The following is a 55335-nucleotide window of genomic DNA, read 5'->3' as shown; positions in this document are numbered from 1 at the left end:
CTGTTGCTGGCCACGGCCACCGGCATGCTCGCCCGGCAGGCGCGCACCAGGTCCACCGCCCCGGGCAGGGCCTCGGCGCCCCGCGCCAACTCCTTGCGCACCCGGGCGAGAAGGTCGGCGGCGATCTCCGCGCCCGCTCCGGGCCGCCCGAAGTGGCCGGCCATGGCCTCCCCGGCGGCCTCCAGGGTCCGGCCGAGGACCAGGGCCTTCTCGGCGGGCCCGAACGGCAGGCCGTGTGCCGCGAAGACCGCCGACTCCGCCACCGACCAGCAGTCCTCGGTGTTGACCAGGAGACCGTCGCAGTCGAAGACCACGGCCTCCGCACCGGTGGGCAGCGAGCGCACGAATGTCCCCCTTGTTCACGCTTGTTCACGCTTGTTCACGCTTGTTCACGACGAACGGCAACTCTAAGTCGGGGCAACGCGAAACTTCCATGTTCCTGCCCGACATCGGGCAGGAACATGGAAGTTCAGGAGCGGATGGTTCAGACGAAGGCACTCTGGCCCGTGATCGACTTGCCGACGATCAGGGTGTTCATCTCGCGGGTGCCCTCGAAGGAGTAGATCGCCTCGGCGTCGGCGAAGAAGCGGGCGATGTCGTGCTCCAGCAGGATGCCGTTGCCGCCGAAGAGCTCCCGGCTCCAGGCCACGACCTCCCGCATCCGGGAGGTGACGAACGCCTTGGCCAGCGAAGAGTGTTCGTCGCGGAAGATACCCGCGTCCTGTAGCCGGGCGAGCTGCACCAGCATGCCCCAGGACGCGGTGATGTTGCCGAGGCTCTTGACCAGCAGATCCTGCACGAGCTGGAAGCCTCCGATCGGGCGGCCGAACTGCTTGCGCTCCCGGGCGTAGTCCAGGGCGAGTTCGTAGGCACCGATCATGACACCGAGCGCCTGCCAGGCCACGCCCGCGCGGGTCGCGCGCAGGATCTCGGCGACGTCGCGGAAGGAGTCGATGTTCCGCAGGCGGTTCGCCTCCGGCACCCGGACGTCGGTCAGGGTGATCTCGGCGTTCTCGACGATGCGGAAGGCGATCTTGCCCTCGATCTTCACGGGGTCGAAGCCGGGCGTGCCCTTCTCGACGACGAAGCCCTTGACGTGGTTGTCGTCGACGTCACGCGCCCACACCACGACGTAGTCGGCGAAGGTGGCGTTGCCGATCCACTTCTTGGCGCCGTTCAGGACCCAGGTGTCGCCCTCGCGCCGGGCGGTGGTGCGCATGCCGCCCGCGACGTCGGACCCGCCGAGCGGCTCGGTCATCGCGAACGCGCCGATCTTGTCCATCGTGGCCATCGCCGGGAGCCAGCGGTCGCGCTGCTCCTGGTCGCCGCCGGAGTGGATCGAGTACATCGCCAGGCCGTTGTGGACGCCGAAGAAGGTGGAGACCGAGGCGTCGGTGCGGGCCATCTCCATGGCCATCGTGCCGCTGAGCAGGTTGCTGACGGCCGGAGCGTGCTCGCCGTAGCCCTCGTAGGGCAGGCCGGCGAGGCCGCTGTCGCGGAACAGGCCGATGAGCTCGGTCGGGAACGCGTCCTTGGCCCAGTTCTCGTTGACCAGCGGCTTGACCTGGTCGCGCATGAGAGCGCGGGCCTTGAGGAGGATCTTCCGCTCCTCGTCCGGCAGCAGGGCCTCGTAGCCGTAGAAGTCCGCGGAGAGCTGGTCCTCGAGCGGTGCGTAGGTGGTGGTCATCTCAGTTCTCCTCCTTGTCCGCGCCGTCCAGGGCGGCCAGGACGGCGAGTTGCCTGCGGTCGCGCGCCCCGGTGAGTTCCGGGTACGTGGAGGAGCCGTAGGCCTTCTCCACGGCTTCGATGAGCCGTTGCTGTTCTTCCTCGTTCTGCGACGGGGTGCCGAGGCCCGCCCACATCTGCTTCATCGAGGCGCCGATGTGTTCGGCCATGTGCCGGTAGCCGCCGGGTCCGCCGCCCAGGTGCGAGCCGAGGAACGGCCCGACCGTGGCCCAGCGCAGGCCCAGCGAGTTGGTCATGACCGTGTCGAGCTCCTCGGGGGTCACCACGCCCTGCTCGACGAGGTACACCGCCTCGCGGCTGAGGGCGTTCTGCAGGCGGTTGCCGACGAAGCCGGGGATCTCCTTGCGCTCGACGACCGGGGTGCGGCCGACCGAGGTGTAGAAGTCCACCGCGTCCAGCACGGCGTCCTCGCCGGTGCGTTCGCCGGGCACGACCTCGACGAGCGGGACCAGGTGCGGCGGGTTGAAGGGGTGGCCGATCAGGACCCGGGCGGCGGCCTCGTCCGGCAGCTCACGCGTGAACGCGCTGGACGGGATCGCCGACGAGGAACTGAGCAACAGCGCGTGGCCGGGCGCCGCACGGACCAGCGTGGCGAAGAGGTCCTGCTTGAACTCGAGCCGCTCGGGGCCGTTCTCCTGGACGACGTCCGCGTCCCGGACCGCCTCGGTGACGCCGTCGGCGAGGTGCACCCGGTCGGCGAGGCCCGTCACGCCCAGGCCGCGGGCGGCCAGATGCGGGGCGTACGTCGCCAGGGCCTCGTCCACGGCCTCGGCGAGGTCCGGCCGCGGGTCGGTCACCCGGACCGTCAGTCCGTGCGCGGCGAACAGCGTCGCCCAGGACAGTCCGATGGTCCCGGCGCCGATCACCGCGGCGGTACGGAAGGCGCGGTTCATGACGCGGCTCCCTTCAGGTAGTCGTGGACCGGCTCGACGCCGGACAGCGTCAGGTCGGTGAGGATGTGGCTCGCGGAGACGACCTCCAGCACCGGCAGGTCGGCCAGCGGGGCGAGCACGTGCTGGAACAGCTGGAGACGGGCCGGGCCGGTCCACGCCTCCTTGACGGTGACGTCGGTGATCCGGGTGCGGACGAGTTCCTGCACGCGCGGCAGCCCGTCGTAGCCGGGGATCGTCTTGAGCATGAAGGCCGGCACGGTGATCTGTGCCTCGGCCTCGTCCCGGTCCAGCGGGTGGTGCTTGTAGCCCATGGTCGCGGTGGCGACCCGCAGGCCGCCGTGGTCGAGGGTGCCGACCAGCGCGCCGGAGGCGACGTACAGCGCCGGGGAGCCGATGACCTTCGGGTAGGCGGAGACCTCGCGGCCGGAGGCGGTGGCCGGGAAGTTGTCGAGGTACATCGCGTGCAGGTACTCGCCCTGCTCGCCCTCGAAGTCGACGGGGATCGCCTGGCCGGCCTCCGTGTAGGGGCCGTAGCCGCTGACGTCGCCCATCTTCATGACCTCGAACCGGACCAGCGGCTCGCCGATCCGCAGCGGTTCGGGGACGACGGCGCGCAGCGCCTCGGGGTCGGTGCGGTAGACGACGTTGAGGTACTCCCGGTCGGTGAACCGCGGGACCGTCGGCGCGTACGCCGGGCTCGTGAGGGGGGTGGTGACGTGCTGTCGTACGTCTGCGGCCTTCATGTCCGGCTCACCGCCCGGTCCACCGCGCGGGGCGGCGCTCGGCGAAGGCGGTCATGCCCTCGCGCACGTCGTCCGAGGCCATCAGGGTCTTCATCTGCGTGCGCTGGAAGGCGAAGGCCTCCTCCTCGGAGGCTCCGTCGGCGGCGCGGACGACGCGCTTGACGGTCGCCAACGCGAGCGGGGCGTTCTCCGCGACCCGTTCGGCCAGCCGGAGCGCCTCGGCGACGGCCTGCCCCTTCGCGGTGACCCGGTTGGCCAGGCCCAGTTCCCCGGCCCGCCGGCCGTCGACCGGCTCGCCGGTCAGCAGGAACTCCATCGCGAGGTGGTGCGGAATGCGCTTCGGCAGCCGGATCACGCCGCCGCCCGCGGCGATCAGCCCGCGCTTGACCTCGGGCAGGCCGAACCGGGCGTCCTCGGCGGCGACGATCAGGTCGCAGGCCAGGGCCAGTTCGAAGCCGCCACCCATGGCGAAGCCCTCCACGGCGGCGATCAGCGGCTTGTCCGGCCGGGCCTCGGTCAGGCCGCCGAAGCCGCGGCCCTCGATCTCGGGCGACTCGCCGCGCAGCGCGGCCTTGAGGTCCATGCCGGCGCTGAACGTGCCGCCCTCGCCGGTCAGGACGCCGGCCCGCAGCTCGGGGTCGGCCTCCAACTCGTCGAGTGCGGCGGCCAGCGCGGTGGCGGTCGCCGCGTTCACGGCGTTGCGGGCCTCGGGGCGGTCGAGGGTGATCAGCAGGGCGGAGCCGATGCGTTCGGTGCGCACGACGGGAGGTGTGGGGGTGCTCATGACTGTCCTCCTGTGGCAATCAGCGGGTGGCGGCGTCGAGTTCGGCGAGGACGTCCTCGGTGTCCTGGCCGGCGACCGGCGCCAGACGGCGGATCGAGCCGGGCGTGGCGGAGAAGCGCAGCGGGATGCCGATGGTGCGGACCGAGCCCTCGGTGGGGTGCTCGACGGTGTCCAGCAGGTGGCCGTCGCGGACGTACGGGTCGTCGTGGGCACGGTCCAGTTCCAGTACCGGCGCCATCGGGATGCTGTGCTTCGCGCAGACCTCCGCCCACTCCTCGGTGGTCAGTTCCGGGGCGCACGCGTCGACCAGGGCGGCCAGGTCCTCGTGGTCGGCGCTGTCGACGGCGTCCCCGCCCACGCGCGGGTCCTCGGCGAGGTCCGGGCGTCCGGCGGCGGTGAAGAAGTCCCGGTAGTTCTGCGGGTTGTACGGGATGACACAGGCCAGGCCGTCCTTGGTGCGCACCGCCTTGTGTCCCTTGAGCATCGACAGCGGGAACCCGGTGGGGGCGCTCTCGGGCACGTGGGTGTGCCCGGCCAGGTGCTCCACCAGGTTGAACGCGATCAGCGTGTCCGTCATCGGGATCTCGACGAGCTGGCCCTCGCCGGTCCGGTTCCGGTGCAGCAGGGCGGCCAGCACGCTGTAGGCGATGGTCAGCGAGGAGACCTTGTCGCCGATGATGGTCGGCAGGTAGACGGGCTCGCCCAGCGCGCGGTCGGCGATGTCGACCAGGCCGGAAGCGGCCTGCACGGTCTCGTCGTACGCGGCGTTGCCGGCGCGGTCCGAGTCGCTGCGGAAGCCCTGGGCGTGCGCGTACACGAGGCCGGGGTTGCGGGCGGCGATGTCGGTGTAGGACAGGCCGAGGCGGTGCAGCGCGCCGGGCCGCATGTTGGTGATCAGCACGTCCGCGGTGTCGATCAGCCGCAGCGCCCGCTCGCGGTCCGTGTCGTCCTTGAGGTTGAGGGCGACGCTGCGCTTGTTGCGGTTGACGTTGAGGTTCAGCGGGGTCATGCCCGGCGTGGTCTTGTAGTGGCCCACGCGCACGGTGTCGGAGGGCGACTCGATCTTGATCACGTCGGCGCCCAGGTCGCCGAGGATCTGGGCGGCGTAGGGGCCCATCACCACGGTCGAGAGGTCGATCACGCGCACGCCCTCCAGGGGGCCGGCGGCGGTGTCCGTGAGGTCCGTCATCACTTTTCCTTCCCTTCCTCGCTTCACCATGTATGTGTATCTGGAAACTAAGTTAGCAAGGAGGTGCGGGAAACGGAACGAAACGGAATGACCGAATAACGAAAAGCGGTATGACCGCAGTGGTCATACCGCTTCGTGAAGCGATTGGTGAAGCGATTGGTGAAGCGTTCGTGGAGTTTATGCGTGGAGCGGTTCGGCGAAGACCTCACGCGCGACGGCGATGACTTCCTCCAGGTCACCGCCGTGCGCCCGGTCCTTGCGCCACAGCAGTCCGGTCTCCAGCCGGGGCTGGAAATCCGAGAAGGGCAGGACGGTCACATTGTCGAGACGGTAATTCTGCACCGGACTCCGCGGATCCAGCATGGAAATGGAGAATGCCAGACCACTGGACACGATTTCGGAAACTCCCTCGAAAGTGGCGCTGCCCAGATCGATCCGTTTCCTGATGCCCAGCTCGGAGAGCTGCTGGTCGAGCCCCCGGAAATACGCGTTGGTCACGGCCGTGGGGGACCCCGCGTAGGCGAGCTCGGTCAGCTCCGCCAGGGCGATCGACTCACGCCCCGCGAACCGGTCCCTGGGCACGACCGCGCCGAGCCGCTCCGACATCACCGGCAGCTGTTCCAGGGCCGGGTCGCCGCCGGCCGGGAGCCGGGCCAGGGTCAGCGCCAGTCTGCCGTCGCACACCGCGTCCACCAGCCGCTCGGTGCCGCCCGGCCAGCGTTTGATCTCGAACCGGTCGGCGACCCGCTCGGCGAGGTCGTCCATCCGGGTCCTCAGGTCCGGGTGGACACCGCTGGGCACGCCGAGCAGCAGGGTGGTCCGCCGTGGGCGGGTGGTCTCGTCCAGCCGCCACTGGATGGAGTCGACCTGCTCCAGGACACCGCGCGCGATCGGCAGCAGCGCGCTGCCGGCCGTGGTGAGCCGCACATGATGGGTGTCCCGGTCGAACAGCCGGTGTCCGAGCTCGTTCTCGAGATCCCTGATACGCCGGCTCAACGGGGAGGCCGCCATGTGCAGTTTGCGGGCCGCGGTGGAGAAGTTCAGTTCTTGGGCGACGGCGACGAAGTAACGCAGGTGCAGGAGCTCCACGCCGCTCACCCTAACCGCGGGGCCGCGCCGCCGGTCAGCGGCGGCGCAGGGCCGGGTCGAGCGGCGCCGGCGGGGTGCCGTGCTTCTCGTGCGGGGCCAGGTCGGTGCCGGGGGCCACGGCCGGGGCCGGAGTCGGGGTGAGCACGATCTACCGCCACTTCCCGACCCGGGCGGACCTCCGCCGCTTCCCGACCCGGGCGGACGACCAGTTCGTCGACGTCCTCGCGACCGAGCACGGCCTCGCCGCCGCCCTGCACTCCGAACCTGTGCATCGGGGCGGACAACGTTCCCCGCCACGACCCGCGCCGGCTGGTCGGGCTCCTCATCGCGGGACTACGCAGGCCCTGACGCCGTCAGGAGTCCTCGATGGTGATGAACGGGTCCCACTGGAAGTAGCCCTTCAACTGGCGGTGGCGGTCCAGGATCTGGAAGGAGAAGTGGTAGACGACCTGGCCGCGCTTCTTGACGGTCGTGCGCCAGTAGTGGTCCTGATAGCGCTGGGTGTCGAACTCCGGCCTGCCCTCGCTGCCCTCCTTCGGCAGGGGGTAGATGCCGTCGATCACCTCGATCTCGGGGGTCCGGATCAGCTGGTGCTGGCTGTCGTTGCTGACGTACCGGTAGAGCAGGGCCTTGTAGTCGCTGCCGAGCGACAGGGTCGTCTCGCGCCACCTGATGCTGTCCCCGGGTTCGGCCCGGAGGTTCAGCTCGGCTCCCGACGTGCCCACGATGTGGTCGTGCCGGGTGGTCATGTAGATCAGGCTGTGGTCGACCTGGGTCGGGGCGTCGGGGTTGCGTGAGGCATTGGGGTTGCGTTCGACGATCGTCGCCGCGTCGAACGCGATCAGGACGTTGAGATCAGCCATGTGCCTTCTCCTTCGGAACCTTGTAGGCCATCGCGCGCGGGTAGTCGTGGCGGTGCAGACGGACACGGACCAGGAGGGGACCCGCGTTGACCGGGTCGGCCGGGTCGCTGAGACGGTCCAGGAGGTCGTCGAGGTCCGTGGTGTGCTCGATGCTGACGCCGTTCGCCGGGGTGTGCCGGCCGGCGAAGACGTCCGCGAGACGGTCGTAGTGCCAGGGGTGGAGGACGTTGTAGAAGTCCGGGTCGGCGCCGTCCTCCCGGTCCGCGTAGTACTCCGGGTGCACCAGCATCTGCTCGACGCCGTAGAAGTGGCCGTTGTCCATGACGAACACCACCGAGCGGATGCCGAGCCGGGTGTGGGTGGAGAGCTCCTGGCAGGTCTCCTGGAAGGCGCCGTCGCCCACGAACACCATCGGGCGGGCGTACTCGCGCTCGGGGGCGAGCGCGGCGCCGGTGGCCGCGCCGACCGACCAGCCGATGGACAGCCAGCTGACCTGGGAGAGGAACCCGCCCGCGGGCAGGGCCAGGTTCATCGAGCCGATGAGGGAGAACGCGGCGTCCGAGACGACTGTCCAGTCCTCCGCGGTGTCGTGGTTCAGGAAGTGGTTGATCCGGTCGAAGACGCCGTCGTAGGTGAGGTGGTGTCCGGCCGTGCGGCGGGACCGCGAGGCGCCGGTGCGCAGTGCGGCGCGGTGCTGTTCCAGGGCCGGGGGGCGGTCGCCCGGTGAGCCGTGGTGGGCGTAGGACTCGGCGTAGTAGTCGGCGGACAGGCCCCCGGTGCCGTACGCCTTCACCAGCGCGTCCTGGAGGGCCGGCAGCAGCAGTTCGAGCTGGACGTCGGGAAAGTAGGACGTGCCGACGCTGACACCGCCGTTCGCCGCCATCACCCAGTCGCCGCCCACGCACTGCTCGCCGCCGAGGTTCTTCGACGTGGACCAGGCGCCGAGCCCGATCCGGCAGGTGGCCCAGTCCTTGAAGACGCTGTGCACGTCCGGGTGGCTGGCCCCGCCGTTGTACACGCCGTGGAACTGCGGCAGGTCCTCGTCCACGACGGCCTTGGCGCCGACGGTCGTGCAGAACGGCACGCCCGTGGCCTCCACCAGGTCGGTGAGCCGCTCGCCGAGGCGGAACCGGTCGATCTCCTCGCCGGCCCACACGATCGGGCGGGGCCTGCCGTCCGGGCCGGGATGCTCCTCGACCAGGGTGAGGACCGCCTGCACGGCCTGGTCCAGCATGCGCTGGGCGCGCGCGCTGAACGGCCGCTCGCGGGGGACGATCGGCGCCCCGGGCTCGGGACACGGCTCGTCCCACAGGTCCTCCATGACCTCCAGGTAGACCGGCCGGCGCTCGGTGAGGCACACGGTGAGCGCGGCGTCGATCTGGCCGGGCGCGAGTCCCGGGTTGGAGATGACCTGCGCGTCCACGGTGACCTGCCGGTAGACGTCCAGGTTGCTCTCCGGGCGGGGGCTCATGTGCGAGGTGAGCAGCCCGAGGGCGCGGTAGTTCTGCCACTGCTCGTACGGCGGCGAGGCGTTGACCGCGATGAGCGGGATCCGCTCGACGAAGGCGCCCCCGCAGGCGCCCAGGAGGTTGAACGCCCCCACGCTGTACGTGACGGCCGCGGCTCCCACACCGTGGATGCGGGCGAAGGCGTCGGCGGCCTGACCCGCGCCACCCTCGGTCGGGGTGCCGACCCACTCGATGTCGCCCTCGGCCCGCAGGGTCGTCAGGAACGGGCCGAGGTGGTTGCCGGGGACGCCGAACAGATGGGTGATGCCCAACTCGGCCAGCCGCAGGGCGAGATAGCGGGCGACCGTGCACCCGGGCTCGATCGCGGTCATGAACCCTCCCCCTCCCGGTCGGCGCCCGGGGTGGTGACCGGTGGCGCCTGGTGGACTTCGAGGGCGGCGCGCACGGCGCTCTCCAGGGCGCCCTCGATCCAGGCGTGCTTGAGGGAGGTGTGCTCGCCGGCGAAGTGCACGGGGCCCTCGGGCCGGGAGACGTCCAGGTGGAAGCTGGTCATCTGATGCGCGGTGCAGAGGGCGGCCTCACCGTTGCGCAGGGCGTGGACGTAGCGCTCGGCGCCGCGCATGGAGTCCCAGCGGGCGGCGTCGTCGGGCTCGAGCTTGAGGTCCTTGCCGTCCGGCCCGACGAGGAGGAGTTCGCGGGCGAGCTTGAGACAGGTCTGCCGGCGCGCACGGGTGGCGGAGTCGTCCCGAGGTAAGTCGGTCATAGCCTGCGATCGTAGATATGCCGGAACGATTTCCCGCTTTCCCTGTGGGACAACGTCCTGAAATCACCGATCGCCCGGCCGGGGCGGAATTCGACAGTATCTGCCGCCCCCTGTGAGAACGGATGATTCACCCGGGACGGAAGGGAAGGAGAAGCGAAGCAGGTTCGAAAACCCATTCGCGGAATGTGGACGTCCTGAGAACCCCGAAGGTCGCGGTCACGCCAGAGCGATCGACAGGGCGCACAGGTCATCGGCCGGTTCCCGCTGTCGCGGACGGGCGCCGGACAGGGCCGAGGCCCGCCCCACGGGTGAGGCAGGCCCCTCGCCGGTCGGCCCCCCGGTTCCTCCGGAACGGTTTTCTCCGGAACGATTTTCTCCGGAACGGATCAGTCGAATGGAAAACCCGGCACTCCGGAAATGGCGACTGTCAGGAGGCGAACTGTCGGCGGAAAGTCCTCGTTCGAATCAGGTGACGGGTCGTCGGCTGAACAGCCTCGCGAGGCAAGCCGTAGTACGTAGTACGGAGAGGGGTGCCGAATGCTCAGGAGCAAGGGCGCCGGGTTCGTGGTCGCCGGGCTGGTGCTGGCCGTCGGGGGGTGCGGGAGCGGCGGGACGCACGAGGACGGCGGCAGCAACGCAACGGCCGAGGCGGCGGACGGCGACGACTTCGCGGCCTGCTCGGACGGTGCGTGCGAGGTGCTGGTGACCTCCACGGCGGACATCACAGCGAACGGGGTGACCGTCCATGTCTCCGTGGACGACTCCGTCACCTTCCGGACACCGGGCACGATCACGAACCTCGGCGGCCGGGGCGGCGTGGCCCAGTTCGGCTTCGACCTGAAGGTGAAGGTCGTCGCACACCACGGCAAGACCGCCGTACTGGAGTTCGCCGTCCCCTGACGCCCGCGGGAGGGCCCCGCCGCCGGTGCCAAAGAGTGAATGCGGTGCCGCGGGCGCAACGGCGTGAGGGACGGCGGGAAGGCATGTCGCACACCGGACGACCGATGGGCGGTAGACAGCCATGCCGAAGTTCCTCATTCAGGCCAGTTACACCACCGAAGGCACCAAGGGGCTGCTCAAGGAAGGGGCGAGTGGGCGACGGGAGGCCGTTGAACAGGTCGTCGGCGGGCTCGGCGGGCGGATCGAGTCGATGTACTTCGCCTTCGGGGAGGACGATCTGGTGATGATCGTCGACTTCCCCGACAGCGTCTCCATGGCCGCCGTCAGCCTCACCGTCAAGGCCAGTGGGACCGTGCGGACCCGGGCGACGCCACTGGTCACCCTCGACGAGATCGACGAGGCCGTCCGCCGGGAGGTCACCTTCCGGGCCGCGGGGGCGTGAAGCGGGGACGATGATCCGGCCGCGTCGGCCCGGCCCGCCGGTTACCGTACGGTCGCATGGGGGGCATACGCGGGGACTTACGGGTGTGGTGGCAGCGCGGCCGGGCGCTGGGCGCGGCCAATCCCCTGGTCGTCGACATCGGACTCGCGCTCCTCGTGCAGGCCGCGATGACCATGCCGTTCGTCGTGCCGCGGGCGGCCGGGGCGCCGCCGGCGACCTGGGGTGCCTACGGGCTGAGCACCCTCACCGTGGTGCCCCTGGTCTGGCGGCGGCGCGCCCCCGTCGGCGTGCTGTTCGGGGTGCTGGCCACCAGCGCGCTGTACGGGTTCACGCTGGACGGGCCCGGGCAGCCGTTGCCGTACACCGGGCTGGTGGTCGTCTACACGATCGGTGCGCTGTCCTCGGCCCGCAAGCGGCTCGCCACCGGGGTCGTGCTGCTGGTCGCCGTGCCCGTGGGGGTCTGGCTCAACACCCGCTCCGCCCGTGAACTGACCTTCTCCCTCTTCGTGTTCGCGGCCGCCTACGGCTTCGGGCGGCTCACCGATGCCCGGCAGCGCGCGAACCGTGTCGAGGCCGAGCAGGCCGCCGCGCGGGAACGGGCCAGGATCGCCCGGGAGATGCACGACGTCCTGTCCCACGCGGTGAGCCTGATGATCGTGCAGGCGGAGGCCGGACCGGTGGCGGTACGGGCCGCGCCGGAGCGGGCCGAGGCCGCCTTCGACGCCATCTCGGCGGCCGGGCGGGACGCCATGGCGCAGTTGCGGCAGATGCTGGGGGTGCTGCGGGACGGCGGCGACGAGGACGCGGGCGCCGCCCCGCGTGAGCCGCAGCCGGGGCTCACGGACCTGCCCGACCTGCTCGAACGGGTGCGGGCCGGTGGACTCGAGGTGCGGTACGGGACGGCCGGGATCGTCCGTCCGTTGCCGGGGGCGGTCGCGGCGACCGTCTTCCGGGTCGTCCAGGAAGCCCTGACCAATACCGTCCGGCACGCGGACGCCCGTACCGTGGCCGTGCGACTGACCTACGGGGACGACGACTTGAGTGTCCGGGTGACGGACGACGGACGGGGGCCGCAGCCCGGTTCCGGCGGGAGCGGCCACGGGCTGGCCGGGATCCGGGAGCGGGCCGCGGCACACGGAGGGAGCGCGATGACCGGGCGGGGAGCCGACGGGCGGGGGTTCGAGGTGCTGGTCCGGCTGCCGGTGCCGGCCCCGGTGGAGGCGGCGCGGTGACGATCCGGGTGGTCGTGGCCGACGACCAGGAGCTGGTGCGCAGCGGCTTCGCCCTGATCCTGGACGTCCAGCCGGACATCGAGGTCGTCGCGGAGGTGGGCGACGGGGCCGAGGCCGTGGCGGCGGTACGGCGGCACGCGGCCGACGTGGCGCTCCTCGACGTCCGGATGCCGCGCAGGGACGGCATCGAGGCCTGCCGGGAGATCAGTGGCGACAGCGGCTGCCGGTGCGTGATGCTCACGACCTTCGACTCCGACGAGTACGTCTACGACGCGCTGCACGCGGGCGCGAGCGGCTTCCTCCTCAAGGACGTACGCCGGGACGACCTCGTGCATGCCGTACGGGTGGTCGCCCAGGGCGATTCACTGCTCGCGCCGTCCGTGGCCCGGCGGCTGGTGGAGCAGTACACCCGGCCCGGCGCCGCCCGGCCGCGCCGACCCGATCCCCGGCTGGACGTGCTGACGGGGCGGGAGCGCGAGACGCTGCTGCTGCTCGCGCGGGGCCTGTCGAACGCCGAGATCGCCGCCGAGCTGGTGGTCAGCGACCACACGGTGAAGACGCACGTCGGCAATGTGCTGGCCAAGCTGGGGCTGCGGGACCGGATCCAGGCCGTGATCTGCGCGTACGAGACCGGTCTCGTCGCGGCCGGGGATCCCCCGCCCGGGGGAGCGCCCCGGGCCGGTTCCTCCCCCACGTCGGCGAGGAACCGACCGCCCGGAACCGCCCGCGGCGGCGATCCGCGCGACGTCCCAGGTCCGGAGGATGGAGCCGTTCACAACAACGGCTCACACCAACGGAGTTGACCATGAAGAACTCGGCTCGTGCCGGGCTGCCGGCCGCCCTGCTCGTCGTGGGGATCGTCGCCGGGCCGTCGGTCCTCCCCGCCACCGCCGCCCCTGCTCCGGCCACCACGCACGCCGCCGTCTCCCTCCCGGCCACCGCGCACGCCCCGGCCCTCCTCCCAGCCACCGCGCACGCCCCGGCCCTCCTCCCAGCCGCCACGGTGTCCGAGCCCGCCCCCGACGCCCCCCGCGCCGCCCTCGAGGCGGCCATCGCCGGGCTGCCCACCGACGACGCCACCGCCGCACTCGTGCGCGTCGGCGGCCGCGAGGGTGTCTGGCGCGGCAGTTCCGGCGTGCACGACCTGCGGAGCGATCGGCCCGCCGACCCGGACGCCCGGTTCCGCGCCGGTTCCGTGACCAAGGTCTTCACCGCGGCCGTCGCCCTGCAACTGGCCGCCGAGGGGAAGCTGGACCTCGACCGCGGCGCCCGCTCGTACCTGCCGGACCTGATCCCGGCGTCGTACGCGGGCGTCACCGTCCGGCAGTTGCTCAACCACACGCACGGCATCCCGGCCCCCGACTTCCCCGGGACCACCGTCGAGGAGGCGTACGCGAACCGCTTCCGTATCCATGACCCCGAGGACATGGTCCGCTCGGCCACGTCGAAGGAGCGCGAGTTCGCGCCGGGCGAGAGCCAGCACTACCTCAACATCGGGTACACCATCACCGGACTGCTCATCGAGCGCGTCACCGGTGACTCCTACGAGCGTCAGGTCGCCCGGCGCGTGCTGAAGCCGCTGGGGCTGTCCGGCACCTGGTTCCCGGGGACGAACCCGCGCATCGTCGGGACGCACAACCACGGCTACCAGCGGATGCGGCTGGACGACGGCACGACCGGGCTGCGTGACGTGTCCGTGTGGGGGGCGACGGACGCCTGGGCGGCCGGTGACATCGTCTCGACGACGGCGGACCTGGAGCGGTTCACACAGGAGCTGTTCGCGGGGCGGGTGGTGGGCGGGCCGCTGCTGGAGGAGATGTTCACGCTGCCGGAGGTGGCCGACTTCAGGACGGGGAAGCCGGCCGCGTACTCCGTCGGCCTGTCGATGAAGGTGCTGGGCGGCCGCGAGGTGTGGGGCAAGACCGGCGGACGCTGGGGATACAACGCGGCCGTCGCCGCCACCCGCGACGGCTCCCGCACCCTCGTCTACAGCGTCAACGCCACGGACGCCAAGGGCCAGGACATGAACAAGGTCGCGGAGAGCCTCATGGTGGCGGCGTTCGGCCGGCCGTGACCGCCCCCTCAGATCGCCGGCGGGACCGCCCGCACCAGACCCGTCTGGTAGGCGATGACGACCAGTTGCGCGCGGTCGCGGGCGTTCAGCTTGGTCATGGCCCGGTGGATGTGGGTGCGCACGGTCAGCGGACTGAGGGTCAGGTCCTCGGCGATCTCGGTGTTGGACCTGCCCTCCGCGGCCAGGGCCATCACCTCGCGCTCGCGGACCGTGAGGTCGGCCAGGCGCTCCGGCGGAGCCAGGTGCGTGCCGGGGGCGGGGGCCAGGAGGAAGCGGGTGATGAGGGAGCGGGTGGCGACGGGTGAGAGGAGGGACTCGCCGGACGCCACCGTGCGCAGACCGGCCAGGAGGGTGTCGGCGGTGACGTCCTTGCCGAGGAAGCCGCTGGCACCGGCGCGCAGGGCCTGGGCGACGTAGTCCTCGGTCTCGAAGGTCGTCAGGATGAGGACCCGGGTGGAAGACAGCTCCGGATCGGCACAGAGGGCGGCGGTGGCGGCGAGGCCGTCGGTGCCGGGCATACGGATGTCCATGAGGACGATGTCGGGGCGGTGGACACGCGTCAGCTCCACGGCCTCCGCACCGTCGGAGGCCTCGGCGACCACCTCCATGTCCGCGCAGGAGTCGATGAGGATCCGGAACGTGGCCCGCAGCAGGGCCTGGTCGTCGGCCAGCAGCACCCTGATGCTCATGCCGTCATTCCTTCCGCGAGGTCGGTGGAGGGTTGCAGCGGCAGCGCGGTGGCGACCTCGAAGCCACCCTGGGGGCGGGGGCCCGCGCGCAGTTCGCCGCCGATGGAGTGGGCACGCTCGCGCATGCCCATGACGCCGAAGCCGCGGCCCGCAGGGGCCTCCGGCTTGCTGGGGCCGTCGTTGGTGACCGTGATCAGCAGGCGGGCGCCGGTGTATTCGAGGGTGACGCGGGCGGCCTCGGCGGCGGCGTGCTTGCTGACGTTGGTCAGCGCCTCCTGCACGATCCGGAAGGCCGTCAGGTCCACGCCGGGCGAGAGCGGCCGCGGCTCCCCCTCCGTGGTGACGGTGACCTCCAGGCCCGCCGACGCGCACGCCGAGACCAGTTCGGGCAGGCGGGCGAGGCCCGGGGACGGTTCCAGAGCGGCCGGGCCGGAGGTGTCGCCGTCCCGGCTGTCGTTCTGCCGCAGCAGGCCCAGGGTGGCCTTCAGCTCCCGGAGCGCCGAGGACGTGGTGCCGGTCAGGTCGGTGAGGATCTTCTGGGTCTGCTCCGGGTGGGTGAGGGCGAGGTGCGCGGCCGTGCCGGCCTGGGCGTTGGCCAGGGCCATGTGGTGGGCGACGACGTCGTGGAGCTCCCGGGCGATGCGCATCCGTTCCTCGGTGACGCGCAGCCGGGCCTCCTCCTCCCGGGTCCGCTCGGCGTGCTCGGCCCGGGCGTGCACCGACTGTAGGTAGGCGCGCCGCAGCTGGGTCGTCTTGCCGGCGGCGAGCGGCAGCATCAGCCAGAAGATCGGGCCGATCGTCCTGAGCAGCAGCGAGACGTGGTTCATGGAGTCGGAGAACACGGCGGCGAGCGTCACCGCCACCAGGGTGGTGAGGCCGTAGACGCGGATCGACCTGCGGTCGGTGAGCGCGGCCAGCCAGTAGAGCGCCGCCATGATCGGCGCCAGCAACAGGGGCGTGACCAGGTAGCCGAGCGCGATCGCGGTCACCGTGCAGGATCCGGCCACGGTGACGGCGGCCCGGGGGTGCGTGCGGTGCTTGAGCAGGACGAGACAGGCCACACCCGCGAGGGCGGTGGCGGTCTTGTCCTGGTCCGGCGGGGCGCCGCCCGGCAGGGTGAGCGAGCCGCCGAGGGCCGTGCAGCCGAGCAGCGCCAGGACCATCGCCAGGTCGACGAGGAAGGGGCGGCGTGCGGAGAACTCCTCCAGGCGGTCCGCGTAACGCCGCTCCACACTGATGTTCATCGGGCTCTCCGGTCGGTGGGCTGGGCCCCATCGTGGTCGACTTCGGGCGGGGACGCCCGAGGGGCCGCCCGTGTCCTTCGCCACGGGCGGCCCTGGTGAGAGGTGCGTCAGGTGCGCGCCGGTTCCGGCTCGCGCGCGGCGGCCGGGGCCGGGTCCGTCTCGGGCCGGCGGCTGAGCGCCTCTCCCTCCACGTCCACCCGGGGCAGGATCCGGTCCAGCCACTTCGGCAGCCACCAGGCCCTGTGGCCGAGCAGAGCGAGCACGGCGGGCACGATCGCCATCCGGACGACGAAGGCGTCGAACAGGACCGCGGAGGCGAGGCCGAAACCGATCATCTTGATCATGGAGTCGCTCTCGCCGACGAACCCGGCGAACACCGCGATCATGATCAGGGCCGCCGCCACGACCACCCGGGCGCTGTGCCGGAAGCCGGACGTGACCGCCTGCGCGGGCGACTCGCCGTGCACGTACGCCTCCCGCATCCGTGAGACGAGGAACACCTCGTAGTCCATCGCGAGACCGAAGACGATGCCCACCAGGAAGATCGGCATCAGGCTCATGATCGGGCCGGTCTGCTCCACCCCGAGGATCCCGGCGCCGTGGCCCTGCTGGAAGACCACCACGACCGCGCCGAGCGAGGCCAGCACCGACAGCAGGAAGCCGAGGGCCGCCTTGAGCGGGACGAGCACGGACCGGAACACCACCAGCAGCAGGACGATCGCGAGACCGACGACGACGATCAGGTACGGGATCAGCGCCGCCTGCACCTTGTCGGCGATGTCGATGTTGAGCGCCGTGCTGCCGGTGACCTCGTAGCTCGCGCCGGTGCGGGACTCGATGCCGGGCCGCTCGTCCCGGATGGCCGTCACCAGCTTCTTGGTCTTCTCGTCGGTCGGGGCGGTGGAGGGGACGACGGAGAAGACGGCGGTGTCGTCGGCGTCGTTGAAGCGGGCCGGGGAGACGGACACGACGCCCCCGGTGGAGCCGATGTCCTTGGCGACGGTGTCCGCGGCCCTCTTCGGGTCGGCGGCGCCCTTGCCGTCCACGACGATGGTCAGCGGCCCGTTGAAGCCCGGCCCGAAGCCCTCGGCGAGCGCGTCGTAGGCCCGGCGCTCGGTGGTGGACGTCGGCTTGGCCTCGTCCCCGGGCATGCCCAGCTGGAGGTCGGTCGCGGGCACGGCGAGGGCGCCGAGGCCGACGACACCGAGGAGCAGGACGGGCATGGGGCGGCGCAGCACGAAGCGGGCCCAGCGAGCGCCGGCGTCGGCCGGGCCGCTCTCCTCGATCCGGCCGCTGCGGCGGGCCCGCCGGGTGAGCACGGCGTTCGGCCAGAAGCCGAGGAACGCCGGGACGAGGGTCAGCGCGATCAGCACGGCGACGACGACCGCGCCCGCGGCGGCCAGCCCCATCTTGGTGAGCATCGGGACGCCGACATCGGCGAGCCCGGCCAGCGCGATGACGACGGTGAGCCCGGCGAACACGACCGCCGACCCGGCCGTGCCGACGGCGAGCCCGACCGCCTCCCGCGGCACCCGCCCCTTGGCGCGCTCCTCCCGGTAGCGGGAGACGACGAACAGGGCGTAGTCGATGCCGACGGCGAGGCCCAGCATCATCGCCAGGGTGCCCGTGGTCGTGGACAGACCGAGGGCGGAGGACAGCGCGAGGATCGTGGCCATGCTGACGCCGACGCCGATGACGGCGGTCAGCAGGGGCAGCCCGGCGGCGGCCAGGGACCCGAAGGTGATGAGGAGCACCACGGCGGCGATCGCGACGCCGATCACCTCGGCCGTGCCACCGGGCCCGCCGCTGTCGCCCAGCGCGGAGCCGCCCGCCTCGACGGTCAGGCCGGAGTCCCGGGCCTGGTCGACGGCCCGCTCCAGGTGGGTGCGGCTGGCGTCGGTGAGGTCCTTGGAACCGACCTTGTAGGTGACGGTCGCGAACGCGGTGGACCCGTCCTTGCTGATGGTCTTCGCCTGGAACGGGTCGACGGCGCTCGCGACCTGCGTGCCGTCGCCGAGCCCGGCCACAGCCTTCTCGATGGCCTGCTTGTTCCCGGCCGCCGTCACCTTCTCGCCCCCCGGCGCGATGAACACGACCCGGGCGGTCGCCCCGTCCGCCGTGGCCCCGGGGAAGCGCTGTTCCATCAGGTCGAACGCCTTCTGGGACTCGATGCCGGGCATCGAGAACTCCTCGTCGACGGCCCCCGGCGCCTTGAGCGCGCCCAGCCCCACGGCGGCCAGGACGGCCGCCCAGACCAGGGCGACGTACCAACGTCGCCGGAAGGCCAGGCGGCCCACTCGATACAGGAAAGTTGCCACGGCAGCAGGTCTCCACATCTGGTGTCGATCGTCTGCCAAGGCTCTCCGTGTGCGGCCCGTCCCGTCGTCGTGCGGCTGCCGACAATCCGGGCTACTGAGATCGCAGTACGAGCCGCCGCGAGGTCCACCTCGGGTACGAGATTCCCGAGCCTTCCGCTCCGACCTGTGCTACCTTCGCTGGTGTTGCAGTTTTGGTTCCCAGAGACTTCGAGTGCTCTTCGACCTTTGTCGACGAGCACTCTTTTTTGTTTCCGAGGTTTCTCGGATCTCTCCGTAGGGTGATCAATGCGGCGACTACGGGTCCGCAAGGTGCGGGCCCTGAGTACTGCCCTCAAGGGAGATTCATATGGCTACCGGCACCGTGAAGTGGTTCAACTCGGAAAAGGGCTTCGGCTTCATCGAGCAGGAGGGTGGCGGTCCGGACGTGTTCGCCCACTACTCGAACATCGCCACCTCCGGCTTCCGTGAGCTCCAGGAAGGCCAGAAGGTGACCTTCGACGTCACGCAGGGCCAGAAGGGCCCGCAGGCCGAGAACATCGTTCCCGCCTGACGCGGACGCGTATGCCCTGACCGGGGCCCGCACCCTAGCGGTGCGGGCCTCGGCTCGTTTCATTCTTTTCCGGCTCACTCTTGCGAATCCTGCGGCTCTGCGGCGCCGCCGCGCATTCCCCGACACGTGCCGCATCGAGGAAGGTTCCCCATGGACCGCACGGCTCGCAGGAACAACGGCTCCACCCACTCCCGCAACAACGGGTTCCGGTCCCGCAAGACCGGTGGCTCAGGCTCCGCTTCCCGTCCGGCGGGCGGCGGGCGCGGCGGGCGGCGCCCCGCCGCCGGGCAGGAGTTCGCACCGCCGGCCACCATCACCCCGGCGCTCCCCGCCGTCGAGGCGTTCGCCGACCTCGGCCTGCCCGAGCGGCTGCTGACCGCGCTGGGCGCCGAGGGCGTGACCACGCCGTTCCCGATCCAGGCGGCCACGCTGCCGAACTCGCTGGCCGGTCGGGACGTGCTGGGCCGCGGGCGCACCGGATCGGGCAAGACGCTCGCCTTCGGCCTCGCCCTGCTGGCCCGTACCGCGGGGCAGCGTGCCGAGTCCCGGCAGCCCCTGGCGCTCGTCCTCGTCCCCACGCGGGAACTGGCTCAGCAGGTCACCGACGCCCTCACCCCGTTCGCCCGCGCGCTGCGCCTGCGGCTCACCACAGTGGTCGGCGGCATGTCCATCGGCCGCCAGGCGAAAGCGCTGCACTCCGGGGCCGAGGTCGTCGTCGCGACCCCCGGCCGGCTCAAGGACCTCATAGACCGCGGCGACTGCCGTCTGGACCGCGTCGCCATCACCGTGCTCGACGAGGCCGACCAGATGACCGACATGGGCTTCATGCCGCAGGTGACCGCCCTGCTCGACCAGGTCGCCCCCGGCGGCCAGCGGATGCTGTTCTCGGCCACCCTGGACCGCAACGTCGACCGCCTGGTCCGCGCCTACCTCCACGATCCCGTCGTGCACTCGGTCGACCCGTCCGCGGGCGCGGTCACCACGATGGAGCACCACCTGCTGCACGTGGAGGACGACGACAAGCACGCCACGACGACACAGATCGCCGCCCGCGACGGACGCGTGATCATGTTCCTCGACACCAAGCACGCCGCCGACCGGCTGGCCAAGAAGCTGCTGGCGGTCGGGGTGCGCGCCTCGGCCCTGCACGGCGGGAAGTCCCAGTCGCAGCGCACCCGCACCCTGGCCCGGTTCAAGGACGGCGAGGTCACGGTCCTGGTGGCCACGAACGTCGCCGCCCGCGGCATCCACGTCGACAACCTCGACCTCGTCGTCAACGTGGACCCGCCGGGCGACCACAAGGACTACCTGCACCGGGGCGGCCGTACCGCCCGCGCCGGTGAGTCCGGCACCGTCGTGACGCTGGTCCTGCCCCACCAGCGCCGCGAGATGACCCGGCTGATGGCCGACGCAGGCATCACCCCGCAGGTCACGCGGGTCCGCTCGGGCGAGCCCGAGCTGAGCCGCATCACCGGTGCGCAGGTGCCCTCGGGCGTGCCCGTCGTCCTCACCCCGCCGCCCTCCGAGCCCCGTCCGGCGCGTACGAGTGCCGCCCGGGGCGGACGCCGCGCCAGGCCGTCCCGGGGCCGCCGCCGCTGAACCGTTCTCAGGTCCTGCCGGTGTCCGCACAGTCGCCTCGTCCGCCCGGAGGGGGCCCAGCGGCGGCCGCCCGCCGTGCCGGGCAGGCACCCGCGTACTGGTCGTACTCGGGTGCCTGCCCGGTGCGGCGAGTGAGGGTGCCTCCCTGCCCGAAGAGCGTGGGGAAGCGTGCCGGGCGTCACGGTGCGGGCGGGACGTCGCGGACGGCCCCTACCTGTTCGGCGACAGCCGCACCACCGTGCCCTCGCCGTTCGACGACAGGAGCAGGGAGCCGTCCGGGCTCGTGGTGAGCCCGGCGAACCGGGCGGCCACGCCGGGCAGTCCGTGGGTGAAGAGGGCGGGGGCCGGACCCGGGGTGGTGCCCGGCGGGATGCCGACGGCCAGGTCCTCGGCCTCGACGCGGGTCCGGCCCGTCGCCAGGGAGACCGACCACAGCCTGCGGTGCGCGGTGTCCACGGTGAACAGGGCGTCGCCGCGGGCGGTCACGCCCTGCGGGGCGCCGAGGCCCTCCGCCAGCGGCACCGCCACGCCGTCGTCGACGCGGAGTACCGCTCCCCGGTGGTCGTCGGTGACGTAGCAGCGCCCGTCGGCGTCCAGCGCCACGTCGACGGGGTGTTCCAGGCCCTCTGCCACGACCGTGACCGTGTCCGCCCCGTCGATGGCGACGACACGGCCCGCGCCCGTCTCGGCGACCACGAGGGTGCCGTCCGCACGGGTCGCGATGCCGAGGGGCTGGTCCAGGCCCGTCGCCCGGGTCCGGGTGGTGCCGGTGGCGGGGTCGTAGGTCTGCACGGTGCCGAACTGTGAGGTGGTGTGCAGGACGTCGCCGTCGGCCGTGATGCCGTGGAAGAAGGGCTGGAGGATCTCCGTGGTCACGTCGCCCGACCCGCCGCCGTCCGGCTCCTCGGGGCGGGCCACCCGATAGTGGTCCGCCGCGTACACCGTGCCGCCCAGGTCGACCGTCACACCGTAGGGGCCGTCCAGGCCGCGCGGGACGACGGGCCGGGTGCGGCCGTCGGGGTGCAGTTCCGTGATGCCGCCGCTGGCGAAGCTGGAGACGAACATGCGGTTCTCCGCGTCGAACGCGGCGTTGTCCAGGCCGACGACCCCGCTGGTGACGAGCGAGCGGGAGCCGCCGCCGTGCAGGTCGACGCGGGTGACGATGCCCTCCGGGCCGCGGGACAGCACGTGCAGGACGCCGCCCTGGTCGAAGCGGACCGCGACCGGGTCGTGCACGTCCTCGGCGACGACCTCGGGCACCCCGCCGTCGGGAGGGATGCGCCAGACCTGCCTGCTGATCATGTGCGGGTAGTAGAGGCAGCCGTCGGGGCCGAGCTGCATCGCGTTGCCGAAGGCCAGCCCGTCGGTGAGGACGACCGGGTCGCCGCCCTGCGGGAAGAGCTCCAGCAGCCGGCCGTTCATCCTCATCTCGTTGACGAAGAGCCGGTCGCCGACGCAGGTGATCCCGTTGGGCACCTTCACCTCGTCGGAGACCAGCGTGTACGCGCCGTCCGGGCCGCGCCGCCACACCCGGCCGGGGACCAGGTCGGCGATGTACATCGAACCGTCCGCCCCGAAGGCCAGGTCGTCCGGCGACTGGACCGGGCCGTCCGGCGATACGACCACCTCGACGTCCCCGGTGGCCGGGTCCACGGCGCTGATCTGCCCGGCGAGGAACTGCGCCACGTACAGCCGCCCGTCGGGGCCGAACGCGACCCCGTTCGAACCCCACAGCGGGTTGGGGGAGTTGAGGCGTCGCGCCTGCCAGCGGGGTCCGTGCGCGGTACTCCCGCCGTCCCCGTTCGAACGCCCCGTCACGACTCCTCCGCCAGCACCTCGGCCATGCCGCCCTCCGCACGCCAGCGCCGGATCAGCTCGTAGAACGCGATCGGGCCCTCGCCGTACGACTCGCTGCGCGGCCTCGGCATGCCCTCGCCGTTGTAGTAGCCGGGGGTGCACTCCGACTGGAACCTGTACAGGTCCACCGACTTCTCCCGGATCGTGGCCCCCCAGGCGGCCTCCGCCTCGGCGGTCGGCTCCACGCACCGGACCCCGCGCCGGCGCGCCTCGGCGATCACCTCGGCGACGTGGCTCGCCTGTTCGTCCAGCACGTGCACGTAGTTCACGGAGCTGGCGCTCTGCACCGAGCCGAGCATGAACAGGTTGGGGAAGCCCCGGCTGTAGAAGCCGTGCAGGGTTCTCGGACCGGTCTGCCTCCAGGCCTCCAGCAGGGCGGTGCCGCCCCTGCCGTAGGCGGGGAGCCGCCCGGACAGCAGCCCGGAGACGCCGACCTCGAAGCCGGTGCCGAAGACGACGCAGTCGACCTCGTACTCCTGCCCGCCGACCACGACCGCGTGCTCGGTGATGCGCTCCACTCCCCCGTGGTCGGCCGTGTCCACGAGGGTGACGTCGGGCCGGTTGAAGGTCTCCAGGTACGCGTCGCTGAAGGTGGGCCGCTTGCACATGTAGCGGTACCAGGGCTTGAGGGCCTCGGCGGTCACCGGGTCGTCGACGACGGCGTCCACCCGGGCCCGCAGCTCGTTCATCTTCTGGAAGTCGGCGATCTCCTCCAGGCGTTCGCGTTCCTCCGGGGTGATTCCGGCGTAGCCGTTCGTCGGGATCAGCTTCTGCTGGAGGCGGGCGCTGCTGGTCCAGCCGTCGGCCACCAGGTCCTCGTCGGCCGCGCCGCCCGTGACGACCGCGAGGAAGTTGTCCCGGCGGGCCCGCGCCCAGCCGGGCCGCAGCGAAGCGGCCCACTCGGGGTCGGTGGGGCGCTGTCCGCGTACGTCCACGGAGGACGGGGTGCGCTGGAAAACGTACAGGTGCTGGGCGTCCCGGCCCAGGTGCGGGACGACCTGGATGGCGGTGGCGCCGGTGCCGATGAGGGCGACGCGCTTGTCGGCGAGCCCGGTCAGGCCGCCGTTCGCGTCGCCGCCGGTGTAGCCGTAGTCCCAGCGGCTGGTGTGGAACATGTGGCCCTTGAAGGTCTCGATGCCTTCGATGCCGGGCAGTTTGGGCTGGCTGAGCAGCCCGGTGGCCACGACGACACGGCGGGCGGTCATGCGGTCACCGCGGTCCGTCGTGACGACCCACACGGACTCGCCCTCGTCCCAGCGCAGTTCACTCACCTGCGTCCCGAAGCAGGCATCGCGGTAGAGGCCGAAGTGCCGCGCGATCGCCTGCGCGTGCTCCCGGATCTCCTCGCCCGGCGCGTACTTCCACTTCGGGACGTAACCGAGCTCCTCCAGCAGGGGCATGTAGACGTACGACTCGATGTCGCAGTGGATGCCCGGGTACCGGTTCCAGTACCAGGTGCCGCCGAAGTCGCCGCCCTTCTCGATGATCCGGACGTCCTCCAGGCCGGCCTGGCGCAGCCGGGCACCGGCCAGCAGCCCGCCGAACCCGCCGCCGACGACGACCACTTCGACGTGGTCGTACAGGGGCTCCCGGGTGGTGGGTCCGGGATCGGTGTGCGGGTCCTCGTCGAAGTGGCCGAACTCGCCGGTGGTACGCCGGTACTGACGGTTGCCGTCCGGCCGGATCCGCCGGTCGCGCTCGGCCCGGTACCGCTCGCGCAGGGCGTCCGGGTCGAAGCCCAGGGCCGGTACAGGGGTGTGGGGGGTGGACATGGGTGGCCTCTTCCTCTCGTGGCTCTCGTGGCTCTCGCGGAGGTCGGGGTAACGAAGGTCAGACGGCGGCCCACGCGTTGTCCACGGGCAGGATCACGCCGTTGACGCCGCTCGCCGCGTCCGAGGCGAGGTAGACGATGGCGGCGGCCTGCTCCTCCGGTTCGCAGATGCGGCCCATGTTGACGAAGTGCCGCCCGACGACGGCCGGTCCGTGCGCCTCCCGGTCGATGTGGACGTCGGCGGTGATGTCGGTGGCCGTGCCGCCCGGGGCTATGGCGTTGGCGCGGATGCCCTGGTCCCGGTACATCACGGCGAGGGAGCGGGTGAGCCCGAGGACGCCGTGCTTGGAGACGGTGTAGGCCGTCCCGGCCGCGCTGCCGCGCAGCGACGCCTCGGAGGCGGTGTTGACGATGGCGCCGCCGCCGGCCGCGATCATGTGCGGCAGGGCGGCCCGCGTCAGCAGGAACGGTGCCGTGACGTTGACCCGCAGGACCCTCTCCCACTCGGCGTCGGTGACGTCCGCGGCGGCGGACATGCTGTCCATGACGCCGGCGTTGTTGACCAGGACGTCGATGCCGCCGAAGGTGCCGACCGCGGCGGTCACGACCGCGTCGACCACCGCGCCGTCGCTCAGGTCGCCCGTGACGGCGACGGCCGTGCCACCCGCGGACTCGATGGTGTCCACGACGCTCTTGGCCCCCTCCGCGTTCAGGTCGGCGACCACGACCCTCGCTCCCTCCGCGGCGAACCGCAGCGCGGTGGCGCGGCCGATGCCGGAGGCGGCTCCGGTGACGATGACGCTCTTGCCCGACAGACCCGTCCCACTCATGGCGTTCCTCCGCTTGTCGCGTTGACCCGGTAGTCGCGCTGACCCGGTAGGCGCGCTGACCCGGCGTCCGGCACAGTACTGGTTTTTGTCTCAGTGCGACATAAAGACGCGGTGCGCCAGTAGGTCATTTCGCGCCACTAAGACGTGCCGCGACGTAAAATAGGGTGAGCATGGCAAGTCGAGGAGGGCGCATGGCCGGACGAGCAGGTGGTGCCACGGGGCGCCCACCGCTGACGGAGCGGCGACGCGCCGAGACGCGTATGGAGATCGCCGAGGAGGCGGTCCGGCTCTTCGCCGCCAAGGGCGTGGCGGCGGTCACCGCGGAGGACATCGCCTCCGCGTCCGGGGTGTCGACGCGCACGCTGTGGCGGTACTTCCGCTCCAAGGAGGAGTGCGTACGCCCCCTGCTCACCACGGGCCTGGAGCTGCTGTCGGAGCGGCTGCGGGAGTGCGCAGCCGACCACGACTCCCTCGCCGAGGCGATCCTCGGCATCCAGCACGACGCCGACGCCACACCGCGCCTGAGCACCCTCGGCGACCTGCTGCGGCTGTGCCGTGACGAGCCGGGGCTGCGCGCGGTGTGGCTGGAGGCGCACTACGACGCGGAGGCCGCGTTCGCCGCGATGATCGCCGACCGCACGGGCCGGCCCGCCGACGATCTCGCGGTCCGCGTGGAGGCGGGTGTACTGAACACCGCGCTGCGCGTCGGCGTCGAGGACTGGGCCCTGCGGCCCGACCGGGAGGCCGGGCCGTCCTTCACGGAGACGGTCACTCGGGCGTTGCGGATGGTGGACGCGGTCACGAAGTCCTGACGAGGGTTCCTGTCCCCCTCCTGCTCCGGCGGGGCGGCGCCTACGACTTCAGGGCCACCCCGGGACACTTGCACGCGGTACCCCCAGGCCCTCCTCGACCGCTCACTCCGAGGACTCGGATCGACTTGCCGCCTGTTAAGGCTGACCGCCCGCAGCGACACGCTTGGTTCCGGCACAGTCGCCGCGCCCGCCCGTTTCCCTCACCGCCCCGGCGGTGACCCTGTACTCTCCCGCACCACCACCCGCGTGGGCACCAGCGTCGTGCCGTGTTCCGCCCCGTCCTGCCGCATCTTGCTCAGGACCCCTTCCACGCACAGCCGTCCCACCTCGGCGAAGTCCTGGTGGATGGTCGTGAGGGGTGGGAGGAAGGACGCCGACTCGGGGATGTCGTCGAAGCCGATGACGCTGATGTCGCCGGGGACGCGCAGGCCGCGTTCGTGCAGGGCCCGGAGCAGGCCCAGGGCCATCTGGTCGTTGGCCGTGAACACCGCCGTGCAGTCCGGCTCGTCGGCCAGTCGCAGACCGGCCCGGTAGCCGGACTCGGCCGACCAGTCGCCCCGGACCAGGGGCGGCGGGACCCGGCCCGCGGCGGCCAGCGTGTCCCGCCAGGCGTTGGCGCGGCGCTGGGCGGCGAAGGAGCCCTCCGGGCCGGCCAGGTGCCACACCGTCTGGTGGCCGAGGTCCAACAGGTGCCGTACGGCGTCCCGCGCGCCGCCCGCCTGGTCGGTGTCGACCACCGTGTAGCGGTCGCCGGCGTCGGAGTCGGCCACCACGACCTGCACGCCGGGCGGGAGCGAGACCGTCGCCGCGTCCAGCAGATGGATCTCCATGATGACGATGACGGCGTCCACGGCGAGTTCGCCCAGCCGGGAGAAGGCGCCGTTCACCTCGTCCTGGGTGGGGACGGCGACGGGCAGCAGCGTCACGGCGTAGCCGTGCTGGGCCGCGGAGGTGGCGATGGCCTCCAGGGTGCGGATGTTGCCCATGGTGGAGAGCGAGAAGGTGATCACGCCGAGCGTGCGGAACTCGCCGCGTCTGAGGGCCCGGGCCGCGCTGTTGGGGCGGTAGCCCAGTTCGCGCATGGCGTCCAGGACCTGGCGGCGGGTGTCCTCCGTGACGCCGGCGAAGCCGTTGGAGACGCGGGAGACCGTCTGGGAGGAGACACCGGCGAGGCGGGCGACGTCGGCCATGGAGGCGCCCTGGCGGGGCCGGGCCGCACGTCCTCTCGTACGGCTCGTGCCCATCGGTTCGCTCTCGCCGTCCACTGTGCCCACCTGCCCCTCCGCATTTCGGTCCGGAACGACTCCTTGACCCCCGAGATTCGGACAGTGTAGACATCCCGCCAGTGGATGTTTACGTAAACATTGCTTAGCTCGAACCGTCTGATAAGGCACCAGATCCGTACCGGTCGCACCACGTAGCCCCGATCTCTGCGCCCGCCGGGACGCGCGGCACGCAGAAGAGCTGGAGTACTCGAGATGGCACACCGCACCCGCAAGAGAAGGCTCCTCGGGGCCATCGGCGTCACCGCCGTGGCGACCGGAACCCTCCTGGCCACGACGACCCTGCCCGCCGCGCACGCCGAGCCGGTCCAGGCCGCGGCCGCCGGGGTCACCGTCCGGCCGGACCCCTCCTACTCGGGGGAGAAGTTCGAGGGCTGGGGCACGAGCCTGGTCTGGTTCGCCAACGCCACCGGCGACTACCCGCCCGCGATCCGCGAGAAGCTCTACAAGCTCCTGTTCGGCGACGACGGGCTCGCCCTGAACATCGCCCGCTACAACATCGGCGGCGGCAACGCCCCCGACGTCAAGGACTACCTGCGGGCCGGCGGCGCGGTCGAGGGCTGGTGGAAGGCCCCGGCGGGCACGACCCGCGAGGACGTCGACTGGTGGGACGCGGACGACCCCGCCGACTGGAACAAGAACGCCGACAAGACCCAGCGCTGGTGGGTCGACCGCATCAAGAAGGACATCACCCACTGGGAGGCGTTCAGCAACTCCCCGCCGTGGTTCATGACCGAGAGCGGCTACGTCTCGGGCAACTTCGACGCCGGCAAGGACCAGCTGAAGACCGACTCCGTCGAGGACTTCGCCAAGTACCTGGTGGGCGCGACCGAGCGGCTGGAGAAGGCGCACGGCATCGAGGTCGACACGCTGGACCCGTTCAACGAGCCGAACACCGACTACTGGGGCACCGAGCTCGGCCCCGACGGCGAGCCGGTCGGCGGCCGCCAGGAGGGCGCGCACATCGGCCCCGAGCTCCAGCAGAAGGTGATCCGCGCGCTGGCCCCGGTCCTGAAGAAGTCCCGGTCGGACGCGGAGATATCCGCGATGGACGAGACCAACCCCGGCACGTTCGCGACGAACTGGAACTCCTACCCGCGGGAGGTCCGCGACCTCGTCGGCCAGATGAACGTCCACACCTACGGCACCGGGCAGCGCACGACCGTCCGCGACCTGGCCAAGGCCGCCGACAAGCCGCTGTGGATGAGCGAGGTCGAGGGCGACTGGGGCGACGGCCAGAGCTTCACGGACATGCGGCCGGGCCTGGGCCTCGCCCAGCGCATGGTCGACGACCTGCGCGAACTGGAGCCCAAGGCCTGGGTGTTCTGGCAGCCCGTCGAGGACTACGACAACATGAAGCCGGGCGGCGAGTCCGCGAAGGGCGGCAACTGGGGCGAGATCCAGCTCCCGTTCAGCTGCACCTCGAAGGACACCCTGGAGTCCTGCCCGGTCTACACGAACACGAAGTTCGACACGGCCCGCAACTTCACGCACTACATCAAGCCCGGCGACCGGCTGATCAAGACGGACGACACGTCCAGCACCGCGGCGATCTCCCGCAAGGGCGACGCGGCGACCGTCGTCCACGTCAACAGCACCACCGAGGCCCGTGAGGTCACCCTCGACCTGTCGAAGTTCGGCCGCGTCTCCTCCCGTGCCACCGTCACCCCGGTGGTGACCAGCGCCGACGGCAAGCTGGAGAAGCAGAAGGCCGTCCGCGTCACCGGCAAGCGGGCCACGCTCACCGTGCCCGCCCAGTCGGTGACGTCCTTCCTGGTCAAGGGCGTCTCGGGCGTGGCCACGGACGCGGCCGAGCTGCGCAAGGGCCACACGTACCGGCTGACCGGCGCCCAGAGCGGCAAGGACCTCACCATCGCCGGCGACGGAACGGGCCTGGTCATCAGGAGTACGAACGCGACCGACCCGGCCGGTCAGCGGTGGCGGGTCGAGCAGGTCCGCGGCCAGGACAACCGCAAGCGGTACGTCCTCACGGAGACCGCCACCGACAAGCGCCTGGCCATCCGTGACGGCGCGCTGGTCGCCGAGCCGGACGAGGGCCGCCGCGACGCCGCCACCGAATGGATCATGTCCACGACCGGCGACGGCACCTGGACGCTCGTCAACGCCGCCACCGGCCAGCTCCCGGACGTCTCGGGCCAGTCCACGAACGACGGCGCGAGTGTGGGCGTGTGGCAGCCGAACTCCGGGGCGAACCAGCGCTGGAAGGTGACGGAGGTGACGGGCGGCTAGGGCCTCGCGAGGCGTACGCCCTCTCCGACGCCCCCGCCTGCCGCCGCCGCACGGTGACGGCGGGCGGGGGGCGTCGCGCCGCGAGCCCCGGGCGGGCACTGCCCCGTTCCGGCGCTGGTGTTCCCCGACGGGCGGACTAACCGCGGTTGATCATCCGGTTCACCCAGCCCTTCCGGGGTGGCTCGGCGGGAGGTGTCTCCTGTACGGCCACCAGCTCCGCGACGGAGATCCGGAAGTGGCTCGAACTCGTGGAGGGATGGTCCCAGCCGTCGTACCAGAACGAGTAGGTCACCTCCACCAGCCAAGTGGTCTCCGAGGTCCGGAACACGGTGCGCCCGTACTTCTCGGTGTCGGTCCTTCCCGGCACGAGGGACAGGCTCATCTCCTGAGCCCGAGCGAGCGCGGCCTCCCGTCCTCCCTCGACGTGCACCTTGTCCGTGAGATCCCACGTGTTGTCACCACCGTGGGATTCGTTGGCCTCCACCAGCACGTACCACTGGCCGACCGATCCACTGCTCATGTCTCTCGCCCCCTCGGTATGCACCGTATTCCGGTGGCGGTCGAAGCGTCTCTCGTCGATGATCGCCCGCGTGACATCAAAGGTGGAGAACATTGCGATCGACTGTGCGAACGCCTATCGACTGGCGTTGTTCTGGAGCGAAGTGACCGGGCAACCACTGCATCCCGAGGACCAGCCTGGCGACAAGGAGACCGAGGTCATGCTGCCCGGCGGCCCGGCCCTGTACTTCAACGAGGTTCCGGAGCCGAAGTCGGTGAAGAACAGGGTCCACCTGTGTCTGCGCCCGGACACCTCGCGGGAGGCGGAGGTCGAGCGGCTGCTGGGGCTGGGCGCCTCCCTGGTCGACGACCGTCGCAAGCCCGACGGCTGGGGCTGGGTGGTTCTCGCCGACCCGGAGGGCAACGAGTTCTGCATGCTGCTGGCCGAGTCGGAACGGGCCGCGCTGTCCTCCTGACAGCGGCCGTTCAGGCCCCGGCCCTCACAGGCCGAACAACTTCGCCGCGTTGTCGTGGCACACCGCCCGCAGCCACGCCTCGCCGAGGTCCAGCCGCTCCAGGGCGTGCAGCTGATGCAGGTACGGATAGGGGATGTTGGGGAAGTCCGAGCCGAGCAGGATGCGGTCGCCGAGGTCGGCCAGCCGGGGCAGGGCCGAAGGCGGGAACGGGGCGAGCCGCTCGGTGAAGTCGGTGAACGTCATCGTCGTGTCCAGCCGCACCTGCGTGTACCGCTCGGCGAGGTCGAGGAACTCCTCGTACTCGGGCATTCCCATGTGGGCGAAGATCAGCCGCAGCCGGGGATGCCGGGACAGCACCCGGGCGATCGGCTCGGGGCCGGTGTGCTTGCCGGGCGCCGGCCCGGAGCCGCAGTGGATCACCACCGGGATCCCGGCCTCGGCCAGCAGCCCCCACGCCGGCTGGAGCAGTTCGTCGGCCGGGTCGTACGCCCCCACCTGCACATGCGCCTTGAAGACCCGAGCGCCCGCCTCGACGGCCTCCCGGACGTAGGTCTCGACGCCCGGCTCGGGGTAGAGGGTGGCCGTGTGCAGACAGTCGGGGGTACGCCCGGCGAAGTCGACCGCCCAGCCGTTCAGCCAGCGGGCCATGCCCGGCTTGTGCGGGTAGAGCATCGCGGTGAAGGCCCGTACGCCGAACTCCCGCAGGATGCCCGCCCGTTCGGCCTCCTCCTGCCGGTAGGTGATCGGCCACTCGAGACCCCCGGTCAGCGTCCCGAGCGCGTCGAAGTAGCCCCACACCTTGTGCAGCACCCGCTCGGGCATGAAGTGCGTGTGCACGTCGACCAGCCCGGGCAGACCGAGCCGCCCCCAGAAGCGGCGGATCTCGTCGGCCTCCGCCCGCGTGCCGCACGCGGGCTCGGCGGAACCGGCAGGGTCGACGGGTGCCTCGCGGTGATCGTCCATGCCGCCCACGATCGCCCGGGTGCGGGGGCGAGTCCACACCCCTGCTCGAGGGGGGTGTGAGGGATCCGTCACCCAAGCCGCCGGACGCCGGTCACCGGTCGAGCAGGTGGGCCGCCTCCACGCGGTGCAGGTGGATCAGCACGTCGTGGCTGCGGGCGAGTGCTATGTCGTGCTCCGGCTCCGGGTATGCGGTGCCGATACTGCGAGTCGGCCGGGCGCCCCGCAGCCAGTTCCGGGCCGGTCGCGGCGCGGTCCGCAGGTCGACGACGAAGTCGCGGTGACGCACCCGGTCGAGGGTCCGTTCGTTGCTGCCGGGCCCCGCCGGGCCCAGGGTGAACCGCCGCACCTCGTCGTCGGGGCCGGTCGCGTTGAACGAGCCCCGGGCGAAGGTGAGGCCGACGCTGACGTATCCGTCGCCGAACCGGTCGCGCAGGAACGCCCCTTGCATCTTCGGGTAGTGAACGGGGTCGTCCGGAACGTAGGCGATGTGCGCGTTGTGCGCCGACAGCACGACCTTGTCCCCCGTGTGCTCCGCCCACCAGGCCACGTTGTCGGCCATGACCGAGTCACGGAAGCGCATGGCGGCCCGGAGCTGCTCCGGGTCCTCGAAGTCGAAGGCGTAGCCGAGCGCGGTCTGGCCGATGGCCGTGGCCTGCCGCACCGCCCAGTCATACGCTGCCCGGTCGGCGCCCGGCGCCTGCTGCTCAAGCAGCTTCAAAGCCTGACCGGTCCGGTCCGCCCGCTCCTTGCGTTCGGCGTACGGCATGCGCAGGTACTGCTCGATGTACGCGCCCGCCGCGGTCGTGGGCCGCAGCCCTCGGTACAGCGAGGTGAAGCGGGCGAGGAGGTCGGGGTGGGCGCGGGCCACGTAGTCGGTGACCTCGTCGTACAGCTCGGGGCCGGCCCAGGCGAAGTCGTCGCCCATGAACCGGACCGGGTCGTCGTGGTGTCGGCTGTTGTACGCCCGCATCCACTCCACGAGCGACAGATACTCGGCGTTGTTCCACCAGAGGTAGTCCCGCTGAAACTCCTCCCACATGATGCGTCGCGGGTCCCCCTCGCCGCGCAGCACGTAGGCGTTGAGGCGCAGGCCGGTGCTCCAGGGGGCTTCCAGCGCGAAGGTACGGAAACCCTTCTCCTCCACGAGGTGGCGGAAGACGCGGTGCTTGAGGGCGAAGAACTCGTGCGAGCTGTGGGTGGCCTCGCCCAGGCCGACGATCCGGGCGTCACCGATCATGCGGTCGAGAGGGTGCAGGTCGCGGCTGTCCCCGCCCGGTTCGACGGTGCGCAAGGAATGGGAGGCGCGATCGAGGGCGTCGACGACGGTGGATGCGGACTCGCTGACGGGTGCGATGGTCGGTGCGGTGGCCGTGGCTGCCGGGCTGTCCGGCGCAGCCCCGGCCGGGTTGCCGGCCGTGAGGGCGCCGAGTGTGACGAGCAAGGTCAGAGCGATGGCGGTCCGATGCCGTGTCATGATCCAACGATCCCGCCGCGCGACCGCGGACACCATGCGGTTGACCGCCGGCCCGGGGTGGGGGAGGCACCCAGGCAGACACGGGGGTTTCCCACAACACCTCCGGAGATGCACACTGCTGATCCAACTGCGCTGTCATGAGCCTGTCGGGAAGGACGTCTCACATGGCCGGGCTCTATCCCGCAGGTATCGAGCCGTACGAGCACGGCATGCTCGATGTCGGCGACGGCAACCACGTGTACTGGGAGACCTGCGGGAATCCCGAGGGCAAGCCCGCCCTCGTGCTGCACGGTGGGCCGGGATCGGGCGCGGGCCCGTTCTGGCGCCGGCTGTTCGACCCGTCCGCGTACCGCATCGTGCTGTTCGACCAGCGCGGGTGCGGCCGCAGCACACCGGACGCCGCCGATCCGCGGACGTCGCTCGAAACCAACACCACCGCCCATCTCATCGCCGACATCGAGATGCTGCGGCAGCACCTCGGTATCGAGAAGTGGCTGGTCCTCGGGGGCTCCTGGGGCGTGACCCTCGCGCTCGCCTACGCCCAACAGCATCCGGGGCGCGTGTGGGAGCTGGTGCTCTTCAGCGTCACCAACACGACGCGCCGCGAGGTGGAGTGGGTGACGCGGGACATGGGCCGGATCTTCCCGCGGGAGTGGGCCCGGTTCCGGGACGCCGTCCCCGAGCCGGAGCGCGACGGCAGCCTGGTCGACGCGTACGCGCGGATGCTCGACGACCACGACCCGGCCGTACGGGAGCGGGCCGCGCGCGAGTGGTGCCGGTGGGAGGACGTGCACGTGTCCACCCACCCCGGGCACGAGCCCGATCCCCGTTACGAGGACCCGCGCTTCCGGCTGCGCTTCGCCCGCCTCGTCACGCACTACTGGCGGCATGCCGCCTTCCTGGAGGACGGGGCGCTGCTGCGGGACGCCGGGAAGCTCACCGGCATCCCCGGCGTGATGGTCCATGGGCGGCTGGACATCAGTGGGCCCGCGGACGTGGCCTGGCGGCTGGCACAGGTGTGGCCGGACGCGCAGCTCGTGCTGATCGGTGCGGAGGGGCACGGGCTGTCGGGGGACGCCACGACGGACGCGGTGCTGAGGGCGACGGACCGCTTCCGGCCCCGTCCTGTCACGTGACGCGCTCGACGAGGTACGGCCTCGGCCTCTCCGGCGACTCGATGTGCCAGGGACCCGACAGGTCGCCGTCGGCGGTGAGGCCGTAGCGGGGGAGGGTGTCCCAGTCAGGGTCCGTGCGGGCGCGCAGTCGCGCGAGGTGGGGGAGCGCGCCGTCGTACCCCGCGTCGATCGCGGCCCGGTGGAGACGGTCGGCGTCGGCCGACAGACCGGTTTCGGCGTACATGCAGGCGAGTTCGCACAACGCCTCCACGTGCCCGGCGCAGGCGGCCGCGCGGGCGTGGTCCTCCGCCGCGTCGTGATCACCGGCCTGATGCTTCAGCCGGACCAGTTCCCGCAGAGCCTGGGTCTGTCCCTGGTCGGCCGCGCGCTGGTAGAGCCGCTCCGCGTCCGCCTTCCTGCCGTCCGACTCCCAGAGCCAGGCGAGTTGCAGCAGCACCTTGCCGCCCCCGGCCGTGGCGAGGAACTCGGCTCCCTCGCTGTCTCCGGTCTTCTCCCGGCGCAGGACGAACTCGTTGAGCACCCGGCCGTCGCCCGCCCCCGCCGCCTGGAGGACGAGGGCTTCGGCACCGTGCTTGTCCCCGGCCTTCTCCCGTAACCGGGCGAGCAGCACGAGCGCACCCGAGTTGCCCGCACGGTAGGCGGTCTGCGCCAGGCGTTCGGCGCCCTGGCGGTCGCTGGAGTTCTCGCGCAGCCACGACAGTTCGAGCAAGGCGAAGGTGCTGCCGCCGTCCGCCGCGCTGCACGCCATCCGCTCGGCCTCCTCGCCGGCCCCCTCCTCCTCCTTCAGCAGGGCGAGGTGGGCCAGCGCGTCCGTGCTGCCCCGCTCGGCCGCCCTGCGGTACAGCCGCAGCGCGGCCTGCCGGTCGCCGGCCTTCTCCCGCAGCCGGGCCAGCTCGGTCAGGGCGAACATGCTGCCCCGGTCCACGGCCGAGCGCAGGAACCGCTCCGCCTCCTCGTTCTCCCCCCACCTGCGCATCAGACGGGCGAGCTCGGTCAGGGCGAAGATGCTGCCCGAGCCCGCGGCGAGGTCGAGCGCCCGTGCCGCGCCCTCGCGGTCCCCGGCCTGCCGTCGCATCCCGGCCAGCCTGATGGCGGGACGCACCTTCCCGCGCCCGGCCGCCGCCAGCACCAGATGCTCCGCCGCCTCCCCGTCCCCCGCCTTCTCCCGCATGCCGGCCAGCTCGGACAGGGCGTAGGTGCTGCCCGTCTGGTTCAGGGCCAGGAACGCGAGCGACTCCGCCCCCTCCCGGTCCCCCACCTCTTCCCGGGACCGGGCCAGCCCCGCGAACGTCCTGATCTTCCCTCTGGCCGCGGCGTTCCTCGTCAGCCGCTGCGCCCCCTCCTCGTCGCCGGCCTCCTGCCGCAGCCGGGCCAGCCGGGTCAGCGCCGTGCTGTCGCCCTGGTTGGCCGCCTCGTGCGCCAGTTCCTCCGCCCGGCCCGGTTCGCCCTTGGTCTCGCGCAGCCGTACGAGTTCCCAGCGCGCCAGCCGGTCGTCGCGCCACGCGGCCTCGTAGAGCTCCTTCGCCGTCGTCGTGTCACCCACTCCCTCGGCGAGCCCCGCCAGTTCGGGCCGCACCTCGGTGTTCCCCGCGCGCAGAGCACGCTCGTAGAGCGCCGCCGCGACCTTCCGGCGTCCCCTGCGCCGGGCGGCACGGGCCAGCGCGACGGTGTCGTCGGTGCCGAGGCTGTGCCGGACCGCCGCGTCCCAGAAGGAGGCCGGAGGGCACACGAGCCGGCGCTCCACCCGCCCGTGCTGTTCGAGGTAGTCCGCCAGCCGGTACCCCCCGCCCGCCTCGTCGCCGAGCGGGACCGGCGTCAGCGGTCCCGGTACGCCGTGGCACGGCATCGCGCAGTACGCCAGGGCCTTGTCCAGCCAGTCGCTGCCCCGCAGGACGAGCTCCCGGTCCTTCAGATAGCCCTCGGCCGCTTCGGTGAGGAGCGCGTGCGGCAGTACGGGGCCGTGGCCGAGCCTGCGGCAGTCCATCGCCGCGTGGACCAGGGCCTGTTCCGCCGGCGGAGCGCACTGGTAGCGCCGCATGAGCTCCGGGACACCGGCGAGGAACTGTGTGATCTCCCCGTCGGCCGCCCCCGCCAGGGCGCTGGCCAGCCGGGGATCGTCGTGCGCCTTCCGGCGTGCCTGCCGCAGGTCGCTCTCCGAGAACGCCTTCGGCACCGCGATGCACCGGCCGAGATCGGTGAGGAGCTTGCGCTGCTGCTCGAAACGGTCGTCCGCGCCGGTGGCCGAGGGCGAGGTCAGCAGTTCCCAGAACCGCGGCCAGACGGTGGCGAGCACCAGGATCGGGCCCCGGCGCCGGTCGGTCAGGGCCGAGCGCAGGCCCGCGGCGATGCCCTCGGCGGTCCTCGCATCGGGGGAGAGCAGATAGTGCTGCGCCTCGTTCAGCCAGATCACCGTCTGCGGGCCGACCTCCGCGAGGTGCACGAGCGCGGCGTCCGGACGGCTCGGGTCGAACGGGTGCCACACGCGCCACCCCGGCGGCAGCCGCCGCAGCGCCTCCCAGCAGGCGCGGGTCTTCCCGGTCGAGGACTCACCGACCACCGTGACGAGCAGACTCTCACCGTCGATCGCCCGGTCCACGAGGGCGCCCAGCTCCGTGTCGTGATCCCTCGGCACGTAGGCGGGCAGACTGGGCAGCGGCCGCTCCCCGGGCACGCTGATCGCCCGGTGCACCTCCAGGGCGAACGGGTCGACGTCGGCCAGGGGGATACCCAGGGGCTCGGCGAAATGAGCGGCGAGCCACATCCGCCGTACGCGCTTCTCCACCTCGCCCGGGTTGCGGTCCGTCTCGCGGGCGAGCAGCAGGGCCACGGAGACGACGTCCTCCTGGCTCGTGGGGAGTTCCCTCGACCCGATGATCCGGTGAACGGTCGCCTTCGACGGGCTGCCCGGGAAGGAGTCGTCGTTCCCGATCAGGGCCGCCATCCGGTGCGCCGGCGGCGCCCCGGCCTCCACATAGAGCAGGTAGACGTAGTCCTTCAAGTCCCGCAGTGGGGCCGGCGTCACGCCCAGGGGCTGCGGAATCCGCCGCTGGCTCCCTTGCCGCGAACCACTCGTGTGACTGGTCATCGAAGCATCCTTGCCTATGGGAACCGCCGCCCGCCCGGACAGTCCCGGATTCGGCGACGGTGTGAAGCATGCGCCGAATCGCCCTGGGGCGGTCCGCGCGGAACGGCACGGCGGGGCGGGCCCGTCAGGACAGCAGCACCTTGAAGGTCTCACTGGTGGCCGCCCCGGCGACGGCGGAGACGAGGCTGCCCAGCAGGATTCCCATCAGGGTCAGCCGCTCACGGCGGTTCAGCGGGCGTCGGGGCATGGCGGGTCTCCCGTCTCGGTGCGAGCGGCCGGCGGGCGGCCGGCCACGATCTACTTTCGCGGACATGGAAGGGAGGTGGACGAGTTGAGACGAGACGGCGACGGGCGCGGGGGGGGCCTCGCCCGCCCCCGCGCTGGTCGGTCCCAGGGCGAACACGCCGTTCAGGCAGGCGCCCTCTGCCCCATTCGGTACGGCGACACGGATCTCACAGCTCGTCAGCGGCGTCGGCCCGGCAGAGCGCGGCCAGCTCCCCCAGCACCCGAGCCGCCGGTGCCGGATCGACCAGCCACTTCAGGTGGCTGCCGTCGAGCGTGCGCACGTCGTAGGGATTGTCCGGTGTCAGTGCGTCGCCCTCGCGGATCAGCCGGTCCTGCAGGGCCAGGGGCATGCTCGCGTCGTCGGACAGCCGGACGTAGGTCTTCGGGACGCGGCCCCAGGTCGCGGCCTGTGCACGGTCGGCGGAGGTGCCGACGTCCAGGTTCTCGTCGGGCTGGAAGGTGTTGAGGAAGGTCAGGAACTCCTCGTCGGTGCCGTCGGCGAGGAAGGCCGCCTTGAAAGCCGCGAGGGCGTTCGGGTCGGCGGTGCGGAAGTTGACGCGGAGCAGGCCGAGTTCCGCCGGGTCGCCGGCCATCGCCAGGGCCAGGGACGCGGTGTCGACGGTGGCCATCTCCGGCTCGGCGTAGTAGCCGGCGACATCGAGGTCGACCGGGCACCAGGCGGCGACGTAGACGACCCTGTCGATCAGGTCGGGCCGCGCGTTGGCCGCCGCCGTGGCCGTGACGCCGCCGCGGCTGTGGGCGACGAGGATCACGGGGCCGTTCCGCTTGGCCCGCTCCAGGATCCCGATCAGGTGCGCGGCGTTGTCGGCGAGTGTGACGCCCTTGATCGAGCCGGGGGCGGTCGCGAGCCCCTGGGCATCCTGCGGCGCCTGGTAGGCGCGGGTGTACGTGGCCGCGAACCCGTGTCCGGGCAGATCGACCGCGACCGAACGGTGCCCGAGGAGGCCGAGTTCCGCCTGGAGGGGCGCCAGGGAGAAGGAGTTCGCGAAGGCTCCGTGGACCAGTACATAGGTCGGCTGCTGTATCTGTCTGTTCACTCCCCGACCATAAGCCGACGAGCGCTGACAAAGGCCATCTCTCCTTCAACCAGGCCATGTGAAAGGACAGTTGAGTCAACGAGGGCAAGGTCATCTGGCCCTCCCTCGGCGAGGCCCTGCGCAAGGCCCAGCAGCGCGACAACACCTCGTTCCTGCTCCGGCCGCCGTCCGCCGCGAGCTACGACTTCCTCAACCCGAACGTGGTCGTCGAGTGCGTCGACAAGGACTACCCGCGTGACCCGGCCCTGCTGAAGCGGAAGGTGACATCCTTCGCGAAGGCCGCGCCGCTGCTCGGACCGGCCCTCGCCTACGGCCCGCCGCTCTACGACCACCAGCACGCCACCGCCTGCGCCCAGTGGCCCGCCGAGAAGGTCAGCCGCTACGACGGTTCCTTCCGCGCCAAGGGCTCCGCGCCGATCCTGGTCCTCGGCACCACCGGCGACCCGGACACCCCGTACCAGGACGCGGTGGCCCTGTCCCGGCAGCTGGACAACGGCCGGCTGCTCACCTTCAGGGCCGAGGGGCACACCGCGTTCGGGCGCAGCGTCTGCGCGACGGACGCCGTCACGAACTACCTCGTCGACCTGAAGGTCCCGGCGCACGGCACGACCTGCGCCGACGAGACCCAGCCGCCGTCGGCCACGCCGAAGACGGCCCCGCCCGGCACCACGCTCGGCGAACTCCGCAACGGCGTCAGCGACCGCCTCGAACGCCTCGGCGACATGCGCTGACCGACCGCTTGACGGCACCCCGGGTGCCGGGCCGCACCAGGCCCGGCACCCGGGGTGTTCACTGCTACGGCCAGTCCCGCGACAGGACGACCAACGCCGACCAGATGGCGATGGCGGCGGTGTACTACCAGCCCCTCAACTTCCTCTTCCGGTACGACAAGCCGTCCACGTACAGCAACCCCGCGAACTGGCCAGGCCTGCCCTGGTTCGACGCCGCCCCCACGCCCCGGGACGAGAGCCGCACCCTGGCCGGCTCGATCGGCGAGTACGTCGCGGTCGCCGCGACGGCTCCACCTTGCTCATACGACGTGCGACTCCGGCCGGATCCCCGCCCCTTCCCGGAAGCGGTCGGCGCTGAGCGGGCCGACGTCGACGCGGGGCGTGCGGTCCAGGTACAGGTCGCGGACGATCTCGCCGACCGCCGGGGCCTGGAGGAAGCCGTGGCCGGAGAACCCGGTGGCGTAGAGGAAGTTGACGACCTCGCCCGAGCGGCCGATGAGCGCGTTGTGGTCGGGCGTGACCTCGTAGAGCCCGGCCCAGCCGCCGGCCGTCTCCATGCCGGCGAGGGCGGGGGCGCGGTGGCGTACGACCTCACGGAAGAGCTCCAGCCACTGAGGGGTCCAGGTGGTGTCGAAGCCGTCCGGCTCGGCGGGGTCGGCCAGGCCGAACAGGAGGCCGTCGTCGCTGTTGTGGAAGTACGCCGAGGACGAGAAATCGATGGTGAACGGGATGCGCGGGGCGGGGGGTGTGAGCGGGACGGTGAAGGCCAGTTGGCGGCGGACCGGCCGCACGGGGAGCGGAACTCCGGCCATGTCGCCGATCCGTGCCGACCAGGCACCGGTGGCGCAGACGACCGTGGCGCAGTCGATCCGCCCGCGGTCGGTGTGGACGGCCGTCACGCGGTCGCCCGCGGTGTCGAGGCCGGTGACGGTGGTGTGGGTGGCGAGGACGACCCCGGCCCGGGCCGCCGCACGGGCGTAGCCCTGGACGACCAGTGCGGGCCGGGCGTGGCCGTCGGCGGGCGAGTGGGCGGCGGCCACCAGAGCGTCGGTGCTGACGTACGGGCACAGACGGTGTGCTTCGTCCGGCCCGGTCATGCGGCTGGGGACGCCGAGGGAGTTCTGCAGCCGGACGGCGGCCTCGAAGTCGGTGGCCTGCTGCTCGGTGGTGAGCAGGAAGAGGTAGCCGACGGTGTCGAGGCGGATGTCGGCGCCGGGGCGTTCCGGGAAGTCCTGGAAGGCGCGCAGGCTGCGGTGGCCCAGTTCGATGTTGAGCGGGTCGGAGAAGTGCGCCCGTACGCCGCCGATCGGTTTGCCGGAGCTGCCGCAGCCCAGCTCGCCGCGTTCCACCACGACGATGTCCCGCACACCCGCCTCGGCGAGGTGGAAGGCGATGCTCGTGCCCATCACACCACCGCCGATGATCACGACGTCGGCGGTGCGGGGGACGGTGGAGAAGACGGGCGAGGGGCTCAACGGGCCGTCCTTTCTTCGCCGTTCACGCAGCGGGTCCCGGACAGAGCGTGCGGCACGCAGTCGCCCCCGCCACAGGACGGCGGCCGGACTTTGCCATCTCTTTACAACCTGCCGCTCGGGCGGCTCGTCTCTCCGCACGAACCGTCACCCACCCCGCCGACCACCGGGCGGGACCGACGAAGGAGAGCGATTCCATGCGCCGAACCGTCCTGAGCGCCCTGGCCCTCGCGGGCACCGCCGTACTGCTGGGCACCGGGCCCGCGTTCGCGAGCGGGGCGACGACCCCGAGCCCGGTCCCGTCGGCGACCGCGCCCACGGCGGCGCCGGGCGAGAGCGCCGAACCGACCCGTCCCCCGGCCACCGACCGCCCGGCCCCGAGCGCCGAACCGACCCGGGCGCCGGCCGAGGGCGCCAGGGACCAGGTCTCCGTCCGGCCGAGCGGCGCGCCCGACACCGGCGTGACGGCGGCGTCCTCCGCGTCCGGTTCCGGTGGCACGGCGGTCGGCGCGGGCGCCGCCGCGGTGCTCGCCGTGGGCGGCGGGACGTTCCTCGTCGTACGCCGCCGCCGGGCCACCGGGGCATGACCCCGTTCTCCAGGCGCGCGTTCACGACCGCGGCACTGGCGTCCGTACTGACGGCGTGCGCGGGCCCCGGGGCCGGCACCGCACCACCGCCGAAGTCGTCTGCGTCTTCGTCGCCGAAGACGCAGACGAAGACGCCGACCCGGCCGGTTCCGGTCGAGGGGGCGCGCCCCCTGGCCCGTTCGGCGCCGGTCCGGCTGCTCGTCCCGGCCATCGGCGTCGACACCCCGGTCATGCGGCTGGGCCTGGCCCCGGACGGCACGGTCGAGGTGCCGCCGGTCACGGCGGACGACCGGGCGGGCTGGTACCGGCACTCGCCGACGCCGGGGCAGACCGGGCCGTCGGTGATCCTCGGTCATGTCACGGTCGGGTCGTACGGCGACGGCGTCTTCCGTCACCTCGACCGGCTGCGGCAGGGCGACCGGATCGTGGCGCGCCTGGAGAACGGCACGGCGGCGGAGTTCGCCGTCACGGCCGTACGCACGGTTGCCAAGTCGCACTTCCCGGCGGACGACGTCTACGGGGACGTGGACCGCCCGGAGCTGCGGCTGATCACGTGCGGCGGAGCGCGTACCGGCGACGGATACGCGGACAACGTGATCGTCTTCGCCGCGCTGAGCGGCGCCGAGTCCCCCACCTCTGGAGAGCGTTGAAACGGTCCCGCGAGAAGGCCGCGTCCGAACTGTTCGCCGCCCTCTACCCGCGCCTCGCCGGCTGGTGCCGCCGTCTCGTCGACGACGACGAGACGGCCCACGAGGTCGCCTCGGAGGCGTTCACCCGGCTCTGGGCGCGCTGGACGTCCGTGGAGGAGCCCCGTGGCTTCCTCTACGTCACCGCGGCCAACCTCGTGCGGGACCACTGGCGCAAACTGGAGCGCGAGCGCCGGGCCATGCACCGCGTCACCTCGGAAGCGGCCGTCCGCCCCCACCCCGAACAGGCCGACCCCTCGGTGCGCCTGCTCGTCCAGTCGCTCCCCGAACGGCTCCGCGTCCCGATCCTCCTGCACTACTACGCTGACATGCCGATCCGGGAGGTGTCCGCGCTGACCGGGCGCAAGGAAGGAACCGTCAAGGCCGACCTGCACGCGGCCCGGGAACTGCTCCGCGTCCACCTGAGGAGAAGCCTTGACCACACGCCTTGACGACGACGGCCCGGAGTTCGGCTCCGACGACCCGCTCGCCGTGATCCTGCGCCCCTCCTCCCCGGACTACCTGAGCGCACCCTCCGGCCACTACGAGGCGATCCGCCGCAGGGCGACCCGACGCCGCCTCCTGCGCACCGCGGCCGGAGCCGGTCTGCTCTGCGCCACGGCCGCCCTCCTCGCCCTTCCCCTGCGCCTCACGTCCCCGGAGCCCCCCGGCTCCCCCACGATCCCGATGGCCCCGCCCTCCAGGACCACGGCCCCACCGCCCTCGTCCCCCTCACCCTCGGGGCCCACGTCCGACGCCCCGACCGGACCCGCGTCCGGGGTCCCGACGGACCGCGCGTCCGACGCCCCGACCCACCGCGCCTCCGACGTCCCGACCGGCCGTGCGTCCGAGGCCCTGCCGACCTCACCCCGCCGGCCGTCGGCCGCCCCCACGCTGGTGCGTCCGGTGCCGTCGGCGACCCGGCCGTACCCGGATCAGGGGGCGACGCCCAGCAGCCGGTGACCGCTACCCGGAGGCGCGCCGTTTTCGGTCACGTCCGTGAGTGGCATTCGCGTACCGAGTGTTGACGCGTTCATGGCAGGCTTCTACCGGCTCTGGTCCGGCTCGAACGGCTCCCGCTGCTCCTCCTACGCCGGTGCCCTGCGCCGGTCCTTCGCCTCGGACGGACGGCTCGTCGTGACTTCGGCGGCAGCAGGTAGCCTTCCCGTATGGCATGCAACGGCATTGCGCACTGCTTCCTCTGACGCCGCGTTGAGGGCGGCGACGTGGGTCCGACCTCACGTCGCCGTCCTCGGTGTGCCCGCCACCGGCGGGCCCCGACGACTCACCGTCCACCGCCCGCACGCGGCCCGCCGCTTCGCGCTTCGTCACTTCGTCGCGCCGTGCCGCGTCGTCGAGGAGCAGCCATGCCTTCGCGTCCTGACCGACGCCTGCCGTCCGACCGGCTTCTGACCGTCCTGACCTGCCCCCTGTGCGCGTCCGGCCTCACACACGCCGACGGTGCCCTGCGGTGCGCCGGCCGGCACACCTTCGACATCGCCCGCCACGGCTACGTCAGCCTGCTGACCGGCCGTCGGCGTGCCGCGAGCGCCGACTCCACCGACATGGTCCGCAGCCGCGTCTCGTTCCTCCGTGCCGGACACTACGAACCGCTCGCCCGCACCCTCGCGGGGCTCGCCGCTGAACTGGCCCCGCCCGACGCGACCGTGCTGGACGCCGGCTCCGGCACCGGGCACTACCTCGCGGCGGTCCTGGACGCCCTGCCCGAGGCCATGGGCCTGGGGCTCGACAGTTCCACCCCCGCCCTGCGCGCCGCGGCCCGCGCCCACGCCCGCGGGGAGGCCGTCGGCTGGGACGTCTGGCAGCCGTGGCCCGTCCGCACCGGCTGCGCCGACCTCGTGCTGAACGTCTTCGCGCCCCGCAACGGGCCGGAGTTCCACCGCGTCCTGCGGCCGCACGGCGCCCTGCTCGTGGTCACGCCCACGGCCCGGCATCTGCGTGAACTCCGTTCGGCTCTCGGCCTGCTGGCCGTCGACCCCAGGAAGGAGGAGCGCCTGCGCGGCACCCTGGCGGCGCACTTCCGGCCCGCGCGCACGGAGTCGCTGGAGTACGCCCTGAGCCTCACGCCCGAGGACGTCGCCGGGCTGGTGACCATGAGCCCGGCCGCGCGTCACATAGAGCCGGCGCAACTGCGCCGTCGTGTCGGAGAGTTGCCGGCACCCGTGCGGGTCACCGCCTCGTTCGTCGTGTCGGTGTACCGGCCGACGGGCCACTGAGGGCGAACCGGCCGCTGCCGCTCGGCCCCGGGTGCGGGGCCGTCGGTGGTGGCTCGGTCAGGCCGCGGGGCGGGCGGCCTCGTCGATGTGCTGCCGCTGTGCCGTGGTCAGCGTGCGGACCATGAGGGCGGCGGTCGCGGCCGCGGCCACGATCACCAGGTCGGCGGCGAGCAGGGGCAGGACGCCGGTGTAGGCGCGGGCGATGACCTCGTCCGTGGAGTCGGCGTAGATGAGGCCCACTCCGCCGGCCAGACCGGCCAGCCACAGGGCCCACCACCAGTTCACGACGGCCGGCAGGCGCCGGTCGGGGAAGACCGAGCCGTGGACGTCGGCGACCATGCCCCGGGGTATCCACAGGTTCACGACCGGCACGATCCAGCCCAGGAAGAGCCAGGGGTAGCCGTATCGCGGCTTCGTGCCCGAGAGGGCACGGGCGTTGTCCCGGACGCGGTCCAGCCAGAGGAGGAACGCGACCGCGCAGATCACCGTGGCGGCGTCGCCCGCGGAACTGACCAGGTGGTAGGAGTCCTCCAGAGCGGTCGGGAGGCGGTGGACGCCGTCTCCCTGGTCCGGCGGTCCGGAGGCCGGACTGCCCGCCATGGCGAGCCGGACGTGCCAGACCGCCCGCGCGGCCCAGGCGACTCCGGCGAGGGCGAGAGCCGCGATCGCGCAGCGGGCCGCGCCACGGACCGGGCGCAACGCGCGGCCCGAAGGGTCCGGGGCCTGGGGGGCGTCGGGGGTTTCCTGATCGCTCACCCGGTCATCTTGTCGTACTGATCACCCTGCCGTGCCACTCAGTCCCGTCGCCCGGCCCTCCTCGTCCCACCGCACCTCCAGGACGTGGTCGACGGCGTCCCGGTCGAGGGGGCCGAACACGTGCGGGAACAGGACGTCTCCCGAGACCCCGGGCGGCGGGGCGGGGGCCGCAGCCTCCCACGCCACCCTGGCGGTCAGGCGCGCCTCGTCGAGGGCGAGCACCAGCAGGGGCCTGGGCGCGTCCCGGTAGAAGGCGTTGACGACGGCGAGGGTGGCCGGCTCGTCCGGGGAGCAGTGCACGAAGCCCTCCTCGGCGAGGGAGGCGGGCGCGTACGCCTGGTCGGGGGCGGCGTTCCAGGCGCTCCAGACCGTGCGCGGTACGACGTGATAGATCATGGTCCCGTTATAGCCCCCGGGGCGGGGACTGTTGGAGTCCCAGTGCGGTGACGGTCCGCCCCCCCTGATCGCCAGTCAGAGCTGGAACTCGGCGGGCGACACCCCCAGCGCCGCGCAGGCCTCGCGCAGGACCGTCGCCTCGGCCTGGGAGAAGTGGCCGTCGGCACCGGCGATGACCATGCCGGTCTGGATCACGGCCCTGGCCTCGGTGGGCTTCTTGGCGGTCTTGGCGATCTCCTGCATCGCCTCGGCCTTGCCGTGCTGGAAGTTCATGGTCAGCTGGTCGACGTGCTTGTTGAAGCGCTGGCGCAACTGCTCCGGCGGGAAGTTCTGCAGCACGTCGTTGCTGAGGATCATCGACTCGACCTGCTGCCGCTCGGCGGGATCGACGCTCCCGTCGGCCGCCGCGACCAGCGCGCACATCGCCATGCTCGCGTCCCGGTAGGCCCCGCTCTTCAGCTCGTTCTTCAGCGAACCGAGCTGTGTCTTGAACAGGCCGACCAGCTGGGCCTTGCCGCCACCGCCCGACCGCGTCCCCCCGCTGTGCCCGCTGTGTCCGCCACTGTGCCCGGCGGTCGCGCCGCGTCCGCCCTGCGACTGCTGGAGAGCCTTGGCCTGGTCCTTGAGCTTGTCCCACATTGCCATTGACGTCACCTCGGTATTCGTCAGCATCACCTACCGCACCCGCTCACGCGCGCACACCCGTCCAACGCCCGACCCTCGGGCAAAGGTTCCGCAAAACGCGAGACGAACGGAGAGCCCTCGATTCCGGGGCCGGGAACGACGGCTGCCCGCACCCGGAGGCCGGGTGCGGGCAGCCGTGCTGATGTCAGGTCAGGCGTTCAGAGTCGGGACTGCCGGTCAACCGAGAATGGTCGATTCCGGACAGCCGCCCGGGCGCTCACGGCCCTGTGGTCACCGGCCCCGCCCGGCCGCCGTTTTCGTCGTGTCCGAATCATTGCCGCCCACAGGCTCCCCAGTCCTGGCGTCGGGCCGAATTGCCGAACCACGACGGCACGTCCGCGTTCGCCGAGGACGCCACCTTCCACACGGTCGCCGGGCCGGCCGACTCGTCCTGGACGTCGTTCCGCTCGCGCAACCACCCGACGCGCCACGTCCGCCCCTACGACTACGCCCTGCGCATCGACCCGTCTCCACCCCGACGGAGCGGGCGGACACGACGTTGCGGATCGGCTGCTGAGCCCGCCGGGGCGCCGACACCGGCAGGCGGGAAGGCCGGGCCGGGCTCCCGAGCGGCACACGCGGGGACGCGTCGGCCCGACCCGGCCTTCCACTCTCCGAAATCTTCCACCCGGCGCCCGGCGCCGCCTCCCGGGAGGCCCGAACGAGGGCAGCGGGGTGCGCCTGCGATGATGCGTGCATGTCGACCCTCGCCACCCTCGCGGTGCTGGCTCTCGCCGTGCTTCACGCCTACATCCTGGTGCTGGAGATGTTCCTGTGGACCACTCCGCGGGCCCGCGCGGCCTTCGGCACCAGCGCCGAGTTCGCGGCGTCGACGAAGGCCCTGGCCGCGAACCAGGGCCTCTACAACGGCTTCCTCGCCGCCGGTCTGCTGTGGGGCGCGGTGGCGTCCGACCCGGTGGGCTTCCAGGTCTCGGTGTTCTTCCTGCTGTGCGTGGCGGTCGCGGGGCTCTACGGCGCCGCGACCGCCAGCCGGAAGATCCTCTTCGTCCAGACCGTCCCGGCGCTTATCGCCCTGGTCCTGGTCCTGATCGCCGGATGACTCAGAGGCCGTAGCGGCTCTTCAGGTGGCGCCAGAAGTCACGCGCCATCCACGTGTCGAAGTCCGTGATCCGCGTGGCGCTGCCCGCCTTCATCAGGAAGCAGCACTGGCCGGTCGTAGTGGCGGGCGGCGCCGCCCGGGCACTTCGAGTAGTTGCCGTCCTGGTGGAAGAAGCGGCCGCAGTCCGGGGCGCACTGCGGGGAGCCGCCGCTGTCGAGGTTGCCGGCGTAGATGTCGACGGAGTTGTCGGTCCACTGGAGGGTGGAGCGGTTCTTCACCGCCCAGCCGACGATGTCGACGGGCACGGTGGTGTACGGCCAGGCGTTGTGGCCCTTGCCGTTCTCCGTCATGGCCGTCATCCACTTCCCGAACTGTCTGCGCATGGTGATCTCCCTCTTGTGGGGGGCGGGCTATCACCGTCCGGTCGTCGCCGGCGCGGCAGAGGTTGCCCGGGGATCCCGGTCCGGCGATCCGGTCGGACATTCCGGGCGCTTTATGGCATTACGTCGGCGATAATCGGAGGCATGAGAACGGCTACGTACGAACTGCTGGCGGCATCGCCGGAACACGCGGTCGCCGTGACCATCGCCTTCGTCAGCGGCCTGATCGTGGCCTGCGCGCTGATCTGGGCCGTACGGGTGGGGATGCGGGTCATGGACAAGGACACCCACCACCCGGACCCGGAGGAGCAGCCGCACCTCCCGGACGGCGGTCCGGTGCATGAGACGCGGGAGATGCGGGAGCCCGACGACGTGCCGGTCGTGACGGACGACGGCAAGCGGCTCCTGCCCCATGAGCTGCACCATGCGAGCACCAGGACCGGCAAGGACCAGCAACCTCGCCGTTGGTCGCCCGGATCCAGCGGATCCTTCGGCGGCGGCGGCCCTGGACGCACATGAGGCCGCGCGGCCGGGCCCGCTGGACGGCGGGCGGGTCGGCGCTGGCGCTCGCCCTGGGCGCCCTGCTCGCCGGCTGCGACAGCTACAGCAGCCCCACGGACACGGCCAGCAAGGCGGAGTCCGCGGTCGGGTCGATCGCCTCCCAGGCCTCCGAGGCGGTCGAGTCGGCCACGGCGGAGGCCGGACGCCGGCTCGACGACATCCAGGGCGGCGTCGACGTCAAGGGCGACGTGAAGGTCGCCGCGCCCGTCGTCGGCTCCGACGGCCGGGCCCGGGCCGAGGTCACCGCCCACAACACCGACGACTCCGAGAGGTCCTTCGCCGTCCAGGTGAACTTCACCGACGCCGGGGGCGGGCTGGTCGACACGGTCATCGTCACCGTGGACCACGTACAGCCGGGCGACTCCGCCACGGCCACCGCCCACAGCACCCACGACCTCTCCGGCAAGATCCGATCCCAGGTGGCCCGAGCCGTGCGGTACTGACCTGGGACGACCCGAGGCGACCGCCCGGAGGCGATTGCCACCGGCCGGGAGGGGCGGGCCCATGTGGCCCGCACCGCACACCAGGACCGGACCGGGGCACAGGCCCAGGCGCCGAAGAAAGCCGCAGTGGCCGCGCAAGCCGTGACCTGTCACGTGAGCCCGTCACGTGAGGTCCGGGTCAGGTGGACCGCACCGTGTGCTACCGGCCCGGGGCGGTCTCCGTCACCGCGATGTCGATCTGCTCGCTCATGGCGCTCACCCCGTTCAGGGACGCGACCGCCTGGAGGCGGTTGGGGCCGGGCGGGAGGGGCGGGCCGGGGGTGCAGGCCCAGGTGCCGTCGGAGGCCGCGGTGGTCGCGCAGGTCGCGTGGTCGTGCTTGTCGCGGACGGTGACCTGGGCGCCCGGGTGCGCCGTCCCGGAGATCTGGGGCCGGGCGCCCAGCGGTACGCCGGACAGCGGGCGGCTCATCGTCGGCTCTGCCAGGCCCACGGTGACGGAGCAGCGGCCGGCGGCCTGCCGTGCGCCCTGCGCGTCGGTGATCCGCAGGAAGCAGTCGCGCAGCCGGGTGCCCGGCACGGCGTCCGCGGGGACCGCCAGCACGAAGGGGAACGTACGGCCCTGCCACGGCTGCCCGGCCGCGTCGCCGGTGACGGTGTACGTCCCGCTGCGCCCGCCGGTGGCGATCCGGCCGCGGTAGCCGGCCGCGTCGAGCGGGGTGCCCGTCACCCGGGTGCCCCTGGGGGCCCTCAGCGTCAGGGTGGCGCCCGCGCCGGGCGCCGCTCCCTGCCGGCCCGCGACCTCGACGATGCCCTCCCGGCCGGGAGCGATGGTCGCGGCACCCCACAGCTGACCGTCCCCGGCCGCCGCGGACGGTCCGGGCCACGCGAGCACCCCCGCCACGACGACCCCCGCGACGGCTGCTGTCTTCCTTGACCTGCTCATCGGGTTCTTCGCGTTCATCGCGTTCATCGCGTGCGGGACTCCCTGTGCGGACGGCGAGGGCACTCTGGAGCGATTGTCGCGGGGCGTTCCCGCAGGTGGCGCCTGCTGCTCGGCCGTGCGGGTGGCGGGTGGCGGGCTCGCCCGCCCGGTGGGGGCGAGCCCGGGATCCGGGCTAAGCCCCGAGCCACACCGTCGGGTACGGCCCGAGCCGCCCGTCCTCCAGGGGCGCGCTGCTCAGCAGCACCTCACCGGGCGGCAGCGGGACCGTCGCGGCGGACAGGTTCGGCCTGCCGCCACCAGTCGGGCTACGGGACGACAGGTCGGGGGCGGAACGATCGGTCATGCGGTCTCCTTCGTAGGGCACGGGGCGACAGCAAGGAATCTGTCCGGAATGCCGGGAAAAGGAACCATCGCATCGAATTCGGAGTAGTCCATTACTCCTGTGAGGAAAGTGTGATGACGGAGTAACTTCCTTTGCGTCACCGCAGGTTGACAGGGTGATGCGGCGCGGCCACGATGGGGGCGCACTGAGGCGCATGTGACCAATGAGCCCAGTGTTTCTTCCACCACTTACCCCGGTGCGGCCCGCAGCCGTGCGCCGCGCGCTGCCCGCATGCCGTCACCCGGGTTCCGGCACACGCCAAGAAATGGGATTTGCATGTCCATAGCGAGACGTGTCACCGCGCGCCGCCTGCTGGGGACGGGCGCCGCGGCCCTCGCCCTCTGCGCCGCCTCCGCCACCACCGCGTTCGCGCTCGGTACGCCGGGCGGGGACGGCTGGTCGTCCGGCGGCAGCTACCGGCCAGGGACGGGCGCGGGCACGGAGACGGGGACCGACCGCTGCCAGTTCTCGCTCGACGGCACGAACTTCTACGACTCGGTGAAGGTCGACGACCAGAACCTGAAGCCGACCGAGGACGGCAAGGTCCACATCAAGGTCCGCACCGCGGGTGACGCCGCCACGTGCACGGCCTCCCTCGCCTCCTACCTCGCGCACGGCGCGACCTTCGCGACCTCCGGCGAGCAGGTGTTCGTCGCCTTCGACACGGTGACGGTCAAGCCGGGCGGCACCGACTCGCTCGACATCGCCGTCCCGGACAAGGGCTGCTTCGGGCAGATCGACCTCTACCGGGGCGCGGTGCGCTTCGACGGCGAGCTGGACGCGAAGGACGGGTTCGAGCACGGCGAGCTGCCCAAGGGACCGGACCGCCCGGTCATCAAGGACAAGCTGATCGCGGCCTGGAACGGCGGCACGAAGAACTGCACGACCCCGCCGCCGGCGGAGGAGGAGCCGCCCCCGGCCACACCGCCCGCGACCCCGTCGGAGCCGGCCGGGGAGACGACCCCGCCGGCCTCCCCGTCCGAGCCGTCCGAGCCGTCCGAGCCCTCGTCGCCGCCGTCCTCCGACGGGGACGCGCCCACCCCGTCCGCCTCCGAGTCGACGCCCGGCGCCCCCAAGCCGAACGGCGGTGGCGGCGACCTCGCCCGAGACCGGCGCCGACGGCAGCACCGGCCCGATCGCCCTCGGCGCGGCGGCGCTGCTCGCGGGCGGCGCGGCCCTAGTGGTCGTGACGCGCCGCCGGGCGAAGGGCAATGCCTCGGGCGCCTGAGCCAGGCCACTCCCGCGAACCTCCGCCCTGCCGACGCCCCACCGGGACCGCGGCAGGGCGGGCCGACGAGCGACCTCCACCCCCGGCCGGCGCCGGCCTCCCGTTGGGCGCATCCACCGCGACCGACCGGTCCGCGCCAGGACGCGCGGGCTACAGGGTCTTCAGGTACAGGTTCACGTACCGCTCCACGTCCACGTCCAACGCCACGTCCACCAGGGGCTGTTCGCGCGTCCCCTCGTGGATCTCGGACTCGCCGGGGCGGGGGCGGCGGTCGACGATCGTCTGGCCGCGGGCGGGCCCGGGGGCGAGGACGACCTCGACCGGCAGGCGCTCGGTGGTGATGCCCTCGGGGTCGACGACCGCGCAGACCGCGCCCGCGTCACCGAGGCCGCCCATGGGGGTGGGGTCGCCGGAGGTCGCCGGATCCCGGTGGGCGAGCAGCTCCCCGGCCAACCGCAGGCTCGGTTCCGTGCTCGTCCGCAGCCGCTGCACCTCCCCGGCGGGCACCAGGACCCTCTTGAAGACGTCCAGGCCGTACATCGTGATCGGCACCCCCGCGCTGAGCAGGACCGCGGCGGCCTCCGGGTCGTGCCACACGTTGAACTCCGCGACCGGCGTGGCGTTTCCGGTCGCCACCGCGCCGCCCATGAACACGATCCGCTCGATGTTGCGGGTCACCTCGGGGTGCGTCCGCAGCAGCAGCGCGATGTTGGTCAGGGGCGCCGTGGGGATGAGGGTGACCGGCCTCGGCGAGGCGAGGATTTCGCGGCGCAGCAGCGTCACCGCGTCCACGTCGACCGGCACCCGGGTCGGCGCGGGCAGCCCCAGGTCCCCCATGCCGTCCTCCCCGTGCACGTGCCGGGCGGTCCGCACGGGTTCGATCAGCGGCCGCTCGGCGCCCCGGGCGACGGGAATGTCACCGGCCCCGGCCACCTCCAGCACGGTCAGGGTGTTGCGGACGACGCCGTCCACGTCCGTGTTCCCGGCGACGCAGGTGATCGCGCGTACGTCGAGCGCCGGGTGCCGCACCGCGAACAGCAGGGCGAGGGCGTCGTCGACGCCGGTGTCGCAGTCGATGATCACCGGGATGCGCTGACCGTCCGTCACGGCGAGGCTCCTTCCACTGGCCGTACGATCTTCGTACCTGCGACCCTACGACCTGGGCCGGCTCCAGGTCAGGGCTGACGTATCGCGGTGACGTCGAACTCCAGCGTCACCTTCCGGCCGACCATGCCCCGGGCCCCGCTGACGCCCCAGTCCAGGCGGTCGATGGTCGTGCCGCCCGTGAAGCCGACCCGGAAGCCGCCCTCTGGGTCGTCCCCGGCACCGGTCAGCTCGAAGTCCACGGTGACCGGCCTGGTCACACCGCGGACGGTCAGCTCACCGGTGACCTTGAAGCCGGTGGCGCCGACCTGCTCCACCCGGGTCGAGGTGAAGGTGAGGGCCGGGTGGGCGCCCGCGTCCAGGAAGTCGCCGCCGCGCAGATGGTCGTCGCGCTTCGGGTTGCGGGTCTGGACGCTCCGCGCCCGGACCGTCAGGCGGACGCCGGACTTCGACGGGCTGCCGCCGTCCAGACGCGCACTGCCCTCGAACTCCTCGAACAGCCCGTGAACCTTGCTGATCAGCGCGGCCCGCGCGGTGAAGCCGATGCGCGTACGGGCGGTGTCGAGGACGTAGTCGCCGGTCAGTTCGCCGAGAGTGGTCGTGGTGGTCATGGTGGTGTCTCCTGGAAGGGGATGCAGAACCCGATGTCGGTCTCAGCGGTACGACGACACAGCCCCCAGGAATGTGAGGTGAGGGGTGCCGCCCTGACACTTCGGGGCGCTGTTTCGTCGGACGGGTGAGGACCCGAGCGACCGAGGGAGCCATCCGCACCATGACCACACCGACCGAGCCGGAAGACGAGCTGAGCGCGATCACACGCGAGCGGCGGCAGCTGACCGGTCTCGCCTACCGGCTGCTCGGCTCGCTGGCCGAGGCCGAGGACGTCGTGCAGGAGACCTACGCCCGCTGGTACGCCCTGTCCCCGCGGCAGCGGGACGAGATCGAGTCGCCCGGCGGCTGGCTGACGACCGTCGCCGGCCGTATCTGCCTCGACCTGCTCGGCTCGGCCCGGGCCCGGCGGGAGCGCTACGTGGGCGAATGGGTCCCAGAGCCGCTGCCCGGCGGCCCGGAGTGGATCGGCGGGCGGTGGGACGCCACCGCGGCCGACACGGCCGATCCCGCCGACCGCGTCACCCTCGACGAGTCGCTCACCATGGCCTTCCTCGTCGTGCTCGAGTCGATGACCCCGGCCGAGCGCGTCGCCTTCGTCCTGCACGACGTGTTCCGGTACTCCTTCGCGGAAGTGGCCGAGATCGTCGGCCGCACCCCGGCCGCCTGCCGCCAGCTGGCGTCCTCGGCCCGCCGCCGCATCCGCACGGCACCGCCCGCACCGGCCCCGGCCGCCCGGCGGCCCGATCTCGTCCGGGCCTTCCGGCAGGCCTGGGAGGCCAAGGACATCGACGGCCTCGTCGGCCTGCTGGCCCCCGACGCCACGGCGACCGGCGACGGCGGCGGCCTCGTCCCCGCCGCGCTCCACCCGGTCGAGGGCGCCGAGCCGATCGCCCGCTTCCTCGCCGACCGGGCCCGGGCGCTGCCCGGCGTCACGCTCCTGGAACGCGAGGTCAACGGCCGGCCCGGCCTGGTCGCCGAGCTGGACGGCGTCACCGTGTCGGTGCTGGCGTTCGACATCGCGGGCGACCGGATCCAGCACATCTGGGCCGTACTCAACCCCGACAAGCTCCGGCCCTGGAGGACGGACTGACCCACGGACCGACACGCACGGAGACAAGGAGCCCGCCATGCCGGCACAAGGAACCACGAAACAACCCGCCACCGAACTCGACGCCCGCTACAGCTCCGCGCTCAACCCCCGCCCGGGCGCCGCGGACGTCACCGCCACCGAGTGGGCCGAGGCACAGCGCCGGCTGGCCACCGCCGAGATCTTCTGGGTCTCCACGGTGCGGCCCGACGGCAGGCTGCACGTACACGCCCTGCATCGCCGCCTGGCACGACGGGGCGCTGTACTTCTCCACCGGCCGGGAGGAGCAGAAGGCGAAGAACCTCGCCCGTCACGCGCACTGCGCGCTGACCACCGGCGCGAACTCCCTCACCGAGGGCCTCGACCTCGTGGTCGAGGGCAGGGCCGAGCCGGTCACCGACCCGTCCCTGCTGGAAGGAGGTGATCCACGGCGTACGAGAACGGGGTCTACAGCCACACGCGTTGGGCGTTCTGAACGCCTCCTACGACGGGTCCCACAGGCCGGTGCCGCGGGCCGCCACCCGGTCCCCGACACGCCGCAACAGTTCGGCGGCCGGGAGAGGCTCCGGCCGGTGACCGTCCCGCAGCCGTACCGCCACGAGGCCGGCGGCGGCCTCACGCGCGCCGATCACCGCCTGGTACGGCACCAGCCGGGCCGCGCGGATCCGGGCGGCGAGGGTGCCCTCCGCCGGGTCCGCGACCTCCGCGCGCAGGCCCAGGTCCCGGGCGCGGCGGGCCAGCTCGTGGGCGTGCTCCGCCTGCTCGTCCGCCACCGGCAGGATCGCCAGCTGCACCGGGGCCAGCCACGGCGGGAAGGCACCGCCGTGGGACTCGACGAGGTGCGCGACCGCGCGTTCCACGCTGCCGATGATGCTGCGGTGCACCATGACGGGGCGGTGTTTCGCCCCGTCCGGGCCGATGTAGTGCAGGTCGAAGCGTTCGGGCTGGTGGAAGTCGATCTGCACGGTGGACAGGGTGGCCTCCCGGCCCGCCGGGTCGGTGATCTGCACGTCGATCTTCGGGCCGTAGAAGGCCGCCTCGCCCTCGGCGGCCTCGTAGCGGATGCCGGAGCCGTCGAGGACCTCCCGGAGGAGGGCGGTGGCCCGCCGCCACAGCTCCGGGTCGGCCACGTACTTGCCGCCCTCGCCGGGGAGGGACAGCCGGTAGCGGGCCGGTCGGATGCCCAGGTCCGCGTAGGCGCGGCCGATCAGCTCCAGCGCGGAACGCGCCTCCTCCACGGCCTGTTCCAGGGTGCAGAAGATGTGCGCGTCGTTGAGGGTGATGGCCCGCACCCGGGTCAGCCCACCGAGCACGCCCGACAGCTCCGAGCGGTACATGCCGCCCAACTCGGCCATGCGGAGCGGTAGTTCGCGGTAGCTGTGGGAGCGGGAACGGTAGATCAGGGCGTGGTGGGGACAGAGGCTGGGGCGCAGCAGGACCTGTTCGGCGCCCAGCTCCATCGGCGGGAACATGTCCTCGCTGTAGTGGTCCCAGTGCCCGGAGATCTCGTACAGCTCGCGTTTGCCGAGGACGGGCGAGTACACGTGCCGGTAGCCGGCCCGCCGTTCCGCCTCCCGGACGTACTCCTCCAGGGTGTGCCGCACGATCGCGCCGTCGGGCA

The 55335-nt window shown here is 72.2% G+C and carries 52 protein-coding genes and 5 pseudogenes (2 of these 57 running past the window's edge); 24 read left to right on the top strand and 33 right to left on the bottom strand.

The window, feature by feature from the left end; genetic code table 11:
- From SSQG_RS20320 to SSQG_RS40375, 10 genes are all read right to left on the bottom strand, one after another.
- A protein-coding gene (locus SSQG_RS20320; protein ID WP_003991700.1) for an HAD family hydrolase crosses the window boundary here: on the bottom strand, nt 1-344 show its 5' portion. It extends 331 nt beyond the left edge of the window; 344 of the gene's 675 nt are visible here — the first part of the coding sequence; it begins with the start codon at nt 342-344; the stop codon falls past the left edge of the window.
- Nucleotides 345-484: 140 nt separating this feature from the next.
- Nucleotides 485-1687, bottom strand: a complete 1203-nt coding sequence (locus SSQG_RS20315) for an acyl-CoA dehydrogenase family protein (protein ID WP_003991699.1) — start codon at nt 1685-1687, stop codon at nt 485-487.
- A gap of 1 nt (nt 1688) precedes the next feature.
- On the bottom strand, nt 1689-2639 hold the full coding sequence (locus SSQG_RS20310; RefSeq protein WP_003991698.1) for a 3-hydroxyacyl-CoA dehydrogenase NAD-binding domain-containing protein: 951 nt from the start codon (nt 2637-2639) through the stop codon (nt 1689-1691).
- Nucleotides 2636-3382: an acetoacetate decarboxylase gene (locus SSQG_RS20305; protein WP_003991697.1), complete on the bottom strand. Its 747-nt coding sequence runs from the start codon at nt 3380-3382 to the stop codon at nt 2636-2638. The genes SSQG_RS20310 and SSQG_RS20305 overlap by 4 nt, the downstream gene beginning before the upstream one ends.
- Nucleotides 3383-3389: 7 nt before the next feature.
- A complete protein-coding gene (locus SSQG_RS20300; RefSeq protein WP_003991696.1) occupies nt 3390-4166 on the bottom strand; it encodes a crotonase/enoyl-CoA hydratase family protein in 777 nt (258 codons plus the stop codon).
- A gap of 19 nt (nt 4167-4185) precedes the next feature.
- Nucleotides 4186-5355 carry a CaiB/BaiF CoA transferase family protein gene (locus tag SSQG_RS20295; protein ID WP_003991695.1) on the bottom strand — a complete coding sequence of 390 codons (1170 nt, stop codon included), beginning with the start codon at nt 5353-5355 and terminating at the stop codon, nt 4186-4188.
- A gap of 177 nt (nt 5356-5532) precedes the next feature.
- Nucleotides 5533-6444 (bottom strand): LysR family transcriptional regulator, encoded by a 912-nt coding sequence (locus SSQG_RS20290; protein WP_003991694.1) that lies wholly within the window; start codon nt 6442-6444, stop codon nt 5533-5535.
- A gap of 353 nt (nt 6445-6797) precedes the next feature.
- The gene (locus SSQG_RS20285) at nt 6798-7307 is read right to left on the bottom strand and encodes an inclusion body family protein (protein WP_003991693.1); all 510 of its coding nucleotides are present in this window, start codon (nt 7305-7307) and stop codon (nt 6798-6800) included.
- On the bottom strand, nt 7300-9147 hold the full coding sequence (locus SSQG_RS20280; protein ID WP_003991692.1) for a thiamine pyrophosphate-binding protein: 1848 nt from the start codon (nt 9145-9147) through the stop codon (nt 7300-7302). The genes SSQG_RS20285 and SSQG_RS20280 overlap by 8 nt, the downstream gene beginning before the upstream one ends.
- The gene (locus SSQG_RS40375; RefSeq protein ID WP_003991691.1) at nt 9144-9539 is read right to left on the bottom strand and encodes an FAD-dependent oxidoreductase; all 396 of its coding nucleotides are present in this window, start codon (nt 9537-9539) and stop codon (nt 9144-9146) included. The genes SSQG_RS20280 and SSQG_RS40375 overlap by 4 nt, the downstream gene beginning before the upstream one ends.
- Nucleotides 9540-10076: 537 nt before the next feature.
- On the opposite strand from SSQG_RS40375, the gene SSQG_RS41430 reads away from it, so the two are divergent.
- The 5 genes from SSQG_RS41430 (at nt 10077) to SSQG_RS20250 (ending at nt 14187) form a co-directional block, all read left to right on the top strand.
- Nucleotides 10077-10439, top strand: coding sequence for a hypothetical protein (locus tag SSQG_RS41430; protein WP_003991690.1), 363 nt, complete (start codon nt 10077-10079; stop codon nt 10437-10439).
- A 121-nt stretch (nt 10440-10560) separates the two neighbouring features.
- Nucleotides 10561-10881, top strand: coding sequence for a GYD domain-containing protein (locus tag SSQG_RS20265; protein ID WP_003991689.1), 321 nt, complete (start codon nt 10561-10563; stop codon nt 10879-10881).
- A gap of 56 nt (nt 10882-10937) precedes the next feature.
- Nucleotides 10938-12113 carry a sensor histidine kinase gene (locus SSQG_RS20260; RefSeq protein WP_003991688.1) on the top strand — a complete coding sequence of 392 codons (1176 nt, stop codon included), beginning with the start codon at nt 10938-10940 and terminating at the stop codon, nt 12111-12113.
- Complete coding sequence (locus SSQG_RS20255; RefSeq protein ID WP_003991687.1) at nt 12110-12916, top strand: response regulator; 807 nt, start codon at nt 12110-12112, stop codon at nt 12914-12916. Before SSQG_RS20260 ends, SSQG_RS20255 begins: the two co-directional genes overlap by 4 nt.
- Before the next feature lie 2 nt (nt 12917-12918).
- Nucleotides 12919-14187, top strand: a complete 1269-nt coding sequence (locus tag SSQG_RS20250) for a serine hydrolase domain-containing protein (protein WP_003991686.1) — start codon at nt 12919-12921, stop codon at nt 14185-14187.
- Between the two features lie 8 nt (nt 14188-14195).
- On the opposite strand, the gene SSQG_RS20245 is transcribed toward SSQG_RS20250, so the two are convergent.
- The 3 genes from SSQG_RS20245 to SSQG_RS20235 form a co-directional block, all read right to left on the bottom strand.
- A complete protein-coding gene (locus SSQG_RS20245) occupies nt 14196-14876 on the bottom strand; it encodes a response regulator transcription factor (RefSeq protein WP_003991685.1) in 681 nt (226 codons plus the stop codon).
- Nucleotides 14873-16120 carry a sensor histidine kinase gene (locus tag SSQG_RS20240; RefSeq protein ID WP_003991684.1) on the bottom strand — a complete coding sequence of 416 codons (1248 nt, stop codon included), beginning with the start codon at nt 16118-16120 and terminating at the stop codon, nt 14873-14875. The genes SSQG_RS20245 and SSQG_RS20240 overlap by 4 nt, the downstream gene beginning before the upstream one ends.
- 107 nt (nt 16121-16227) lie before the next feature.
- On the bottom strand, nt 16228-18438 hold the full coding sequence (locus SSQG_RS20235) for an MMPL family transporter (protein WP_039933214.1): 2211 nt from the start codon (nt 18436-18438) through the stop codon (nt 16228-16230).
- Nucleotides 18439-18784: 346 nt separating this feature from the next.
- Between SSQG_RS20235 and SSQG_RS20230 the strand changes: the two genes are divergently transcribed.
- Both SSQG_RS20230 and SSQG_RS20225 read left to right on the top strand, forming a co-directional pair.
- Nucleotides 18785-18988 carry a cold-shock protein gene (locus SSQG_RS20230; protein WP_003991681.1) on the top strand — a complete coding sequence of 68 codons (204 nt, stop codon included), beginning with the start codon at nt 18785-18787 and terminating at the stop codon, nt 18986-18988.
- A 150-nt stretch (nt 18989-19138) separates the two neighbouring features.
- A complete protein-coding gene (locus tag SSQG_RS20225; protein ID WP_039933212.1) occupies nt 19139-20587 on the top strand; it encodes a DEAD/DEAH box helicase in 1449 nt (482 codons plus the stop codon).
- Nucleotides 20588-20797: 210 nt separating this feature from the next.
- Here SSQG_RS20225 and SSQG_RS20220 read toward each other — a convergent pair whose 3' ends face one another.
- From SSQG_RS20220 to SSQG_RS20210, 3 genes are read right to left on the bottom strand one after another with little or no spacing between them, the layout of a single operon-like run.
- A complete protein-coding gene (locus SSQG_RS20220; RefSeq protein WP_052310315.1) occupies nt 20798-22405 on the bottom strand; it encodes an SMP-30/gluconolactonase/LRE family protein in 1608 nt (535 codons plus the stop codon).
- Complete coding sequence (locus tag SSQG_RS20215; protein WP_003991678.1) at nt 22402-24216, bottom strand: flavin-containing monooxygenase; 1815 nt, start codon at nt 24214-24216, stop codon at nt 22402-22404. Before SSQG_RS20215 ends, SSQG_RS20220 begins: the two co-directional genes overlap by 4 nt.
- A 58-nt stretch (nt 24217-24274) precedes the next feature.
- A complete protein-coding gene (locus SSQG_RS20210; protein WP_003991677.1) occupies nt 24275-25045 on the bottom strand; it encodes an SDR family NAD(P)-dependent oxidoreductase in 771 nt (256 codons plus the stop codon).
- 191 nt (nt 25046-25236) lie between these two features.
- On the opposite strand from SSQG_RS20210, the gene SSQG_RS20205 reads away from it, so the two are divergent.
- The gene (locus tag SSQG_RS20205; protein WP_003991676.1) at nt 25237-25857 is read left to right on the top strand and encodes a TetR/AcrR family transcriptional regulator; all 621 of its coding nucleotides are present in this window, start codon (nt 25237-25239) and stop codon (nt 25855-25857) included.
- A 200-nt stretch (nt 25858-26057) separates the two neighbouring features.
- Here SSQG_RS20205 and SSQG_RS20200 read toward each other — a convergent pair whose 3' ends face one another.
- The gene (locus SSQG_RS20200; protein WP_039933208.1) at nt 26058-27047 is read right to left on the bottom strand and encodes a LacI family DNA-binding transcriptional regulator; all 990 of its coding nucleotides are present in this window, start codon (nt 27045-27047) and stop codon (nt 26058-26060) included.
- Nucleotides 27048-27335: 288 nt separating this feature from the next.
- Here SSQG_RS20200 and SSQG_RS20195 point away from each other — a divergent pair, with 288 nt between their 5' ends.
- Nucleotides 27336-29390, top strand: a complete 2055-nt coding sequence (locus SSQG_RS20195) for a glycoside hydrolase (protein ID WP_039933206.1) — start codon at nt 27336-27338, stop codon at nt 29388-29390.
- Between the two features lie 136 nt (nt 29391-29526).
- On the opposite strand, the gene SSQG_RS20190 is transcribed toward SSQG_RS20195, so the two are convergent.
- Nucleotides 29527-29910, bottom strand: a complete 384-nt coding sequence (locus SSQG_RS20190) for a hypothetical protein (protein ID WP_039933204.1) — start codon at nt 29908-29910, stop codon at nt 29527-29529.
- A 58-nt stretch (nt 29911-29968) separates the two neighbouring features.
- Here SSQG_RS20190 and SSQG_RS20185 point away from each other — a divergent pair, with 58 nt between their 5' ends.
- The gene (locus SSQG_RS20185; protein WP_003991673.1) at nt 29969-30364 is read left to right on the top strand and encodes a VOC family protein; all 396 of its coding nucleotides are present in this window, start codon (nt 29969-29971) and stop codon (nt 30362-30364) included.
- A gap of 24 nt (nt 30365-30388) precedes the next feature.
- Here the strand turns inward: SSQG_RS20185 and SSQG_RS20180 are convergent, their stop codons facing one another.
- A complete protein-coding gene (locus tag SSQG_RS20180; protein ID WP_003991671.1) occupies nt 30389-31327 on the bottom strand; it encodes an amidohydrolase family protein in 939 nt (312 codons plus the stop codon).
- 91 nt (nt 31328-31418) lie between these two features.
- A complete protein-coding gene (locus SSQG_RS20175; RefSeq protein WP_003991670.1) occupies nt 31419-32801 on the bottom strand; it encodes an erythromycin esterase family protein in 1383 nt (460 codons plus the stop codon).
- 164 nt (nt 32802-32965) lie between these two features.
- On the opposite strand from SSQG_RS20175, the gene pip reads away from it, so the two are divergent.
- Entirely contained in the window at nt 32966-33937 is a 972-nt protein-coding gene (pip, locus tag SSQG_RS20170) for a prolyl aminopeptidase (protein WP_003991669.1), read from the top strand.
- Here pip and SSQG_RS20165 read toward each other — a convergent pair.
- The 3 genes from SSQG_RS20165 to SSQG_RS20160 form a co-directional block, all read right to left on the bottom strand.
- Entirely contained in the window at nt 33930-37022 is a 3093-nt protein-coding gene (locus tag SSQG_RS20165) for a tetratricopeptide repeat protein (RefSeq protein ID WP_158681069.1), read from the bottom strand. The genes pip and SSQG_RS20165 overlap by 8 nt on opposite strands.
- Before the next feature lie 124 nt (nt 37023-37146).
- Nucleotides 37147-37269 (bottom strand): hypothetical protein, encoded by a 123-nt coding sequence (locus SSQG_RS43480; protein WP_276327084.1) that lies wholly within the window; start codon nt 37267-37269, stop codon nt 37147-37149.
- A gap of 205 nt (nt 37270-37474) precedes the next feature.
- Nucleotides 37475-38365, bottom strand: a complete 891-nt coding sequence (locus tag SSQG_RS20160) for an alpha/beta fold hydrolase (RefSeq protein ID WP_003991666.1) — start codon at nt 38363-38365, stop codon at nt 37475-37477.
- A gap of 74 nt (nt 38366-38439) precedes the next feature.
- Between SSQG_RS20160 and SSQG_RS20155 the strand changes: the two are divergent.
- Nucleotides 38440-39096: pseudogene (locus tag SSQG_RS20155) on the top strand (alpha/beta hydrolase); the annotation flags it as partial.
- Nucleotides 39097-39395: 299 nt separating this feature from the next.
- Here SSQG_RS20155 and SSQG_RS20150 read toward each other — a convergent pair.
- A complete protein-coding gene (locus tag SSQG_RS20150; protein ID WP_003991664.1) occupies nt 39396-40571 on the bottom strand; it encodes an NAD(P)/FAD-dependent oxidoreductase in 1176 nt (391 codons plus the stop codon).
- Between the two features lie 194 nt (nt 40572-40765).
- On the opposite strand from SSQG_RS20150, the gene SSQG_RS20145 reads away from it, so the two are divergent.
- From SSQG_RS20145 to SSQG_RS20125, 5 genes are all read left to right on the top strand, one after another.
- Nucleotides 40766-41155 carry a hypothetical protein gene (locus SSQG_RS20145; RefSeq protein ID WP_003991663.1) on the top strand — a complete coding sequence of 130 codons (390 nt, stop codon included), beginning with the start codon at nt 40766-40768 and terminating at the stop codon, nt 41153-41155.
- Nucleotides 41152-41805, top strand: a complete 654-nt coding sequence (locus tag SSQG_RS20140) for a class F sortase (protein WP_003991662.1) — start codon at nt 41152-41154, stop codon at nt 41803-41805. The genes SSQG_RS20145 and SSQG_RS20140 overlap by 4 nt, the downstream gene beginning before the upstream one ends.
- The gene (locus tag SSQG_RS20135; protein WP_003991661.1) at nt 41802-42293 is read left to right on the top strand and encodes an RNA polymerase sigma factor; all 492 of its coding nucleotides are present in this window, start codon (nt 41802-41804) and stop codon (nt 42291-42293) included. Before SSQG_RS20140 ends, SSQG_RS20135 begins: the two co-directional genes overlap by 4 nt.
- The gene (locus tag SSQG_RS20130; protein WP_003991660.1) at nt 42277-42804 is read left to right on the top strand and encodes a hypothetical protein; all 528 of its coding nucleotides are present in this window, start codon (nt 42277-42279) and stop codon (nt 42802-42804) included. The genes SSQG_RS20135 and SSQG_RS20130 overlap by 17 nt, the downstream gene beginning before the upstream one ends.
- Before the next feature lie 404 nt (nt 42805-43208).
- Nucleotides 43209-44078, top strand: coding sequence for a putative RNA methyltransferase (locus SSQG_RS20125; protein WP_003991658.1), 870 nt, complete (start codon nt 43209-43211; stop codon nt 44076-44078).
- Nucleotides 44079-44135: 57 nt separating this feature from the next.
- Here the strand turns inward: SSQG_RS20125 and SSQG_RS20120 are convergent, their stop codons facing one another.
- The 3 genes from SSQG_RS20120 to SSQG_RS20110 form a co-directional block, all read right to left on the bottom strand.
- Complete coding sequence (locus tag SSQG_RS20120; protein WP_003991657.1) at nt 44136-44834, bottom strand: DUF4328 domain-containing protein; 699 nt, start codon at nt 44832-44834, stop codon at nt 44136-44138.
- A gap of 21 nt (nt 44835-44855) precedes the next feature.
- On the bottom strand, nt 44856-45230 hold the full coding sequence (locus tag SSQG_RS20115) for a DUF952 domain-containing protein (RefSeq protein ID WP_039933200.1): 375 nt from the start codon (nt 45228-45230) through the stop codon (nt 44856-44858).
- 75 nt (nt 45231-45305) lie between these two features.
- A complete protein-coding gene (locus SSQG_RS20110) occupies nt 45306-45875 on the bottom strand; it encodes a tellurite resistance TerB family protein (protein ID WP_039933199.1) in 570 nt (189 codons plus the stop codon).
- A gap of 266 nt (nt 45876-46141) precedes the next feature.
- Between SSQG_RS20110 and SSQG_RS44035 the strand changes: the two are divergent.
- Nucleotides 46142-46324 (top strand): annotated as a pseudogene (locus SSQG_RS44035) (AbfB domain-containing protein); the annotation flags it as partial.
- Between the two features lie 287 nt (nt 46325-46611).
- Nucleotides 46612-46974, top strand: a complete 363-nt coding sequence (locus SSQG_RS20100; protein WP_003991654.1) for a DUF1304 domain-containing protein — start codon at nt 46612-46614, stop codon at nt 46972-46974.
- Between the two features lies 1 nt (nt 46975).
- Here the strand turns inward: SSQG_RS20100 and SSQG_RS20095 are convergent.
- Nucleotides 46976-47357: pseudogene (locus SSQG_RS20095) on the bottom strand (hypothetical protein); the annotation flags it as partial.
- Between the two features lie 141 nt (nt 47358-47498).
- On the opposite strand from SSQG_RS20095, the gene SSQG_RS20090 reads away from it, so the two are divergent.
- Together SSQG_RS20090 and SSQG_RS20085 are read left to right on the top strand one after the other, a co-directional pair.
- Entirely contained in the window at nt 47499-47873 is a 375-nt protein-coding gene (locus SSQG_RS20090; RefSeq protein ID WP_039933196.1) for a DUF6479 family protein, read from the top strand.
- Complete coding sequence (locus SSQG_RS20085) at nt 47870-48358, top strand: hypothetical protein (RefSeq protein ID WP_003991651.1); 489 nt, start codon at nt 47870-47872, stop codon at nt 48356-48358. The genes SSQG_RS20090 and SSQG_RS20085 overlap by 4 nt, the downstream gene beginning before the upstream one ends.
- Nucleotides 48359-48557: 199 nt before the next feature.
- Here the strand turns inward: SSQG_RS20085 and SSQG_RS20080 are convergent, their stop codons facing one another.
- Together SSQG_RS20080 and SSQG_RS41425 are read right to left on the bottom strand one after the other, a co-directional pair.
- Nucleotides 48558-49328, bottom strand: a complete 771-nt coding sequence (locus SSQG_RS20080; RefSeq protein WP_338117279.1) for a carboxypeptidase regulatory-like domain-containing protein — start codon at nt 49326-49328, stop codon at nt 48558-48560.
- 145 nt (nt 49329-49473) lie between these two features.
- Entirely contained in the window at nt 49474-49644 is a 171-nt protein-coding gene (locus SSQG_RS41425) for a hypothetical protein (RefSeq protein WP_158681065.1), read from the bottom strand.
- A 315-nt stretch (nt 49645-49959) separates the two neighbouring features.
- Here SSQG_RS41425 and SSQG_RS20075 point away from each other — a divergent pair.
- A pseudogene (locus SSQG_RS20075) lies at nt 49960-50911 on the top strand (LAETG motif-containing sortase-dependent surface protein).
- 150 nt (nt 50912-51061) lie between these two features.
- Here the strand turns inward: SSQG_RS20075 and SSQG_RS20070 are convergent.
- Complete coding sequence (locus tag SSQG_RS20070) at nt 51062-52018, bottom strand: nucleoside hydrolase (protein WP_003991647.1); 957 nt, start codon at nt 52016-52018, stop codon at nt 51062-51064.
- Nucleotides 52019-52086: 68 nt separating this feature from the next.
- Entirely contained in the window at nt 52087-52626 is a 540-nt protein-coding gene (locus tag SSQG_RS20065; protein ID WP_003991646.1) for a YceI family protein, read from the bottom strand.
- Between the two features lie 161 nt (nt 52627-52787).
- Here SSQG_RS20065 and sigJ point away from each other — a divergent pair, with 161 nt between their 5' ends.
- Nucleotides 52788-53717 carry an RNA polymerase sigma factor SigJ gene (gene sigJ / locus SSQG_RS20060; protein ID WP_003991645.1) on the top strand — a complete coding sequence of 310 codons (930 nt, stop codon included), beginning with the start codon at nt 52788-52790 and terminating at the stop codon, nt 53715-53717.
- A 37-nt stretch (nt 53718-53754) separates the two neighbouring features.
- A pseudogene (locus SSQG_RS39340) lies at nt 53755-54130 on the top strand (pyridoxamine 5'-phosphate oxidase family protein); the annotation flags it as partial.
- A 66-nt stretch (nt 54131-54196) separates the two neighbouring features.
- Here the strand turns inward: SSQG_RS39340 and thrS are convergent.
- Nucleotides 54197-55335: the 3' portion of a threonine--tRNA ligase gene (thrS, locus tag SSQG_RS20055; RefSeq protein ID WP_039933194.1), read on the bottom strand. 91 nt of this gene lie beyond the right edge of the window; only the last 1139 of its 1230 coding nucleotides appear in the window; its start codon lies off the right edge, out of view — the gene reads right to left on this strand; the stop codon is at nt 54197-54199.

It is taken from the genome of Streptomyces viridochromogenes DSM 40736 (assembly GCF_000158955.1).
GTDB lineage: Bacteria > Actinomycetota > Actinomycetes > Streptomycetales > Streptomycetaceae > Streptomyces > Streptomyces venetus.
Note: the sequence above shows the minus strand (reverse complement) of the source record. Positions and strands in the feature narration are given on the sequence as shown.

Coding starts and splice junctions, on each gene's coding strand:
- SSQG_RS20315 (WP_003991699.1), bottom strand. CDS start 1,687: ATGACCACCACCTACGCACCGCTCGAGGACCAGCTCTCCGCGGACTTC.
- SSQG_RS20310 (WP_003991698.1), bottom strand. CDS start 2,639: ATGAACCGCGCCTTCCGTACCGCCGCGGTGATCGGCGCCGGGACCATC.
- SSQG_RS20305 (WP_003991697.1), bottom strand. CDS start 3,382: ATGAAGGCCGCAGACGTACGACAGCACGTCACCACCCCCCTCACGAGC.
- SSQG_RS20300 (WP_003991696.1), bottom strand. CDS start 4,166: ATGAGCACCCCCACACCTCCCGTCGTGCGCACCGAACGCATCGGCTCC.
- SSQG_RS20295 (WP_003991695.1), bottom strand. CDS start 5,355: ATGACGGACCTCACGGACACCGCCGCCGGCCCCCTGGAGGGCGTGCGC.
- SSQG_RS20285 (WP_003991693.1), bottom strand. CDS start 7,307: ATGGCTGATCTCAACGTCCTGATCGCGTTCGACGCGGCGACGATCGTC.
- SSQG_RS20280 (WP_003991692.1), bottom strand. CDS start 9,147: ATGACCGCGATCGAGCCCGGGTGCACGGTCGCCCGCTATCTCGCCCTG.
- SSQG_RS40375 (WP_003991691.1), bottom strand. CDS start 9,539: ATGACCGACTTACCTCGGGACGACTCCGCCACCCGTGCGCGCCGGCAG.
- SSQG_RS41430 (WP_003991690.1), top strand. CDS start 10,077: ATGCTCAGGAGCAAGGGCGCCGGGTTCGTGGTCGCCGGGCTGGTGCTG.
- SSQG_RS20265 (WP_003991689.1), top strand. CDS start 10,561: ATGCCGAAGTTCCTCATTCAGGCCAGTTACACCACCGAAGGCACCAAG.
- SSQG_RS20260 (WP_003991688.1), top strand. CDS start 10,938: ATGGGGGGCATACGCGGGGACTTACGGGTGTGGTGGCAGCGCGGCCGG.
- SSQG_RS20250 (WP_003991686.1), top strand. CDS start 12,919: ATGAAGAACTCGGCTCGTGCCGGGCTGCCGGCCGCCCTGCTCGTCGTG.
- SSQG_RS20245 (WP_003991685.1), bottom strand. CDS start 14,876: ATGAGCATCAGGGTGCTGCTGGCCGACGACCAGGCCCTGCTGCGGGCC.
- SSQG_RS20240 (WP_003991684.1), bottom strand. CDS start 16,120: ATGAACATCAGTGTGGAGCGGCGTTACGCGGACCGCCTGGAGGAGTTC.
- SSQG_RS20230 (WP_003991681.1), top strand. CDS start 18,785: ATGGCTACCGGCACCGTGAAGTGGTTCAACTCGGAAAAGGGCTTCGGC.
- SSQG_RS20225 (WP_039933212.1), top strand. CDS start 19,139: ATGGACCGCACGGCTCGCAGGAACAACGGCTCCACCCACTCCCGCAAC.
- SSQG_RS20215 (WP_003991678.1), bottom strand. CDS start 24,216: ATGTCCACCCCCCACACCCCTGTACCGGCCCTGGGCTTCGACCCGGAC.
- SSQG_RS20210 (WP_003991677.1), bottom strand. CDS start 25,045: ATGAGTGGGACGGGTCTGTCGGGCAAGAGCGTCATCGTCACCGGAGCC.
- SSQG_RS20205 (WP_003991676.1), top strand. CDS start 25,237: ATGGCCGGACGAGCAGGTGGTGCCACGGGGCGCCCACCGCTGACGGAG.
- SSQG_RS20200 (WP_039933208.1), bottom strand. CDS start 27,047: ATGGCCGACGTCGCCCGCCTCGCCGGTGTCTCCTCCCAGACGGTCTCC.
- SSQG_RS20195 (WP_039933206.1), top strand. CDS start 27,336: ATGGCACACCGCACCCGCAAGAGAAGGCTCCTCGGGGCCATCGGCGTC.
- SSQG_RS20190 (WP_039933204.1), bottom strand. CDS start 29,910: ATGAGCAGTGGATCGGTCGGCCAGTGGTACGTGCTGGTGGAGGCCAAC.
- SSQG_RS20185 (WP_003991673.1), top strand. CDS start 29,969: ATGATCGCCCGCGTGACATCAAAGGTGGAGAACATTGCGATCGACTGT.
- SSQG_RS20180 (WP_003991671.1), bottom strand. CDS start 31,327: ATGGACGATCACCGCGAGGCACCCGTCGACCCTGCCGGTTCCGCCGAG.
- SSQG_RS20175 (WP_003991670.1), bottom strand. CDS start 32,801: ATGACACGGCATCGGACCGCCATCGCTCTGACCTTGCTCGTCACACTC.
- pip (WP_003991669.1), top strand. CDS start 32,966: ATGGCCGGGCTCTATCCCGCAGGTATCGAGCCGTACGAGCACGGCATG.
- SSQG_RS20165 (WP_158681069.1), bottom strand. CDS start 37,022: ATGACCAGTCACACGAGTGGTTCGCGGCAAGGGAGCCAGCGGCGGATT.
- SSQG_RS43480 (WP_276327084.1), bottom strand. CDS start 37,269: ATGCCCCGACGCCCGCTGAACCGCCGTGAGCGGCTGACCCTGATGGGA.
- SSQG_RS20145 (WP_003991663.1), top strand. CDS start 40,766: ATGCGCCGAACCGTCCTGAGCGCCCTGGCCCTCGCGGGCACCGCCGTA.
- SSQG_RS20140 (WP_003991662.1), top strand. CDS start 41,152: ATGACCCCGTTCTCCAGGCGCGCGTTCACGACCGCGGCACTGGCGTCC.
- SSQG_RS20125 (WP_003991658.1), top strand. CDS start 43,209: ATGCCTTCGCGTCCTGACCGACGCCTGCCGTCCGACCGGCTTCTGACC.
- SSQG_RS20115 (WP_039933200.1), bottom strand. CDS start 45,230: ATGATCTATCACGTCGTACCGCGCACGGTCTGGAGCGCCTGGAACGCC.
- SSQG_RS20110 (WP_039933199.1), bottom strand. CDS start 45,875: ATGGCAATGTGGGACAAGCTCAAGGACCAGGCCAAGGCTCTCCAGCAG.
- SSQG_RS20100 (WP_003991654.1), top strand. CDS start 46,612: ATGTCGACCCTCGCCACCCTCGCGGTGCTGGCTCTCGCCGTGCTTCAC.
- SSQG_RS20090 (WP_039933196.1), top strand. CDS start 47,499: ATGAGAACGGCTACGTACGAACTGCTGGCGGCATCGCCGGAACACGCG.
- SSQG_RS20085 (WP_003991651.1), top strand. CDS start 47,870: ATGAGGCCGCGCGGCCGGGCCCGCTGGACGGCGGGCGGGTCGGCGCTG.
- SSQG_RS20080 (WP_338117279.1), bottom strand. CDS start 49,328: ATGAACGCGATGAACGCGAAGAACCCGATGAGCAGGTCAAGGAAGACA.
- SSQG_RS41425 (WP_158681065.1), bottom strand. CDS start 49,644: ATGACCGATCGTTCCGCCCCCGACCTGTCGTCCCGTAGCCCGACTGGT.
- SSQG_RS20065 (WP_003991646.1), bottom strand. CDS start 52,626: ATGACCACCACGACCACTCTCGGCGAACTGACCGGCGACTACGTCCTC.
- sigJ (WP_003991645.1), top strand. CDS start 52,788: ATGACCACACCGACCGAGCCGGAAGACGAGCTGAGCGCGATCACACGC.